We start from the raw sequence: 56,233 nt of genomic DNA, 5'->3' as shown, positions 1-56,233 counted from the left end.
CTTGACCATATAACACCCAAACTGGTGTATAAACAGTTAAAGACACGAACAGGCAGCCGCCGGTTCGCGAGAGAATCTCGACTCATGTATCCAACTTATTGTGCGAAGTATGAAAATGCTTCAAGGTCCAGCGACAAAACGCGTAAGAGACTGATGCACAAACAGTTTGCTTGACGACAATAGAGCTGTGGAACCACCTGAATCCATTCCGAACTCAGAAGTGAAACGCAGCATCGCCGATGGTAGTGTGGGGCTTCCCCATGTGAGAGTAGGTCATCGTCAAGCTCTTATTCAAAACCCCCGATTGCTTACGCAGTCGGGGGTTTTTTCATTTGCTCACATCCCTGTCCAACCCTGAACAATTCTCCTGTCATATCTGTATTCCCCAGCGCACTACTCTGGATTATGCCTACACTCAATAGAGCTTCAGGAGGTGTATGTGTTTCTTATTATCGAAGACAGTCCGATCGTTCAGAAGATTTTGCAGCACACGTTGCGACAGCAGGGCATTGAGCCGGTGGTGTTTGCTTCTACCAAAGCCGAAGGAATTGAGCTGTATAACGAACACAAAGACAGCGTGGTCGCCGCACTGGTTGATCTGAACCTTCCTGATGCGCCTGATGGTGAAATGGTCAGTTACCTGCTTGATCAGCGTTTACCGGTTGTTGTTCTTACGGGTAGTGACGATCTGAATCAGCGTAAAGAGCTCCTCAAGAGCGGGGTCGTTGATTACGTTATTAAAGAGAACCGCTTCTCCTATCAGTATGCAGCGCGAATGCTTAACCGACTTGAGCGTAATCGCTCAATTACAGCGCTTGTGGTGGATGACTCTTCCACGATGCGACAGGCTGTAACGTCTTACCTCAGACTCCAGAATTTTCAGGTTGTTGAGGCTCATAATGGGGCTGAGGGACTTGAGAAGTTAGAGTCAGACATCTCTATCAAGCTCATCATTACTGATTATCATATGCCTGAGATGAATGGCTTTGCTTTTCTCCAGCAGGTGAGACATCGCTACGATAAGCGGCCACTGGCCATCATTGGCCTGTCGAGTCAGGAAGACGCGGATATCTCGGTGCAGTTTATTAAAAAGGGCGCGAACGACTTCCTCCAGAAGCCTTTTCAGCAGGAAGAATTCAGCTGTAGGGTGACGAACAATATCGAGGCGCTTGAGCAATTCGTTGCCGTTCAGGAGCAGGCCACTCTGGATTATCTGACAGGCCTCAGAAATCGTCGTTACTTTATCGAAGAAGGGGATGCGCTGGTTAAAAGGCTTCAGGCAGAGGGCAAGCCCTTTACTGTGGCACTAATGGATATCGACAGCTTTAAGGGGATTAATGATGAGTACGGTCACGATGCCGGGGATGCCGTCCTGAAGCAGTTGGCCGGATATCTTCAGCAGACTTTCTTCAGGTTCCATATGGCTCGATATGGTGGCGAAGAGTTTGCACTTATTCTGCCAGGTCTGGATACTGATAAAGCCTATGGACTGTTAGATCAGTTCAGATCTTATGTGGCTGATCAGTTATTTATTCTGCCCGATGATGATTACATCAGGGTGACGGTAAGCACGGGCGTAGCGCCTTTTTCACCTTCCAATAAGAGCATGTTGCATCAATTACTGCTGGATGCGGATGAAGCTCTGTACGCTGCGAAAGAGGGTGGCCGGAACCTGGTTGTGGTTCATGACCCGACCCTCTCTGCAGATTAGGTATCAGACTCCAGCTGAATCAAAAGTAGCACTGACTATCGCCTGAGCTTCTTCAATGATCTGAGCGAGATGCTCCTCACCTTTAAAGCTTTCTGCGTAGATCTTATAGATCTCTTCTGTGCCGGATGGGCGTGCAGCGAACCAGCCGTTCTCTGTGGTGACTTTCAGACCGCCAATCGCCGCACCGTTGCCTGAGGCATGGGTCAGTTTTTCTTTGATCTCTTCACCGGCAAGTTTTTCGGCGGTCACGTCACCGGCACTCAACTTTTTCAGTACGGATTTCTGTGGGCCAGTCGCTGCAGCATCAATACGCTTATAGACGGGTGCTGAGAATTTTTCGGTCAGGGCAATGTAGTGTTCACCCGGATCTTTGCCGGTCACGGCTTTAATTTCAGCGGCTAAGAGTGCGAGGATGATGCCGTCTTTGTCGGTCGACCATACCGTGCCGTCTTTCCGCAGGAAGGAAGCGCCTGCGCTCTCTTCACCGCCAAAACCGAACTTACCTGTGTACAGACCATCAACAAACCATTTAAAGCCCACAGGGACTTCTGAGAGCGTGCGGCCCAGATCAGCTGCTACGCGGTCGATCATGCTGGACGACACCAGTGTTTTACCAATGGCGAGATCCTGTGACCATTGTGGGCGATGGGTATACAGGTAGTTAATCGCTACGGCGAGATAGTGATTAGGATTCATCAAACCAACAGATGGCGTGACAATGCCGTGGCGGTCGTAATCCGGGTCGTTGCCCAGTGCGATGTCGAAATCGTCTTTTAAGTCGATGAGGCCCGCCATTGCGTATGGGCTGGAGCAGTCCATACGGATCTTGCCGTCTTTATCGAGAGTCATAAATGAGAAGGTCGGATCAACGCTTTCATTTACCACTGTGATATCCAGACCGTAGGTCTCGGCTATCACGTCCCAGTAGGCGATACCGGAACCACCGAGTGGGTCCACACCAATCTTAACGCCTGCTTTGGCGATGGCATCCATATCGATCACACTGGCGAGATCATCAACGTACGGTTTGATGTAGTCGTATTCTGTGACCAGGTCAGATGCCCATGCCTGAGCAAAGTCCATGCGAACAATATCTTTACTGCCGCCGTTAATGATGTCGTTGGCGCGGTCCTGAATCTGAGAAGTCACGTCCGTATCAGCAGGGCCACCATTCGGTGGATTATATTTAAAACCACCGTCCTGAGGAGGGTTGTGCGATGGAGTAATCACGACGCCATCGGCCAGCTCTGAGGTTTTATCCTGGTTGTAGGTCAGGATCGCATGAGAGATTACAGGCGTTGGCGTATAGCCGCGACCTTGCTGTATACGAACGCTGATGCCGTTGGCGACCAGAACTTCCACTGCGGTGATAAATGCACACTCGGACAGGGCGTGGGTATCCATACCGATGTAGAGCGGGCCGGTAATATCATTCTGTTGGCGGTATTCAACTAACGCCTGGCAGATCGCGGCGATATGGGTTTCGTTAAAAGAGCCGTTTGCGGCACTGCCACGATGACCAGATGTTCCGAAGCTTACCAATGTGTCGTCAGAGGGCTTGCGGACATAGTAGTCAGCGATTAGGCGGGGGATATTGGCAAGATCAGAAGCGAGGGCTTTCTGGCCGGCTCTTTCGTGTAGGCTCATATAGCGAGTTTCCTTACAAAACGTCTAGTAATGGTGGGTATTGTGCCTTTTGCGTGTGACAGCTTCCAGATAGTTTCGGAAGAATGGCGGATGCATCGGTACTGTTGAACCGGACAGTGGTGATCACTGGGGCATTCGGTTACTCTCAGGCTAACGTTCATTAACGAGACTCTGTTATGTCAGAAGATACTATTTTCGGGAAAATCGCCCGCGGCGAAGCGGATGCCAAGATCGTTTATGAGGACGATCAGTGTCTGGCGTTCCGCGATATGTTCCCAGCGGCACCAATGCATATTCTGGTTATCCCGCGTAAGCCGATCCCGCGTTTATGTGACGCCGAAGAAACGGATGCAGCGCTTCTGGGGCACATGATGCTGGTAGCGAATAAAGTTGCCGAGCAGGAAGGTCTTGGGGATAAATTCCGTTTGGTTATCAATAATGGTGCAGGTGCGGGGCAATCGGTGTTCCACTTGCATATGCATATTATTGGTGGACGTGATCTGTCCTGGCCTCCTGGTTAACGCTGGTTGCGTTGCTGCCACTGTGTTGGACGTTATTTCGAAATACTCATTTAGCGCACTAAACTCCGTTTTCTCAATAACGTCCGGCCTTGTGGCAGCGGCCTCACCGACGCGTTAACTGCACTGTTAGCTGACGCTTTTCAAGCGTCGTAGTGATATCTACCTTCCTAGCTAAAAGTCTGTATGACTACTGAATTTAAAGAACTCCGTGCGCGTCTGCATGACGGGCGAAATCTTGTTGTTGATGACTGGTCGGTGTCTGCGGCTGAGACCTGGGGCATTATCGGGACGAATGGCAGCGGTAAGACGGTGCTGTCGCGCTTGTTTGCCGGCGATGTGCGTCTGAGTCACGGTGAGGTGTCTGGTCTGCCTGAACGCGTCGCGTTTGTGTCGCTTGAGGCGCAGGCAGCGTTGATTGAGCAGGAGCGCCGGGAAGATGAGTCTGATCTGATGGATCAGAAGGATATCGGCACGCTGGTCAGCGAGTTGTTGGCGCCGGTTGGAGAGGTCGCTGACTGGATTCAATTGTTGGGGATGGAGCATATTCTGTCGCAGGGCTTCCGCTCGTTATCGACCGGCGAGAGTCGCAAAGTGATGTTGGTGAATGCGGTGCGGCAGAAGCCTGACTTGTTGATTCTGGATGAGCCGCTTGAAGGTCTGGATGCAAAGAGCCGTGAGGCGCTGGCAGAAGCACTGTTTAAACTTCACGAAAGTGGCCAACGACTGTTATGGGTCGCTAACCGTTTAGATGAGCTGCCAGACTGGCTGACGCATCTGGCGTTTGTTCACGATGCTCGCTTATTAGTTAAAGGCCAACGTGAGTCGGTACTTACCTCGCCTGAAGTCCATTCGTTACTGCATTTTGATAAGCCGTTGTCAGAATTCCCGGAAGCGCCGGTGAAATACGGGTTAAATTTAGATGACCCGCTGGTGCGTCTGGTGAATGGCTCGATAGCCTACGGCGAGCGCACACTATTTTCTGACCTTAACTGGCAGGTTGAGCCGGGGGCACATTGGGCCATTACCGGCCCGAACGGTTGCGGTAAGACCAGTCTGCTGCAGATGATCACAGGCGATAACCCACAGTGCTATCGCAACGAACTGTATCTTTTTGGTATGAAGCGTGGTAGCGGTGAAACCATCTGGGATATCAAAAAGCATATTGGTCTGGTGTCGTCGTCGCTGCAGTGGGAATACCGGGCAACCACGAACGTGCTGACGACGGTGATTTCTGGTTTATACGACAGCATTGGTTTGTATCAGGCGGCGGGGGATGACGACCGGCGTCTCGCGGAGCAGTGGCTGGAGATTATCGGCTTGCGCTATAAAGCCAATCAGAGCCTGCATCACCTGTCGTACGGAGAGCAGCGTCTGGTGCTTATCGCTCGTGCTCTGATCAAGCAACCGCCGCTGCTGATTCTGGATGAGCCTTGCCAGGGATTGGATGACCCAAGCCGAGAAATGGTACTGGCGTTTATCCGTCGCTTATCGGAGCAGAAGACCATTACGCTCCTGTATGTGACTCACCATGCTGCCGAGATTCCGGCGGGGGTAAGTCATCACTTACGGTTAGGGGTTGCTACTAATTGCGGGTTTGAGATTTAAGCCTGGTGCTGTTGTTTCCGTGAGGCGGGTATCTGTGCCATGGATGGCACAGCTAAGCATACAGGGATGTACTTGCTGCGTCCCGACGATGGAAACAGAAGTACGAGGCAATAAAAAAGCACCCGAGGGTGCTTTTTTATTTTCGCTAGCATTAACTGCATCGCGCTGTCTCGGCAACGCAGGTAGCTCCGATCTTAGTAGAGGACGCGGGCGCGAATGGTACCCTCAACTTCTTTGATCTTCTCCAGAGCCAGATCTGACGCATCAGCCGCAACATCGATCACAACGTAGCCAACTTCTTCAACGGTCTGCAGGTACTGACCGCAGATGTTGATGTTGTTGTCGGCGAGAATGCTGTTGATTGCATTCATAACGCCAGGTACGTTTTTGTGGATGTGCAGGATACGGTGAACGTTCGGGTTGGATGGCAGAGCCACCTCTGGGAAGTTCACAGAAGAAGTGGTGGTGCCGTTATCGCTGTACTGAGCCAGCTTCTCACCTACTTCTTTACCGATGTTTTCCTGAGCTTCCATGGTAGAACCACCGACGTGCGGGGTCAGGATCACGTTGTCGAATTCGCGCAGTGGTGAGACAAACTCTTCGCTGTTAGAGCGTGGTTCAACCGGGAATACGTCGATGGCCGCACCCAGGAGTTTGCCGCTGCGTACGGTATCTGCCAACGCATCGATATCAACCACAGTGCCGCGTGACGCGTTCAACAGGATAGAACCCTGTTTCATTTGCTCAAACTGCTCTGGGCCCATCATCCATTTAGTGGAAGGTGTTTCCGGAACGTGCAGAGATACAACGTCAGCAATGTTCAGCAATTCGTTCAGAGTCCCGACCTGCTTAGCATTACCGATTGGCAGTTTCGTTACGACGTCGTAGAAGAATACTTCCATACCCATGCTTTCGGCCATGACCGACAGCTGAGTACCGATCGAACCGTAACCCACGATACCCAGCTTCTTGCCACGGATCTCGTAAGAGTTAACCGCAGACTTGCTCCAGCCGCCGCGATGACATTCGGCATTTTTCGCAGGGACACCGCGCATCAGCATGATGATTTCTGCCAGTGACAGCTCTGCCACGGAGCGGGTGTTAGAATATGGAGCGTTAAATACCGCGATACCACGCTTGGTTGCTGCTTTCAGGTCAACCTGGTTGGTGCCAATACAGAAGCAACCGACGGCAATCAGCTTCTCAGCAGCGTCGAAGATCTCTTCGGTTAGCTGAGTGCGTGAACGAATGCCCACAAAATGAGCGTCTTTGATGGCGGCTTTCAGCTCGTCATCCGGCAGCGAAGTCTTCAAATACTCGATGTTGGTGTAGCCAGCAGCCTGCAGTGTATCGAGAGCAGACTGGTGTACGCCTTCCAACAAGAGGAACTTGATCTTGCTTTTATCCAGGGACGTTTGTGCCATGGTGGTACCTATAGTCAGTAAGTAATAGCTGTCAGGTCCCCTCCGCCTTGCAGCGAGCGGGGCTGGGCGGCTTAAAACCGCTCCGAAAAATAAGGCGCGTATGCTAGCATATACCTTTATTAAAGTGAGCCTCAGAGCATGAATTCAACACGAATATTGCTCAATTCGAGGTGAATATGATTCAAACATCGGGTAACTCCATGACCACGTTGACACAAGACGCTCTGGTTGAGCAGCTTTCAGCCATTGTTGGCGCAGACAAAGTGCGCACTGATGCCGATTCTCTTGAGACCTTTGGTAAGGACTGGACCAAGATCTATCCACCGAAGCCATCTGCAATTGTTTTCCCGAAGACAACGCAGCAAGTCGCTGACATTGTAAAATTTGCAAACGCTCAGAACGTTGCCCTGGTACCATCGGGTGGGCGTACAGGCCTGAGTGCTGGTGCTGTTGCTGCTAACGGCGAGGTTGTGGTTGCCTTTGATTACATGAATCAGATTTCTGATTTCAATGCGACTGACCGTACGGTTAAGTGTGGTGCGGGCGTCATTACAGAGCAGCTGCAGACCTTTGCTGAAGAGCATGATCTGTTCTATCCGGTTGATTTTGCTTCTGCGGGCTCCAGTCAGATTGGTGGAAACATCTCAACGAATGCCGGCGGTATTAAAGTGATCCGCTGGGGTATGACCCGGGACTGGGTTGCTGGTATGACGGTCGTGACGGGGGAGGGCGAGATCCTCGAACTGAATAAAGACCTGATGAAAAACAACACCGGTTACGATATGCGCCAGCTTTTCATCGGTGGTGAAGGTACGCTCGGCTTTGTGACTGAAGCGACCATGCGCCTGACTCGCACACCGAAAAACCTGACCGTGCTGGTGCTTGGTATCCCAGAACTGGACGACGTAATGAAAGTGCTGAGCCAGTTCCAGTCGACTATGGACCTGACCGCATTTGAGTTCTTCTCTGACAAAGCGATGCAGAAAGTACTGGCACGAGGCGATGTGCCTGCTCCGTTTGAAACCAGCACGGATTTCTACGCTCTGATCGAATTTGAAGCTGTGACGGATGCCGACATGGATCAGGCGATGGTGCAGTTCGAAAAATGTATGGAAGAAGGCTGGGTCGTCGATGGTGTGATCAGTCAGAGCGAAACTCAGGCGGCGAACCTGTGGCGTCTGCGTGAAGACATTTCTGAAACAATTTCTGAATGGACGCCGTACAAGAACGACATCTCGGTTGTGGTCTCTAAAGTACCGCCGTTCCTGCGCGACATCGATGAGATCGTAACCCGTGAATACCCAGACTTTGAGATCATCTGGTTTGGTCACATTGGTGACGGTAACCTGCACCTGAATATTCTGAAGCCTGATGACCTGGCGAAAGAAGAATTCTTCGAACGTTGCGGCAAGGTATCGACCTGGGTATTCGAGATCGTGGAAAAGTATCAGGGCTCTGTGTCTGCGGAACACGGCGTAGGTATGACTAAAAAACCGTATCTGGAATACACGCGCTCTGCGGCAGAAATCGCTTATATGCGTGCAGTTAAAAAGGTGTTCGACCCGAATAACATCATGAACCCAGGTAAGTTGATCGACGCCTGAGCGGACGACTGCATAGACACTCAGACAGTAAAAAGCCCGGCAATTGCCGGGCTTTTTTATTTCATAGTGACGGATGCAGGGTCAGAAAAGCTGCTCTGGGATGACGCTGCCTCCCCCTGAACCGCCTTCGTCTTCCTGGTAGGGGATGATGTCTTTCGTTCTGGCATATTCCGTTGGAGCGGACCCAGCCTTGAAGTATTCAAATATGGCATCTTTCTGGCCCGGTGAAGCCAATAGTCCGCTATCCGGATCAATTCGAACAGTGACAATTCCTTCAGGTTGTTCGAAATGTTCTTCCGGAGCGCCATCAAGAGCTTCTCTCATATAATCGACCCAAACCGGGAGCGCGGTGCCCCCACCGGATGCCCAGCGACCCAACGTGGTTGGCTGGTCGAAACCGATCCAGACAGTGGCTACAAGGTCGGGATTAAAGCCGGAAAACCAGGCGTCTTTCTGATCGTTCGTGGTCCCCGTTTTGCCGGCGAGATCGTTTCTGCCCAGCGCCAGCGCTTTTCTACCTGTGCCTCTGCGGACAACATCCCGCATCATACTCACCGTGAGGTAATGGTTCTCTGGCGACATTATGCGCTCTGCATATAGGGTGGGTGCCTCAACCTTGTCTGTTTGTTCGGCGTTAATCTCGGACGTCGGGTTGCTGTGGGCTGTGCCTTCGTTGACAGAGTTGCCGGTTGCATCCTCTTCTGGTGGTGCCATTGCGAGTGTTGGGTTGGCCTCGTAAAGCACTTCGCCCGTATCGGAGATTATGCTTTGCATTACGAAGGGGCTTACCTTGTAGCCACCATTTGCGAAGGCGCTATAGCCCGTCGCCATGTCGAGAGGAGTTACCGCTGATGCGCCTAACGCGAGAGAGAGGTCTTTATTCAGGCGTGCTGGGTTAAAACCAAAATCCTGAATGTAGCGAACCGCGGTGGCCGGTCCCATCTGTTTCAGAATGCGGATCGACACCAGATTCTGAGAGCGGTAAAGAGCCTGCCGCAGGCGGGTCGGCCCGTAAAACTTGCCGCTGTAATTCTCTGGGCGCCAGGTGCTTTCGAGGCTGGCATCTTTGAATACGACAGGTGCATCGTTAATCAGGCTGGCTGTGGTGAAGCCGTTGTCCAGCGCCGCGCTGTAGATAAAGGGTTTAAAAGCGGAGCCTGGCTGGCGCTCGGCCTGAGTCGCCCGGTTAAATTGGTTGTCTGAGTTTGAGAAACCACCGACAAGAGCTTCGATCGCCCCGTTGTGAGGGTTCATAGAAACCAGAGCGCCTTCTGCTTCCGGGACCTGAGCAAGCTTCAACTCAGAGGGCGTTGCTTCGAGCCAGATCAGGTCACCGTTTCTGATAACATCGAGGGCATTCTCGGGAGCATTTCCAACCGAATTGACGCTCAGGTATGGCGCTGCCCAAGTCATTCCTGCAAAAGGTAGCCAGCGTATTTTACCGATACTGTATACCCAGGCACCCTCTTCAGTAGCGTTCATGACGACGGCTGGTTCGATAATACCGAAGTCGCCCAGGTCACGAAGCTTCTCTTCCCATGCTTCAAGGGTCTGCGGCCAGTCTACATCCTTTGCTGGGTCGGCCTGTGCTATCCACTCTTCGAGCTCCGGCGCTTCCGGAACATTCAGGGGGATAACAGCGTAGGAAGTCTGAGTACCGCGGTAACCATGGTCCCGGTCGTACTTCAGAAGGCCTTTCTGTAAGGCAGCGTTGGCAGCACGCTGTCGCGCTGAATTAATGGTGGTGTAGACGCTGTACCCGGACGTGTAGGCTTTGTTGCCGTAACGTCTGATCATTTCCTGACGAATCATCTCGGCAACATAAGGAGCACTGATCTCGGAGGTTGCACCGTGATATCGAGCTGTCGCGGGCTGGCGGATACTCTGTTGGAACTCGGCTTCTGAGATTTTTCCGAGGTTATACATGCGAGCAAGAACGTAGTTACGACGAGAAACAGCCCGTTCTGGGCTGCGTATCGGATTTGCTGCCGAGGGGGCCTGTGGCAAGCCGGCAATCATCGCCAGCTCTGCCAGGTTCAGCTCGGTGATCGACTTACCATAGTAGACCTGAGAGGCGGCCTCGATACCGTATGCGCGTTTACCCAGATAGATTTTGTTTACATAGAGTTCAAGGATTTCCTCTTTGGTCAGCGCCTTCTCAATTTTCAGTGCAAGCAGAATCTCGGTGAACTTCCGGGTAAAGGTCTTTTCGCTACTCAAGTAGTAGTTTTTAGCGACCTGCATGGTGATCGTACTGCCCCCTGACTTCTTCCGGCCGGTGGTCACCAGGTCAAATACCGCTCTTGCGAGGCCTTTCAGGTCTATTCCTGAGTGCTCAAAAAAGCCGTCATCTTCAGAAGCGAGAAGTGCGTCAATGAATTGAGGGGGGATTTCCTGATATGTAATAGGGGTTCGGCGCTTCTCGCCATACTCCGTTATCAGAAGTCCGTCTGCCGTGTAAACGCGCAGAGGGGTTTGAAGATCTACATCTTTCAGTGTTTCTGCATCGGGGAGCGTCGGCGCTAAGTAAAGATAAACACCGGTTATGGCCATGGTCGTTCCGGCTCCGATAGACAAAAACAGCCAGATTGTGAACTTAAGGAGCGGAGTTGCCATATTCATATAAAAAGATCGTTAAATTCCTGAAAAAGCCAGCTATCATGCGGGATGCGGCATTATAAGGGTTTTTTGTTCTTTTCGCAGGATTGTGCTTATAATGGCCGGAATTATATAGGATCTGTGTGAGCTTGCGCGCGCAAGTTCGCGAAACAGAAGGGGATTTTGTCGTGCTGGGCAGCCTGTTTAAGAAGAAGAATAAGGCGCTTCTCGGGGTGGACATAAGTTCAACGTCCGTCAAAGTGCTGGAGTTGAGTCGCCAGGGGGAACGCTATCAGGTAGAAGCCTACGCAACGGTAGCCTTGCCTCCTAATGCCGTTGTTGAACAGGGTATTAACAACGAAGAAGCCGTCGGTGATGCAATTCGTCAGGCGGTAGTTCGCTCGCGTTCTAATGCTAAAAACGTTGCTCTTGCTGTTGCGGGTTCGGCAGTGATTACCAAAACCATCGATATGAGCGCTGGCCTTAGTGACGACGATATGGATTTTCAGATCCGTACTGAAGCCGATCAATATATTCCTTACCCCCTTGAAGAAGTTGCTCTTGACTGGGAAGTGACCGGTCCGAGCGACAAATCTCCTGATATGGTCAGCGTTCTGCTGGCTGCTTGTCGCTCTGAGACTGTTGAACGCAGAAAAGATTCCGTAGAAATCGCTGGTTTTGAAGTCAGTAAAGTAGACGTTGAGGCTTTCTGTACCGAACGCGCTTTCTCCTTGCTCGATGCGCAGCTGGAAGGCGAAGAAATAGAGACGGTAGCAGTAATTGATATCGGCGCCACGATGACAACTCTGAGTGTTATGCACGAAGGTAAGTCGATATATACCCGGGAGCAGCTATTCGGTGGTAGTCAGCTGACAGAGGATATCATGCGTCGCTATGGTTTGAGTGAAGAGGATGCCAATCGAGCCAAGCTCGAGGGTGGCGTACCTGACGACTATGAATCTGAAGTGTTGGGTCCTTTCCGCGAGGCGGTTGTTCAACAAGTGAGTCGCTCACTGCAGTTTTTCTACTCCTCCAGTCAGTTTAACGACGTTGACTATATCGTTCTCGCTGGCGGTACCTCCTCCATTCCTGGGCTGGAAGAACAGGTTCAGTCTGCGCTGGGAACGCCGACAGTCGTCGCCAATCCATTTATCAGCATGACTCTCTCGCAGCGAGTGAATGCTACCTGGCTTGCGAATGATGCGCCTTCGCTCTTAATTGCAGCTGGCCTGGCAATGAGGAGTTTCGACTGATGGCGAATATTAACTTATTACCTTGGCGTGAAGAACTACGCGAAGAACGCAACAAAAATTTCTATGTTGTTATCGGGGTTGTTGTTGCTGTTACGTTGGCTGCAATATTTGCTGTTTACAGCTACTACGATTCCGCTCAAAGCAGTCAGCGCTTGAGAAATAGTTATCTACAGAATGAGATTGCTGCCCTGGACAAGAAAATTCTCGAGATTCGAGAGTTGAAAGAAACGCGCTCGGAACTGATTGAGCGTATGGAGCTGATTCAGGCATTACAGGGAAACAGGCCTGTTATCGTAAGGTTGTTCGATGAGGTGGTTCGGGCGGTGCCTGATGACCTACACCTGACGTCACTCGTTACGAGCGGCAACAGTGTGAAAATATCTGGGGTAGCATCATCCAATAATCGAGTGTCTGCGCTCATGCGTAACTTCGATCAGTCTGAATGGTTCCGGGATCCGGTATTGATGAGCGTTGAGGCCAAGTCGCAGGGCGTAAATGAATTTGAGATGACCGTGACCAGAATTACCCCTAAAGCCGAGGAGGACCCCGATAATGGCTGATAATAAAGCAACAATGGGGTCGATGCTTGAGCAGATTCAAGGGTTCGATCTCAGTGATATTGAATTCGATAAGATTGGCTCCTGGCCACTAATAGGCAAGGTCGCTTTCTGTGCACTGATCGTCCTGGGACTTGCTCTATTCAGTTATTTCTTTTTGATTGATGGTGAAAGGGCCTCGCTTGATCGCCTTGAAAGTCAGGAGCAGCAGTTGAAAAGAGATTTTGAGAACAAAGCCTTCCGGGTTGCTAACCTGAGTGAGTACAAAGCTCAGATGGTTGAAATGGAAAACAGTTTTGGATCTCTTCTGAAGCAGCTTCCGAAGGACACTGAGGTTCCGGGGTTGATAGATGACATCAGCGCGACTGCGTTAAACGCAGGCCTGAATCTTAAGAAGATAGACCCCTCTGATATGGTGAGTTCTGAATTTTATAAAGAGCTCCCGATCAATATCGAGGTCAGTGGTGGGTATCATGAGATGGGTGCGTTCGTCTCGGGCGTCGCTTCCCTTCCCCGTATTGTAACTTTGCATGACTTTAGTATCAGTAAGGGTGATCGTCAGGAGCAGCTGTCTATGAAAATCCTGGCAAAGACCTATCAATACGATGCTGAAAGTAAGGGGCGGTAATATGCATGTTTTAAAATGTGTAATGCTGGGGATAGTAACTCTCGGAACGGTGGGCTGCACTGCCTCTGGTAATACGTCTGATCTGCAGCGATATGTGCAGGATGTTGGCAACCAGCCGAGAGGTCGGGTTGAGCCGATTCCCGAATTTAAGCCCTACGAAGCTTTTAGCTACAGTGCGTCCGCTTTGCGTTCGCCATTTTCCGTGCCAATTATTCCTGAAGATGTAAATCGTCTGAATAGTAACGGCCTGGATATCCGACCTGATCCTGATCGGGTGCGGGAGTATCTGGAACAGTTCGCCATTGATGCTCTCGGTATGGTTGGGACTTTACAGAAACCAGAGGGAGACCTTTGGGCGCTCATCAGAGACGGTGAAGGCGGAGTGGTTAAAGTGCGTAAAGGCGAATACATGGGACGCAATCATGGCCGGGTCGTATCCGTCGAGAGCGACCGCGTGAACTTAATTGAAATTGTACCTGATGGACAGGGTGGCTGGCTTGAGCGGCCAAGAACGTTGGCTCTCAACGGAGCGCCGGGAGAATAATTATGAAAATCATGAACAACATTCGCACTCTTGGTTGCGCTCTATTATGTGTCCCAGCTTTCTGGTCAGTGGGAGCTATGGCGGCGACATTAACCGATCTGAATTTCTCCACAGCTCCTGGAGATGTTACGCAGCTTGAGCTTGTATTTGACTCAGCACCACCAGAGGTCAGTGGTTATACAATTGAGAAACCAGCCAGGATTGCCCTCGATCTGCCAGGAGTTGACAGCGCACTTTCAACTAAACGCCATGATATCGGTAACGGTAATGCCAGAAGCGCTACTGTTGTGGAAGCAAAAGATCGGTCGCGACTGGTGATAAACCTGAATCAGCTGGTGGGTTATACAACCGCGGTGCAGGGCAACCGACTGTTCGTTCGTATCGGTGAGTCGGACGCGAATGAGGAGTTTGCAGGCAATCAGCAAATAACCGCTACTGGTGAAATGGTACAGCCAGGTAGTGATATAAAAATCGTAAACGTTGATTTTCGTCGTGGGAATCAAGGTGAAGGTCAGGTCCAGATTACACTGAGTGACGATAGCGCATCTGCAAATATTCGCCGTGAGGGTGGGAAAATTATCGCAGATATTGATGGGGCATCGCTGCCGGAGGCTTTGAGTCGTCGTCTGGATGTTACCGACTTTGCAACACCGGTGAAGTTTGTTGATGCTAACGTTGAGGCTGGCAGTGCTCGCATTGTTATTGAACCTTTGTCCGCGGATTTCGAATACCTCGCATATCAGACTGATAAGCTTTTATCGATTAACGTATCAGAGCCGCCAGCTGGCGAAGACGCGGTAGCAGAGAAGCAGTTTCCGTTTACTGGTGAGAAATTATCGCTGAATTTCCAGGATATTGAGGTACGTGCAGTGCTGCAGCTGATTGCGGACTTCACTGGCCTCAACCTGGTCGCTTCAGATTCAGTTGGTGGCAACATTACGCTGCGTCTGCAGAATGTGCCATGGGACCAAGCGCTGGACCTTGTGTTGAAAACCAAGGGGCTTGGCCAGCGTCAGATGGGGTCGGTATTACTCATCGCTCCTGCTGAAGAGATCGCAGCCCGTGAAAAAGTTGAGCTGGAAGCTGTACGTCAGGTTGAAGAGCTGGCGCCATTGGTTACAGAGTACATGCAGTTGAAGTATGCGAAAGCTACTGACCTGGCGGAGCTCCTGACTTCAGAACAAGGACTGCTTTCCGAACGTGGAACGGCCGTTGTAGATGGCCGTACCAATACCTTATTAATGAAAGATTCCGCAAAAAATCTTGAAAAGGTACGCGAAGCGCTGCAGATGCTCGATGTGCCGGTGCGTCAGGTGCTTATTGAAGCGCGAATTGTTGTAGCGACTACCAGTGTTGGTGAGGAGCTGGGTGTTCAATGGGGCGGTGCCGGATTCCAGAATAACGGAGATAACTGGACTACTTTCGGCGGAAGTAAGGCGACCCTTGATGAGGGAAATCAGATATTATTTGATCGAGCCACGACTGGCACAACAAGTGAGACAATTGACCTTGAGACTTCGGATGTTGTGAACTTAGGCGTTACGGATACTGCGGCAACGACGTTCGCTATCGGATACCAGACCGCTGACTTCCTTTTGGATTTAGAGCTGTCTGCGATTGAGCGTGAAGGTCGCGCAGAGATTGTATCGCAGCCTCGGGTAATTACGGCAGATGGACAGACGGCATCAATTGAATCAGGCACCGAGATTCCATATCTACAAGCCAGCTCGAGTGGTGCTGCGAACGTAGCGTTCAAGTCTGCGGTACTTCGTCTTGAGGTGACACCACAGATTACACCGGACGACCGCATTATTATGGATCTCTTGATTAACCAGGACTCAGTCGGTGAATTGACGACTGCTGGCCCAGCGATCGATACCAACGCCGTAGAAACTCAGGTACTGGTAGAAAACGGTGAAACCATTGTTCTTGGCGGTATCTTCCGTTCAGAGGAAATTCGCCAGGTTACTAAAACACCATTCTTTGGCGACCTGCCTTTAATCGGTGCTCTGTTCCGTCGCACTAGCGAACAGGAAGAGAAGAGTGAGCTTCTCGTATTTATCACTCCCCGACTGGTTAAGGAAACGCTCTCAGCACGTTGAAAATGACACAGTCTGTATTTCTTATTGGGCCGATGGGTGCTGGAAAAAGCACCATCGGCCGTCTGCTTTCTCAGGAACTTAAATACGAGTTCTTTGACTCAGATAAAGTAATTGAGGAACGTTGCGGCGCCGATATCCCCTGGATCTTTGATAAAGAAGGTGAGGCGGGCTTTCGCGAGCGTGAAGAGTCTGTCATAGATGAACTGACTCAGCAGAAGGGGATCGTACTATCTACGGGTGGTGGTGCTGTGTTACGAAGTGAGAATCGCCAGCACCTCGCCTCGAGAGGAACGGTCATCTATCTATGTACTTCTGTGGATCAGCAGCTGGCCAGAACGGCTCGAGACCGTAACCGCCCGTTACTCCAGACGGCCGACCCTGAGGCAGTATTGCGCAAGCTTTTTGCGGAGCGCGATCCGTTGTATCGCTCTGTCGCCGATATCATTATTGAAACGGATCAGCGCAACCCAAGATGGGTAATTCAGGAACTCAAAAAACGTTTAAAAGGTGAATAATGCAGACCCTTACCGTAGATCTTGGCGATCGTAGTTATCCAATTTACATCGGCCCTGGCCTTCTGCGGAACAAAGAGCTGTACTCTCCCCATGTTAAAGGGCGGCAGGTGCTTATTGTCACCAATGAAACGGTCGCTCCAATCTATCTTGATGATGTGAAGTCGGCGCTGACCGATTATCAGGTCGACACCGTCATTTTGCCGGACGGCGAAAAGTACAAAGATCTCGATACCTTGAATATGATCTTTGATGAGCTCCTCGACAGACGCCATAACAGGACAACTACTCTCGTTGCGTTGGGTGGAGGCGTTATCGGTGATATGACGGGTTTCGCTGCGGCCACTTATCAACGCGGTGTTAATTTTATTCAGGTACCCACGACGCTGCTTTCACAGGTTGATTCGTCAGTAGGCGGTAAGACAGCGGTCAATCACCCTTTGGGCAAGAATATGATCGGTGCTTTCCATCAGCCGCAGGCTGTGATTGCCGATACTGATACGTTGGAAACTCTGCCGCTTCGTGAAATGGCTGCAGGGATGGCAGAGGTGATCAAATATGGCTTGATCTCTGACTCTGAGTTTTATCTCTGGCTACAGGACAATGTAGCAGGCCTGATGTCGGGGGATGATGAGTCACTTGCTGAAGCTATATATCGTTCCTGTGAAAATAAAGCGGATGTCGTTGCTCAGGATGAGCGCGAGGGCGGAATTCGCGCGACACTGAATCTGGGGCACACGTTTGGCCATGCCATAGAAGCGCACCAGGGCTACGGAAAGTGGTTGCATGGTGAGGCGGTCGGTGCGGGTATGATGATGGCAGCTGATCTGAGCAAAAGACTGGGTTACCTGACTGAAAAGGACGAACACGATCTTTTACGTTTGCTGCAGGCGGCGCACCTGCCAGTGAAAGGGCCAAAGGACATGTCTTGTGATGACTACATCAGTCGTATGGCGGTGGATAAAAAAGTTCTTGATGGCGCGTTGAGACTGGTCTTGCTTAAGGGGATTGGACAGGCCTATATTACCTCAGACGTTCCACGTGACCTGCTTGAAGAGACCCTGATGGCTTATGGCGCGGCCCGCTGAAAATAACGACTGGAGGAATTATGGAAACGGATTTTGATCTGGACCTTTCAGGCGTGAATGTGGCGCCCAGTTCCGCCGGTAAAGAGGCATTCTCTATGCACAGCCTTCTTGATTCTCAGAAACGTCATGTTGAACTCCTATCCCACCTGGCGTCCTACAGCGAGCTGCTGGTTGCGGTCACCGGCTTCGAGGGGGCTGGAAAGTCCTTTATTGCCAATAACCTGGCAGCGCAAAGAGAGGCTCCTGATGAAACCTTGTTATTAACAGCAAGCGTTATGTTGGGGATGCCTGCGATACTTTCTTCAATCGCTGCTCATTGGGATATGCCGGCTATTCATGAAGATGGTGCTCAAGCACGTGAGGCCATCCGTAACGAGGCAATAGACAGAAGCGAAGCCGGTGGTAACCTGTTGTTGATTATTGATCAGGCAGATCAGTTAGATGCTGAGACGCTGAATGATATTGCTCATTTTGCGTTGTTGGCGCCTCAGGCGATATCTGTGATTCTGTTCGGCGCACCAGGCTACGAAACTCACTTCAGAAATTCGCCGGCTCAGGCTCCTGTCCATGTATTGGCGGTCGAACCTTTAACCGATTCGGAAATCGCCGCTTTGATGGCAAGTGTTTTCGGTGATGGTGAGGTCTGTCCATTCGGTGATAAGGAATTGGCAGGCATTATGATGGACTCCGGGTGCTTGCCTGGCCCTGCACTACGTCAGGGTGAACGGATACTTTCTTCCTCGACGCGCCCAGCGGCGACGGTATCAGCGGCTGGTTTCCCCCTCCGCAATATCCTTGCTATTGCTGGTGTAGTTACTGCTATCGCAATGGTATTCATATATCAGTGGGGAGCTTCTTCTCAGGATGATGAACTGTCGCCCGAGATTCAGGCTCAGTTGGATTCCGTGAAGGACTTTAATTACCTCAACTCTGACGTTGGTCACCAGGCTGAGGCAGGGGACAGCGAAGGGGTAACGCTTGCCGATAGAGTCGTCGTGGAACCCACGGATGGAGAGGAGGCAGGTGCTGTAAATGAAGAGGCACCAAGCGCCGGCTCAGGTAGCGAAATCGTCAAAGCAAATACAGAAAGTTCTTCTGAAATAGATGCAGTCTCGATGACTGAAGGCGCTGGCTCAGGCACTCCGGCTGTGAGAGCTGAAGCAGCTCAGCCTCAGGCGGCACAAGTAGAAGCCGCAACTGCTCAACCAAAGACTCCGTCTTACACTCCTGACGAACAAGCCTTGTTGGCGCCTGAGTCAGGGTATATCGTGCAACTACTGGGGTCGCACAGCTCCACGGGTGCTGAAACCTTTCGCGATCAGTGGCAGAGTCAGGTCACAGGGACTTTGTATCGATACCAGACAACCTACAAAGGTAAGGACTGGTTTGTGGTGGTGTCGGGTGTCTACTCCAGCCGTGCGGAAGCGAGAGCAGCGGTAAATGCAATGCCATCCTCGCTGCGTAAACAGTCGCCGTGGGTTCGTCCTGTGGGAGATGTACAGAAGGTTATCCGGTAAGTCCTGAGCCTGTTTATCCCGGGTGTGTCAATCCGGGCCTTTCCTCTGTTCATTTGTGGCAACCGCCTCAGATGTGTAGAATGAGCGTCCTTTTGTCTCAAGGCTGCTTATTTCTTGATCGCTTTTCGATTGTAAGCCCTTGATATTTAAACGATTTATTGGTGAGAGCTGTTCTATGAGAACTGGTCTGTATACTCCAGGCGAATTTAAGGATAACTGCGGCTTCGGTCTGCTTGCCCATCTTGAAGGTGAGCCAAGCCACAAACTGCTGCAGACATCTATTGAGTCCCTGACCTGCATGACACACCGTGGCGGTATCGCTGCGGACGGTAAAACCGGCGATGGCTGCGGTCTGCTGATTCAGAAACCAGACTCATTCCTGCGTGCCGTCGCTCAGGAACAAGGCATTGAGTTGCCTGAGCAGTATGCTGTGGGCATGCTGTTTATGGATCTGGACGATGCTGTTTACGAGGAACAGAAGGCGGCTGTTGAAGCGGCTGTTTCAGGCCAGGGCCTTAAGGTTCTGGGCTGGCGCACAGTGCCAACCAGCAATGACTGCCTCGGTCCGATGGCCATTGACTGCCTGCCACGCTTTGAGCAGATCTTCATTGCGCCAGCCGAAACGCTGGACGATACCGACCTGTCGGTAAAACTGTTTTATGCCCGTCGCTTTGCTGAAAAAGCGCTGGAGCAGTACCCTGATTTCTATATTGCCAGCTTCTCCGACCGCGTACTGTCGTACAAAGGTCTGATGATGCCGGTCGATCTGCCGAACTTCTATCTGGACCTCGGCGACGAGCGTCTGGAAACCGCTATCTGTGTTTTCCATCAGCGCTTCTCGACCAATACCATGCCGCGCTGGCCTCTGGCTCAGCCATTCCGCATGCTGGCGCACAACGGTGAGATCAACACCATTCGTGGTAACCGCAACTGGGCGAACGCCCGTGCGAGCAAGTTCGCCAGTGAGCTACTGCCAAACCTCGAAGACATTTCTCCAGTCGTGAATACCACCGGTTCTGACTCTTCCTCCATGGATAACATGCTGGAACTGCTCGCCACTGGCGGTATGAATGTATTCCGTGCGATCCGTATGATGATTCCGCCAGCCTGGCAGAATGTTGAAACTATGGATCCTGATCTGCGTGCTTTCTACGAGTACAACTCCATGCACATGGAGCCGTGGGACGGTCCTGCAGGTCTGGTAATTACTGACGGCCGCTACGCGGTATGTGGTCTGGACCGTAATGGTCTGCGTCCATCCCGTTGGGTAATCACCAAAGATAACTTTATTACTGTTGCGTCAGAAGTGGGCGTATACAACTACAAGCCTGAAGATGTTGTAGCGAAAGGCCGCGTAGGCCCAGGTGACATTCTGGCGATCGATACCAAAGAAGGTAAGCTGCTGCGTACCGACGATATCGATACCATGATGAAAACCTCTCAGCCATACAAACAGTGGCTGAAAGAAAATGCGCTGCGTATCGAAAGCCGCCTGCACCTAGAGAAAGTCGACGGTCAGGAAGCGCTGTCAGGCGACGCACTGAATACCCACCAGAAACTGCACCTTGTAACGCGTGAAGAGCGCGACCAGGTTCTGCGTCCTATGGCCGAAGACGGTCAGGAAGCTACCGGCTCTATGGGTGACGATACTCCAATGGCGGTGCTGTCTCAGCGTGTTCGTCATGTGGCTGACTACTTCCGTCAGATGTTTGCTCAGGTAACTAACCCACCGATTGACCCACTGCGTGAGTCTATCGTGATGTCGCTGGAAACCTGTATCGGCGCAGAGAAAAACGTATTCGAAGAGACGCCAGACCACGCTAACCGCGTAATCCTGACGTCACCAGTACTGTCACCACTGAAGTTTGTTGGTCTGAAAGACACCGGCCGTGATGAATTCCGTCACGTGACTCTGTCGATGGCTTACGACTCAGCGCTGTCTTTGAAAGACGCGATTGTTGCGCTGGCAGACAAAGCTGAAGCGGCGATCCGCAACGGTGATGTGATCCTGATTCTGAGCGACCGTGAAGTCGCTGAAGGCCAGTCGCTTATCCCAGCGCCAATGGCAACCGGTGCGGTACACCACCGCCTGAGCCAGAAAGGCCTGCGTACCAACGGTAATATCGTGGTTGAAACCGGTTCTGCCCGTGACCCGCATCACTTTGCTGTGCTGCTGGGCTTTGGTGCGACCGCTGTTTACCCATGGCTGGCGTACGATATTCTTACTGATCTGCACCGCAGCGGTGAAGTACTGGGCGATCCACTGAAATCTCAGGCGAACTATCGCAAGGCGATCCGCAAGGGCCTGCTGAAAGTCATGTCTAAGATGGGTATCTCCACCATCACCTCATACCGTGGTTCTCAGCTGTTTGAAGCCATTGGTCTGAGTAAAGAAATCGTTGATCTGTGCTTCTGTGGCGTGACCAGCCGTATCGAAGGCGCGAGCTTCACTGACTTTGAAGAAGACCTGATGGTCATCAACAACGTTGCCTGGAAGCCACGTAAGCAGATCGAACAGGGTGGCCTACTGAAGTACGTTCACGGTGGCGAATATCACGCCTATAACCCAGACGTAGTGAAGAACATTCAGGAAGCAGTTCAGACTAACTCGCAAGCGGCCTATGATCGTTTTGCTGAGCTGGTGAACAAGCGTCCGGTGGCTACCATCCGTGACATGCTGACCTTCCGTAAAGATATCCAGTCGATTGATATCTCTGAAGTGGAGCCAGCTGAGAAGATCTTCCCTCGCTTCGATACTGCGGCTATGTCTCTGGGTGCTCTGTCACCAGAAGCGCATGAAGCTCTGGCGATGGCGATGAATGAACTGGGTGGTCGTTCTAACTCGGGTGAAGGCGGCGAAGACCCTCTGCGTTACGGTACTACGCGTAACTCTAAAATTAAGCAGATTGCTTCCGGTCGTTTCGGTGTGACCCCACACTACCTGTCCAGCGCAGAAGTGCTGCAGATTAAGGTAGCTCAGGGCGCGAAGCCGGGCGAAGGTGGCCAGCTGCCGGGTGGTAAAGTTAACCAGCTGATCGCGACTCTGCGTTACTCAGTACCAGGCGTGACTCTGATTTCTCCACCACCGCACCACGATATTTATTCGATCGAAGATCTGGCGCAGCTGATCTACGACCTGAAGCAGGTGAACCCAACCGCACTGGTATCGGTAAAACTGGTATCAGAACCAGGTGTTGGCACGATCGCAGCGGGTGTGGCTAAGGCCTACGCTGACCTGATCACCATCTCTGGTTACGACGGTGGTACCGCAGCGTCTCCGCTGACGTCCATCAAGTACGCTGGTTCTCCATGGGAGCTGGGTCTGTCTGAAGCGCATCAGGCGCTGCGTGGCAATGACCTGCGTGGCAACGTACGCGTTCAGACCGACGGTGGTCTGAAGTCGGGTCTCGACGTGGTGAAAGCGGCGATTCTGGGTGCTGAATCTTTTGGCTTCGGTACGCTGCCAATGGTTGCCGTGGGTTGTAAATACCTGCGTATCTGTCACCTGAACAACTGTGCGACCGGTGTTGCGACGCAGAACGATGATCTGCGTGAGAAGCACTACATCGGTACCAAAGACATGGTCGTGAACTACTTCCGCTTCGTGGCTGAAGAGGTTCGTGGCTGGATGGCGAAAGTCGGTGTTCGCACGATGGAAGAGCTGGTGGGCCGTACGGACCTGCTGGAAGTTCTTGAAGGCAAGACCGAGAAGCAGCGTCATCTGGATCTGTCACCCCTGTTCGGGAGTGATCTGATTCCTGTCGACAAGCCGCACACAGTGAAAGTTGAGCGCAACAAGCCTTATGACGAAGGTCTGTTGGCTGAGCGTATGGTTGAAGAGACCCTGTCTGCGATTGAGAACAAAGCTGGCGGTGAATTCAGCTTCCACATCACCAACTGTGACCGTTCTGTCGGTGCTCGCCTGTCCGGTGAGATCGCCAAACGCCACGGTAACCAGGGCATGGCTGACGCGCCGATCCGCCTGAACCTGACCGGTATTGCCGGCCAGTCGTTCGGTGTCTGGAACGCTGGCGGTCTGGAAATGGTGCTGGAAGGTGATGCTAACGACTATGTCGGTAAGGGCATGACTGGCGGTAAGCTGGTGATCTTCCCACCTAAAGGCTCAGGCTTCGCAACCAATGAAACCTCGATCGTAGGTAACACCTGTCTGTACGGTGCGACCGGCGGTAAGCTGCTGGCGGCTGGCCGTGCAGGTGAGCGTTTCGGTGTGCGTAACTCCGGTGTTCACGCTGTAGTTGAAGGTGCAGGTGACCACTGCTGTGAATACATGACCGGCGGTATGATCTGCGTACTGGGCGAAACTGGTTATAACTTCGGCGCGGGTATGACAGGCGGTTTCGCTTATGTACTCGACCGTGACAACACCTTTGTTGATAAGTACAACCACGAGCTGGTGGATATCCATCGTATCAGCAATGAAGAGACCGAAGCACACCGCAACCACCTGCGTAGTGTTATTCGTGAATTCGTGGAAGAAACCGGAAGCGAATGGGGTCAGCAGATTCTGAATGACTTCGATGGCTTCATCGGTAAATTCTGGCTGGTTAAGCCGAAAGCGGCTGACTTACAACAACTGCTGAACAGTACCCGTGCTCGTCCTGAGTAATTGGTCCGGGACGAGAGAGAGAGGTTCGAGATGACACAACGTCTGAACAATAATTTCCAGTTTGTGGATGTGGGCCGTCAGGACCCATCCAAGAAAGCGATCGACGTTCGTAAGGCGCAGTTCGTTGAAATTTACGAGCCCTTCCAGCAGGAAGAGGTGACCGACCAGGCACACCGTTGTCTGGCCTGTGGTAACCCTTACTGTGAGTGGAAGTGCCCGGTACACAACTACATCCCTAACTGGCTGAAGCTGGCCAGTGAAGGCAACATCATGGAAGCCGTTGAGCTGAGCCATGCAACCAACACGCTGCCAGAAGTGTGTGGTCGTGTGTGCCCACAGGATCGTCTGTGTGAAGGTTCATGTACGCTGAATGATGGTTTTGGTGCCGTGACCATCGGTAATGTTGAGAAATATATCACCGATACCGCCTTCGCGATGGGCTGGCGTCCGGATATGTCGGATGTGAAGCCAACCGGTAAGCGCGTTGCGATTATCGGCGCAGGCCCTGCGGGTCTGGGTGCTGCTGACATTCTGGTGCGCAACGGTGTTACTCCGGTTGTCTTCGATAAGTACCCGGAAATCGGTGGTCTGCTGACCTTCGGTATTCCAGAGTTCAAACTCGAGAAGAGCGTGATGTCTAACCGTCGTGAAGTGTTCGAAGGTATGGGTGTTGAATTCCGCCTGAACACCGAAGTCGGTAAAGACGTTGAGTTCCAGGCGATTATCGACGAGTTCGATGCTGTGTTCCTGGGCATGGGTACCTACAACTACATGAAGGGTGGGTTCCCGGGTGAAGACCTGCCGGGCGTTCATGACGCGCTGGACTTCCTGATCTCTAACGTGAATCGCAATCTGGGCTTCGAAAAAGACGCTGCAGACTTCGTTAGCATGAAGGGAAAGAAAGTGGTTGTTCTGGGTGGTGGTGACACCGCGATGGACTGTAACCGTACTTCTATCCGACAGGGCGCAGACACTGTGACCTGTGCGTACCGTCGTGACGAAGAAAACATGCCAGGTTCTAAGCGCGAAGTAGTCAATGCGCGCGAAGAAGGCGTTAACTTCCTGTTCAACCGTCAGCCTGTTGCCATCGTTGGTGAAGACAAGGTTGAAGGCGTGAAGGTTGTGACTACTAAGATGGGTGAGCCTGACGAGAACGGTCGTCGTCGTCCTGAAGTAGTGGAGGGTTCTGAAGAAATCCTGCCAGCAGATGCTGTACTGGTTGCCTTCGGTTTCCGTCCAAGCCCTGCGCCGTGGTTTAAAGATTTCGGCATCGAACTCAACAGCTGGGACGGTGTGGTTGCACCAGAAGAACAGGAGTTCAAACACCAGACCTCTAACCCGAAAGTATTCGCCGGTGGCGATATGGTTCGCGGTTCAGACCTGGTTGTTACTGCAATCTATGAAGGTCGTCAGGCGGCAGAAGGCATCCTGGACTTCCTGGATGTCTGATCTGAACATCTGATTCGATATCTGCATGACATAGCCGTCGGACGTGACCGACTGCGCCAGAAAACGCGACTTCGGTCGCGTTTTCTTTTTTTGCGCTAGAGCTGGGTTGGCAAGCAAGGTATGCTGGCTTGTGATTTGATATCCCTTTCTGAATACAGACGGAGCTGCACCATGAGTATGTATCGTTTTTATCTAACTGCGTTAATGGCTGGGGTGCTGGCTGCGTGTGGCAGTGGGGACCCGGTAGCACAGAGCTCTTCTGGAAGTGATGACGATGACGGCGGTGATACGCCAACGACAGCCGTTGAGGGGAATACATCATCATTTTACCCGCTTCAGTTCTTCGTCGAGGGGGATGGCTACGTTGACGAAGCTGCATTCGATAGTATCTGGTTCAATCCAGTTATCCGTGGATATGTTATCGCTCCGGTTAATTCTGTTTCCCTGGAACCGCTTGAAGCGCCAGATATTGCCGACTATTCGGTTACCATCAATGAAGAGCCCGTGTCTGTTGAAGAACAGGGGCTGATGATGCAGAAAATAATAGGGCTACCGGTAGCTCTATTTACCACCATTATTATCGATACGAGTGGGAGTACTACTGCAGCAGTAGGTGTTAACCAAACTGCGTTGATCGATGAAGTTAAGGATTTCATAGCGTCTGCTCAGGCGAGCTCTGATGAGACTATCAGTAACCAACTCTTTTACATCATTGCCTATGCAAATGGGGGAAGCGGTGTTGAAGGTCTGTTACCGGGGTTCACATCGAACGCGGCTGACTTGAATTCCGCGCTGGATGCTTTACTTGCAGGAGATGCGTGGGAAGATCGTGGTAGTGGATCGGCAACCTACGAAGCAATTGTGAAAGCTGTTGGCAGTTACTCTGGATCTGGCAGTTCAGAGGCTACGGCGGTCGATCTCTCTAGCGATGGGATTCCGGATCTCCGTGATGGCTATGTCTTCAATGGAACTTATATCGGCGGCGATGCAACGCAGCTGACCGGCATAGCGGTGTCGAATATCGTACTCGTCTCGTCAGGAGAAAATACAGTTCAGGAGACTTTTCAGAAAGCTGATGCGGAAGCAGCGTTGAACTGGCAGTCTCTCTTACAGTTCGTTGAAGCGGAAGGTACTGATATTGTTAATACGTCCAACGGCGAGGAAGAGGAGGCTGCGCAGGAGCAGTCCAGTGTCGAAGCCTCAGGTATGCCCCTCTGGTATGTTGCCGTAACCGGAAGTGGTGAAGAGCCCGATTCTTCTATTGCAGAAATGGCCTCAAGCACGTTCGCTACCAATTCAAAAGCTGAGTTCAACTTTGCTGCGGATGTTATTAATGCTCAGATCAGCAGCTTGAATAACCGCATCAAGCCAGACAATCAGTACCTTGTCAGATATAACCTATTTGAGCGGGATGGTACCCATGACCTGTTGTTCTCGTCAGTTGCTGAGGAAGGTTACACTTATGCTCTAACGACCGAGTTGGACCTGACGGGCTTTGGAGGATATGGACAAGCGCAGCCTGTTGTCGAAATTACGGGGCCTAAAAATAGCTATCTGCCTGAGGGTAACGTAAGCCTTGAGAATGTCAGTACACTCTACCCCGCGACTCGCTGGACTGTAGCGACTTACGAATCAGCAGACTACAGCTGGACTGTCGGAGGGAACCCGCGCTCAGCCAATGCCGATGGCTCAATTACAATTTCGTCAGGAGATATTGGTCAGGCTGTCGTGTTGACCAACGATTCACTCAGCTCTGGAACAACAACAGCCTCATTAACTGTCGTTCAATAATTCTGCTCCTGTCACAAACCCGGCCTCGTGCCGGGTTTTTTGTTATTATCCCTCACCGAAATTTTGATTACCTGCGGAAGTTTTATGTCTGAGCTGAAGAATGATCGTTTCCTGCGTGCCTTATTGCGTGAGCCTGTCGATCGCACTCCTATCTGGATGATGCGGCAGGCAGGGCGCTACTTGCCAGAATACAAGGCGACTCGTGCTCAGGCCGGCGACTTTATGTCTCTGTGCAAGAACGCTGAGTTGGCGTGTGAGGTGACAATTCAGCCGCTGGAGCGCTTTCCGCTGGATGCCGCGATCCTGTTCTCAGATATCCTGACCATTCCTGATGCTATGGGGCTGGGACTGTATTTCGAAACCGGCGAAGGGCCACGCTTTAAAAAGGTCGTTCGTACCGAGCAGGATGTGGCAGACCTTCCTGTTGCCAATACCGAAGCGGATCTGGATTACGTACTGAAAGCGGTCTCGACCATTCGCAGCGAGCTGAATGGCCGTGTGCCCCTGATTGGCTTCTCGGGTAGTCCATGGACGCTGGCGACCTACATGGTAGAGGGGGGATCATCAAAAGACTTCCGTCACGTTAAAGCCATGATGTATGACACGCCAGAGATTATGCACGAGCTGCTGAATAAGCTGGCGCTGTCGGTGATAGATTACCTGAATGGGCAGATCAAAGCGGGTGCTCAGGCAGTTCAGATTTTTGATACCTGGGGTGGCAGCCTGAGTGACGTTGCTTACCGCGAGTTCTCCCTCAAATATATGAAGCAGATTGTTCAGGGGCTTATCCGTGAGCATGAAGGGAAGAAAATCCCTGTGATCCTCTTTACTAAAGGTGGTGGACAGTGGCTTGAGTTGATGGCGGATACAGGTGCCGATGCTCTGGGACTCGACTGGACAACGGACATTGGCAATGCTCGCGGCCGTGTGGGGGATCGGGTTGCCTTACAGGGGAATATGGATCCATCGGTTCTTTATGCATCGCCAGCGACTATTCGCGCAGAAGTGAAGCGTATTCTTGATAGCTATGGCCAGGGTTCTGGGCACGTATTCAACCTTGGGCATGGGATTCATCAGTTCGTTGACCCTGAACATGCGAAGGCGTTCGTTGAGGCCGTTGTTGAGTTAAGTCCTCAGTATCACGGCTGATACCACGGAGATAAAAAGCCCTGTCAGTCGGGGTTTTTTATCGTCTATAGTTAGTGATTCGAGCTGACAATACTTCGCAAATGGCACTTCTGTCTTAAAAGTGCGGAGCTGATACACTTATTGTACAACTGTGAGTGGAGACTCTCTGAATATGAACCTCATCTGGGTTCCTCTTCTGCCCCTACTGGGCTGCCTGGTTTCACTGTTACTCGGGCGCTACCCTCGATCGACAATGGCGCTTGGTGCAGCCATTCTGCCTGCTATTGCGTTAGGTATTGTTGTCTCTCTCGCACCTGAGGTCATGTCAGGCAGTAACCCGGTCGTTACTTATGACTGGGTACCTGCGTTATCCCTGCAGATCAGCTTTATGCTTGACGGGTTGGCCTTGATGTTCACCCTGTTGATTCTCGGGATTGGCCTGCTGGTAATTCTCTACGCCCGCTATTATCTGTCTGAGGCGGATAATGCAGGGCGTTTTTATGCCAGTCTGTTGCTGTTTATGACAGCGATGCTTGGTGTTGTACTCTCCGCAAACCTGATTCAGCTCTGGTTTTTCTGGGAGCTGACCAGCGTCAGTTCATTTATGCTGATCAGTTACTGGTCGCATCGCTCCGACGCCCGCAAGGGCGCCCGTATGGCGATGACGATTACCGGTGCTGGTGGCCTGGCTTTGCTGGCGGGCCTGATTCTTATTGGCGAAGTCGTAGGGAGCTACGACTTGCGTACAGTATTAGCCAGTGGCAGTTTAATAGCAGAGCACAGCCTCTACCCTGTGATTGTCGTACTGGTATTGCTTGGCGCATTTACCAAGTCAGCCCAATTTCCTTTCCATTCCTGGTTGCCACAGGCAATGGCAGCGCCAACGCCAGTCTCCTCGTACCTGCATTCTGCAACCATGGTGAAGGCGGGTATCTTCCTGATGGCTCGTTTCTATCCGGTATTGTCGGATACGCATCTGTGGTTTGCCCTGGTCAGTCTGGTGGGCCTCACGACACTATTGGTCGGCGCGTATACGGCGCTGTTTAAGCACGACCTGAAAGGTCTGCTTGCGTATTCGACCATCAGTCACCTCGGCCTGATCACTCTGTTACTTGGTCTGGATACAGAGCTGGCTTCCATCGCCGCCATGTTTCACGTGATCAATCACGCCGTTTTTAAGGCGTCGTTGTTTATGGCCGCCGGGATTATCGATCACGAGTCCGGTTCGCGTGATATGCGCAAACTCAACGGCCTGTTCCGTTACATGCCCTATACGGCGACCCTCGCTATGGTGGCAGCATCTTCAATGGCGGGTGTACCGCTGTTGAATGGCTTCCTTTCTAAAGAAATGCTATTTGCAGAATCACTACATCAGGAAACCTTTGGTTCTCTTTCATGGTTGATTCCTTTGCTGGTAACAGTGGGTGGGGCTCTGGCCGTTGCTTACTCTCTTCGCTTCGTTCACGACGTCTTTTTCAATGGTGAGCCAATCGGGCTTGAGAAAACACCTCACGAACCACCACGTTACATGCGTGTGCCGGTCGAGATTCTGGTGGTTCTGTGTCTGTTGGTCGGTGTTCTGCCGGATCTGATCGTCGGTGATCTCTTAGTCGCTGTGGGGGCGTCTCTGATGCCTGCCGGGGTGCCTGAGTTCAGCATTTCAATCTGGCATGGATTTAATATCCCGCTGTTGATGAGCTTTCTGGCTGTACTGGGCGGTGTCGCTCTCTATCGCCAGCGCCGACACATGTTTAATTTTCAGGCCCGATTTACTGAAGTTGATCCTAAACTGGCGTTTGAACATATGATCCAGACGCTAGTGGAGCGTGCACGCAGTGTTCAATTGTGGCTCGATAACGGCAGCTTCCAGCGCTATGCCCTCTGGCTGTTATTAATGGCAATCGCTGCGATGAGTGTCCCTATGGTGAACATTCCTCATGCACGCGGAAGCCTGGAGGTAACTGAACTGGATATGGTTGCCTTAGGTGGTGCTCTGCTTATGATTGTTGCCTCTGTGGCGACGGCGATGCTGAGCCATCAACGCCTTCTGGCACTGGTAACGATTTCCGTTGTTGGCTTGGTAGTTTCTGTCGCGTTTGCCTGGTTCTCAGCCCCTGACCTCGCACTGACGCAGCTTTCGGTCGAGGTTGCGACCATTATCCTTTTCTTGCTAGCGCTTTATTTTCTTCCGCAGAAAGTCAGCCTCAATCATTTATCGCCGGGACGCATTGTTCGCGACATGGGTATTGCTACGGCTGCGGGAGCGATAGTGGGAACACTGACCTATGCGATGCTGACGCGTCCGTTTGACAGCATCAGTAGTTTCTTCACCGAAAATGCTAAGACCGGCGGTGGTGGTACTAATGTGGTTAACGTGATTCTGGTCGATTTTCGCGGTTTCGATACCTTCGGTGAAATTACGGTGCTGGCGATAGCGTCCCTTGGCATTTATAAATTGCTGGCGGGGGTTCGCCTGTTTGTTCCTGCCGCTGATATGGATGGTCGCCCATGGTCAAAAGACAGTCACCCGCTGATGTTGATGCAGATTTCTCAGAGCCTGCTGCCACTGGCGCTGCTGGTGTCTGCCTATATTTTCCTGCGTGGACATAACCTACCCGGCGGTGGCTTTATCGCCGGCCTGATTACTGCGATCGCACTGATCCAGCAATACGTAGCGAATGGTGTTGTGTGGATGCGGGATCGCGGCGATCTTAAGTTCCAGTGGTTTATTGTCTGGGGGCTGTTTATTGCCTTCGCTTCAGGTGTCGGAAGCTGGTTATTTGAACGCCCATTCCTGACGTCCTGGTTTGATTATTTCTATCTGCCGTTAGTCGGTAAGTTCGAGTTGGCCAGTGCCATGGCATTTGATCTTGGTGTCTATCTGACAGTAATCGGTGCGACGCTGTCGATTCTTGCCAACCTTGGCAAGCTGACGACAACAGACAGACCAACACGGCCTGGAAGGAGATCCTGATGGAATTGATTTTTGCAGTCACTGTCGGCGTGATGGTGACGTGTTCGGTGTTTCTGATGCTTCGGGGCCACACCTTTGCGGTTGTCATCGGCCTTACCCTGATGTCTTACGCAGTAAATCTGTTTCTGTTCGCTAGTGGTGGGTTGGCCTTGCACGAGCCGGCCATCCTGGCCGACGGGGCAGAATATTCCGACCCTCTGCCTCAGGCCCTGGTGCTTACTGCGATCGTTATTGGTTTTGCTATGACGGCGTTTGCCTTGATTCTGGCAATCCGGGCACGTGCAGATCTTGGTAATGATCAGGTCGATGGACGCGCTTTGCCGGGTGACTCACTGGCCAATAAAGAGCCTCAGGGAAAAATCCGACAGAGCTCAGTCAGCAGTACCGCGAAAAACACCGGAGGTAAATCAAGGTGATGCATTTACCGGCACTTCCTGTGCTTCTGCCATTTTTCGCGGCAATTCTGATTCTGTATCCGTGGTTTAACAAGCGCCTGCATCTTCAGCGCCTGGTGGCTCAGTTTGGTTTACTGATGCTGGTAGCGGTGTCGATGTTGACCTTGTTCAAGACCTTGGCGGACGGCCCAATGGGCTACGCCATGGGTGATTGGGAAGCCCCGTTCGGCATTTACCTGCTCGCGGACCCTCTAGCTGCATTTATGCTGGTGGTTACCTCTGTTCTGGCATTGTGTACGCACCTTTTTGCGTGCGGTGGTGAAGATAAAACAGGGCGCTTTTTCCACCCCCTGTTTATGTTTCAGTTAATGGGCCTGAACGGCGCCTTTCTGACCGCGGATGCATTTAACCTCTTCGTCTTTTTCGAGATTCTCCTCATCGCCTCGTACTCGTTGTTGATACATGGCGGCGGTCGGGAAAGGACCCGAGCAGCTCAGCACTATGTACTCTATAACCTGATAGGGTCAGCCTTCTTCCTGATTGCACTGGCTCTGCTGTACCGAGCCTTCGGTACGCTGAATATCCCGGATATGGCCTCGCGCGCGCCCACGTTGCCAGAAGAAAGCGTTCCCCTGGCTCAGGCCGGTGGGCTTCTACTGATGGTAGTGTTTGGGGTGAAAGCGGCCCTGTTACCGCTGCATTTCTGGTTACCAAGAACCTACAGCACAACCTCAGTGCCGGTAGCGGCCCTGTTCGCCGTTATGACCAAGGTTGGCGTGTATAGCCTCTGGCGTATCCACAGTGTTGTATTTGGTCACGACAGTGGCGAACTGTCTGATCTTGGGGTGGTTCCCCTGGCGTGGCTGTCAGGCTTGACGGTACTTGCCGGAGCCATTGGCGCCCTGGCGAGCCAGACGCTGCGCTGGCTCATTGCTAACCTGATTGTTATTTCCGTTGGTACTCTGCTGATGACGGTCGCCATGGGGACGACTCAATCGGTTGCGGCAGGTCTTTATTATACGTTGCACAGCACGCTGATGAGTGGGGCGTTCTTTCTGGTCGCTGGTTTGATTCTTATGCAGCGTGGTCAGGCGGAAGATAGATTTGTGCGTTCCCGTCCATTTCTGTATCCGGTATTTACCGGCGTTCTGTTTGCTGTAACTGCGATGGCTATGATTGGTTTACCTCCGTTCTCGGGTTTCTTGGGTAAAGTCTTTATCCTGCAGGCCGCTGTCGACAGTGGCGATGCCATCTGGGTTTGGCCGCTCGTTCTTATCTCTGGTCTGGCTGCGCTCATTGCCTTGTCTCGTGCCGGAACTACATTGTTCTGGAGAACCCAGGGTTCTGTTGTTCCAGAAGCTAAGGAGAAGGTGAGCAATGTTCACCTTGTGGCTTCAGGGCTTTTGGTCGCAACGACGCTTGTTCTTGTTATTGGCGGCGGACCACTGACTGAATGGTCTCTGAGGGCTGCTCAGGACCTGCACGCTGGTGTGACGTTGAATTATCTGAACGGAGGGCAGCCATAATGAAGCGATTGCTGCCGATGCCGTGGCACTCAGTCATGCTGATTGCCGTATGGCTTTTATTGAATGGTTTCTCCTACGGGCAGTTAGTGCTGGCGGTGATTTTGGCCTGGCTGATTCCCATACTTACTTATCCGTATGTACGTGGACATGCGCCGGTTAAAAAGCCTTTAGCCATGATGACTTACTCGCTGCGACTCCTCTACGACATCGTGGTGGCGAACGTTGATGTGGCCCGCCGGGTAGTGCTACCCAATCGCTATCTCAAACCGGGCTGGTTAGCCTACCCGTTATCAATGACCGAGCCCTTTCCGGTGACCTTGTTGGCGAGTTCGGTGTCGCTCACTCCGGGAACCGTCAGCGTTGAGTTTTCAGAAGATCGTACGTGCCTTTATATTCACGTACTCCATCTTGAAGACGAAAAAGAACTTCAGGCGTTTATCTTCAAACGTTACGAACAGCCGCTGAAGGAGATATTCGGATGCTGAGTAATGTCATCATGATCTGTACCGGGATGATTGGTCTGGCGATGCTTTTCTGCCTCTGGCGCTTGATAAAGGGGCCAGATATTACTGATCGCATCCTTGCTCTGGACACGCTCTATATCAACAGTATTGCTTTGATTATTCTGCTGGGCCTGTACTACGGGACCGCCCTGTATTTCGAAGGGGCTCTTCTGATCGCTATGCTTGGTTTTGTCAGCACGTCGGCAGTCGCCAAATATCTGTTGCGGGGTGACATCATTGAATAACCTGGCTGTATATAGCGATTATTTTGTTGCCGCACTTCTGATTGGTGGTGCGTTATTTATGCTTGTAGGCTCCTGGGGGCTGGCAAAGCTGCCTGACTTCTATACTCGGCTCCATGCGCCAACAAAAGCCTCGACGCTGGGTATGGGGGCTACTCTGCTTGGTTCACTTGTTTGGTTTAGCGTTCAGGAAGAGAGTCTGCACATCCATGAGTTAGTGATCAGTATTTTCTTATTTCTGACCGCGCCTGTGTCTGCGTACATGATGGGCAAAGCAGCGATTCATCGCCGTCGCCCAATGGCAGAGGGCACTCGTAATGCAGAAGAAGCGGAACGAGCTGCTGAAAGAAAAGGCATTAACGACCGGGACGACTGAGCCCGGATGGCTTAGTCCGGATGACAGGATCGTCTTACAGGCGTTCGATAGCTTCCTGAAGTTTATCAACGCCGATCACTTCCATCCCGTCAACAGGCTGTTTCGGTACGTTCGCTTTCGGAACAATTGCCCTGGTAAAGCCATGCTTCGCCGCTTCTTTTATCCGCTCCTGACCTGAGGGTACCGGGCGAATTTCTCCGGATAAGCCTACTTCTCCGAAGACAATCAGTCCTTGCTCAAGAGGTTGATTGCGGAAGCTGGACAGGGCAGCAAGTAAGAGCGCCAGGTCGGCCCCGGTTTCATTTACCTTTACGCCACCGACGACATTGATATACACATCCTGATCACCAAGGTGGATACCGCCATGGCGATGTAATGCTGCGAGCAGCAGGTTAAGACGATTCTGATCCAGACCAACCGCGACCCGCTTTGGATGTCCGAAATGACTGTCGTCGACCAATGCCTGAATTTCAACAAGCAGTGGGCGTGTGCCTTCCCAGATCACCATCACGACACTGCCAGCAGCAGGTTCATCGCCGCGACTTAGAAAAATCGAGCTTGGGTTTTTAACCTCTTTCAGGCCGCGCTCGAGCATAGCGAAGACGCCCAGCTCATTGATAGCACCGAACCGGTTTTTGATACCGCGCAGTACGCGATAGCGGCTATCGCCTGAGCCCTCGAGCATGATCGAGCAGTCGATCATATGCTCAAGAACCTTCGGGCCCGCCAGAGAGCCATCTTTCGTCACATGCCCGACGAGAAACAGAACCGTTCCCGTCTGTTTCGCAAAACGGGTCAGATACGCTGCGCTCTCGCGTACTTGAGAAACACTGCCCGGCGCAGACTCTATGCCATCCACATGCATGACCTGAATAGAATCGATCACGACGATACGAGGCTTATGCTGCTGCAGCACATTAGTCAGTCGCTCAACGTTGGTTTCACTCAGCATCTGTAACTGATCAGTCGGCAACCCAAGCCGGTTTGCGCGCAGCGCCACCTGTTGCAGACTTTCTTCACCAGTCACGTAGATGGCTGGCATCTGTGTCGCCAGATAACACAAAGTCTGAAGCAACAGCGTTGATTTACCTGCACCCGGGTGACCACCAATAAGAATGGCGGAGCCTGGCACAAGGCCACCACCTAACACCCGATCGAACTCCTGCATGCCGGAACTGAATCTTGGCAGTTCGGCGAGATCGACGTCGGCGAGTTTAATAACATCACTGGCACCGGCATCGCCGGCATAGCCACTGAATCGGGTATCCCGAGCTGCGGTCTTTGCTGAAGATACGACAAATTCCTGCAGAGTATTCCACTGTCCGCAACCGGCACACTGGCCTTGCCATTTGCTGTGATCTGCGCCGCATTCAGTGCAGACGTAGGCGGTTTTCTTTTTGGCCATATAACGTTCGATCTGATACTGATTTGAAGATTATGCAGAAGTGTACCGTTTATCTTCAGGCGGCACGATAGGTCGGTGCTGGAGTGTGGATAGGACCAACAGGCTGTCGCTAACAGCAGGGTTCGATGGCACGCCGTAAATACGTCCCTGTAGGCTCGTGCACAGCATCCATGCTGTGCACGGCCCTCGCCACCTGCTATTACCGACTTCCTTCGCGACTACCGCTGAATTGCAGATGTTAAAAGTTCTACCAGGGTGTGTTGATTGATATGATGTCGCTTTATTTTTGATGGCCCAATGAAATCCGGGCTGTTCGGAGGTTTCGTGTCATTCGGTCAGTTTATTGCGTTAGCATCTTTCGTTCTCTCCATGGGCACGATTGCAGTCACTTACTTTGTTGGGACGTCAGCCGGTACGGCAGAATTATGTAATCCATTTTTTGATGGCTGTACTGATATTACCCATACAGGTATGAAAGGCGATGCAGGCTTTATTTTTCGTGGAGGAATGATTGCGGCCTGTGCATTCTTTGTTGTCTGGTGGCAGGTATACCGTGTCTGGTTAAGCCCGTATTCCGGGCGTATCGCGCTGAATGCAATGCAGTTTTTCGGAGTTCTGGCTGCCATTGGTCTGTTGGCTGGTACCGCGGTGTTGCTGCCAGAAAAATCAGATACCCGCTGGGGAGTGCACGTGCGTGGCGCCAATCTGTTTTTTCAGGGAATGTTGATTGCTCTGACCACAGCCTACGTTCTGACATTTAAGGCAAGAAAACAGGGGTTGGTTGTCCCTAGCTTTGCGGTGAAAACAGCAGTAATGGGAATTCTGTGGTTTATGTTTATTGCCTTTGCCGGAGTCACCGTTGGAATCGAGATGAGTCACGGTAAGCGCATCATTGAATGGTGGGCGACCCTGTTTATCGGGATCTATTTCTTATCTTCATACTGGGACTGGAAAGGCATCCGTCTCGTTAGCGAAAGTCACCCCACACATACTGAAGAACGCTGAGAGCCGTCAGCGCCGCGGTCTCGGTACGCAATATACGAGGCCCCAATAGCAAACCATCAAATCCTGACTCCTGGCATTGAGTCACTTCGATGTCAGAGAAACCACCTTCAGGGCCTACCAGAAGCGCAATGCTTTCTGGAGACTGATCGGATACGAGAGGCTTCTGGTTATGAGGGTGGAGCAGCAATTTTCTGTCGGCTTCTATTCCTGAACTCCAGTCACTCAGCGACTTTGGTGGATGAATTGCCGGGACGGTATTTCTCCCGCTCTGTTCGCAGGCTGAGATGGCTACCTTCTGCCAGTGCTCGAGCTTTTTTTCCATCCGGTCGCCTTTCAGGCGTACATCACAGCGTTCACTGGTCAGGGGAGTAATGTCGGTGACACCCAGCTCGGTCGCTTTTTGGATAGTGAAGTCCATCCGGTCGCCTTTTGAAATCACCTGGCCCAGATGTATCTGCAGTGTCAGTGGTGCATCCTGACGAGTCGCATGAATGACAGATGCCGATGCCGATTTTTTGCTCTCGATGATGAGCTGTGCCTGATATTCAGAACCGTCGCCATTGAATAGCCGTACATCGTCACCCTCTTTCATACGTAAAACGCGTACCAGGTGCGTCACTGCCTGATCATCCAGTGCGATGGTTGTATTGTCAGCGAGTGGCTCGGGAGTATAGATGCGAGGGCCAGACATCATGCGCTCTCATTAGAGTAAAAGTGAATGAAATAAAGCGCATGATAGCAGAGGGTAGGCCTTTTTTACTGTAGGAAAAAAGGCCTGGTGGAATGAGGTTCAGCAAGCAGCGTCGTTCTGAGCTTCGCGCTCAGAGCGCAGACGACGTGACTGTAGCTGGAACAGGTGGTGAATCAGAATTTCCTGCTCCGCTTCTCTCAGGCCTTCGAAGTCAACGCGTACAAGATAGGGGGTGGCAGGATCTGCTGTATGCTCCACACCGACAATCGTCCCCATGAGAGTCACGGGAATGTTGGACGGTTTCAGCTGCATCTGCAGCCGTAGATTGTCGCTCTCACTGAGCGGTTCTGTGGAGTGGAACGCCATGCCGCAGGCGCTCAGATTCACCCGCGTACGCACTTCGGTCTGCGAGAGTTCTGGTTTCGCATCCGGCCCCACCGGGGAGTTCAGCAGGTTGACCTTTTGGTTCAGCAGCTCAAACAAGCGAGCAACAGTGGGGTTCTGTGCCTGTACCTGGTGAAGGACGCCAGCGATGTCGCGCTCCAGCTCTGCCAACTCATTGATATGATCCTGATGGCGGGCCTTCCAGCGTTGCACCTCTTCTTGTGAGATGGCTTCAAAGTCCAGAATGACCTCATCATCCAGGCGGAAATAACGGCGTCTTTCTTCCATTGTTCCAGTTTCCATTGTCTCTCTCCCGATCAGAATATTTCGTTGGGATTTAATTCAAAATCTTCCGGGCGGGCTGTCGCCGCGTCGTCAATCTCCTGTTGCGTCGGAGTGATTTCCGGTTGATCGTCATCATCAAATTCATGCGTACGCAGAATTACAATCTCCACGCGCCGGTTGCGTGCGCGGGAAGCGTCATCAATATTAGGCACCAGTGGCTTTTTATCTGCGTGACCCACCACCTGGAACCGGTCCGAGTTCATTTCGGGAGCAATAAACAATTCCTGTGCAAATGAGACGGCACGGGCAGTTGATAGTCCCCAGTTCGAACGGAACGGGCCGCCCGCGAGCGGAATATCATCGGTGTGCCCTTCCACAGATATCTTGCCCGGAATATCAACGAGCACTTCCCGGATTTTGTCGATCACTGGTAAGAAGCGATCCTCGATATAGTCAGAACCTGAACGGAAAGCGCCTCTCTGCTGAATGCGGATAATGATTTTCTTACCTACGGTTTCAATTTCGACCTGACCCTGTGCGATTTCATTTTCAAGCTGAGCAGCCATTTCAACGGCCATCTCTTCGCTCTTTTTATTTTCGATGTCCTCGCGTGGCACGACGACTTCACGCGTTTGCATACCGCGGTCGCCCTGACGCTCCTCCTGCTGTGTCACTTCATCCTGACACAGCACTTCGAGTGAACTTTTGGTGATGTCGCTGGTTTTTTGCCGGACTTCATTAATCGGTGTCGGTTCAGGAATCGACGGACTGAAGTGCCGGGCAATCACACTGGTCCCCTTGGGCGGATCGCTGGCATTAACAACCGTCTGCACACCGAAGGCATCCCTGAGTTCACCGGCCAGACGCTTGAACTTTCGTGCATCCATTTCTGAGAACGACAGCAGGAGTACGAAAAAGCACATCAGCAGCGACATCAGGTCGGCAAAGGTCATTACCCAGCCGGGTATCCCATCGGGACAGGGTGGACATTCGTCTTCTTCTTCAGCCATGACTTACTACTCGCTCGCCGCTACGCGTTTGCCTTCCTGGATGTAGGCTTGCAACATGGATTCAATAACACGGGGGTTCTGACCGTTCTGGATTGCCAGCAGTGCGTCGATGATCATCGACTTCAGGCGATCTTCTTCGTCTTTACGCAAGGTCAGCTTGTCGGCCATAGGGAGTGACAACATGGTCGCCACCATGGCGCCGTAAAGCGTGGTGAGGAGTGCAACCGCCATCGCGGGGCCGATGGCCTTCGGGTCGTCCATGTTGGCCAGCATAGCAACCAGGCCAATGAGAGTACCGATCATCCCCATCGCGGGAGCAACGTCGCCAAGCGATTTAAAAATGCTGATACCTGTGTCGTGGCGAGCGCTGGCGAGTTTCATTTCTTTGCTGAGAAGGGTTTTTACAACATCCGGGTCGTGGCCATCGACCAGCAGCTGAATACCTTTACTCAGGAACTCATCACTGACCTCTTTCCCCTCAAGAGACAAAAGGCCGCCTTTACGGGCTAGGCCGGCAAGTTCGACGATTTCGCCGATCAGGTCTTCCGGTTTGATCAACTTGAAGGAAAATGCTTTGCCCGCGACTTTGGCTGCGGCGAGAAACTGGCCCAGCTCAAATTTCATCATTACAGCAAACAGACTTCCGACAATAACAATCAGCAGCGACGGCACGTTAACAAACATGGTGATATCGCCACCGAGAATCATGGCGAAAATTACGATACCGAACGCGCCGACGAGGCCTACTAATGACGCGAGATCCACACTCACTCCTTTCCATACTGAGGTAGCTTCTGTAACAGAGTTTAGACGCTTCCTGCGGTTCTTCCTGTCATCTGACAAAAAAAGCCTGTGTTGACCCGCTCATGCCTTGGGTTTAGTGTTCGAGCCTTACGACAGGAGTAACTATGTCTGATAAATCCTCTTCCTTCGGTTTCGAGTCAGCCTTATCGGAACTCGAAGCTCTGGTCACCCGCATGGAAAGTGGCGAATTGACCCTTGAAGACAGCCTGGAAGCATTTGAAAAAGGCATCGGCCTCACTCGTCAGTGCCAGCAGGCTCTGGCGGCAGCAGAGCAGCGTGTACAGCTACTGATGGAACGGAATGGCCAGAGTGACGCTCAGCCCTTTCAGAGCGGAGACGCCAGCGAATGAATTTGCAACCTTTGCAGGCCAGAGTCGCTGAGCTGGCAGAAGCCAGACTTGCAGAGCTTGGAATTGCAGATCAGCGTCTCGCAGACGCAATGCACTATGGCCTGATGAATGGTGGTAAGCGCCTGCGGCCTTATCTTGTGTACGCGACCATGGATGCTCTTAATGCCGAGCATGCAGTGGCAGATTGCGCCGCCGTCGCGCTTGAAATGATTCATAGCTACAGCCTGGTTCATGATGACCTGCCTGCGATGGACGATGATGATCTGCGTCGCGGTAAGCCAACTTGCCATATAGCCTTTGATGAAGCGACGGCGATCCTTGCCGGAGACGCACTTCTCAATGGCGCCTACGAAGTATTAGCCTCTGCGAAAGAGTTGTCAGAAAAGCAGCGCCTGCAGCTGGTGCAGGTGCTCGGTCGTGCTGCTGGCAGCGCGGGTATGGTGGGCGGCCAGGCGATTGATATTAACAACGTCGGCAAGTCGATGACCGTTGAACAGCTCGAACATATGCACTTGCATAAAACCGGAGCGCTGATCAGAGCGGCCGTGCAAATGGGCGCCATCTGTGCAGCTAAGAATACCGATACCTCAATCACCGAAGCCCTTGATAAATATGCGAAAGCCGTTGGCCTGGCCTTTCAGGTACAGGATGACATCCTCGATATCGAGGGCGATACCGCGGTATTGGGAAAACAGCAGGGCGCAGATGAGGCGTTGAAAAAACCAACGTATCCGTCACTGCTTGGGCTTGAAGGCGCCCGTACGCGTGCGAAAGTCCTTGTCGATGAAGCGATTCAGGCACTCGCAGGCTTGCCCGGTGATACCTCTACACTCGAGTCGCTGGCCCGCTACATTATCGAGCGCGATCACTGATACCTCTGTGACAGCGACAGAGCTCACCTGTCCGTATTGGCGGGCAGGGGAGTTTTAACTACTCATCTTGTCTCTCAGCCGGTAGAATGCACCCCTTTAGTTTTCCGGCGCTGCCGGTGCACTTTTTCTACCGGAAGCAGTTCCTTCAGATGTTTACAGAGATTCCCAAACACAGACCAGAGACGCCACTGCTGGATCAGATTGAATCCCCAGCGGACCTGCGCGAGCTGAGCCCTGCTCAGTTACAGCCTCTGTGTCGTGAGCTGCGTGAATATCTCATTTATAGCGTTGGGCAGTCGGGTGGCCATTTTGGTGCCGGTCTGGGCGTTGTTGAACTGACGGTAGCTCTGCATCACGTTTTTGATACCCCAGACGATCGCATTGTGTGGGATGTTGGCCATCAGGCGTATCCACATAAAATTCTGACAGGCCGGCGCGAGCAGTTGCCGAAGATCCGTTCTGCCGAAGGCCCGGCTGCGTTTCCGCTGCGTACCGAAAGTGAGTACGACACCTTTGGCGTTGGTCACTCCAGTACCTCGATCAGTGCGGCTTTGGGGATGGCGCTTGGTTTCCGTCAGCGTGGCCTTCCGAACAAAAGTGTTGCTGTGATTGGTGATGGCGCCATGAGCGCCGGTATGGCCTTTGAGGCTCTCAACCATGCCGGGCACGAAAAAGCCGATATGCTGGTTATTCTTAACGACAATGACATGTCGATCTCGAATAACGTCGGTGCACTGAACAAATACTTCACCCGTATCTGGTCGAGCCAGACTTACTCCGCTATGCGTGAAGGCAGCAAACGTGTTCTTGAGAATATTCCGGCCGCCTGGGAATTTGCGAAGCGTACTGAAGAGCACATGAAAGGCATGGTAGCTCCGGGTACTTTGTTCGAAGAGCTGGGCTTTAATTACTACGGCCCGGTCGATGGCCACGACCTGAACGAGCTGGTGGCAACACTCGCTAGTCTGAAGAAACTCAAAGGTCCGCGCTTCCTGCACATCGTGACTCAGAAAGGCAAAGGCTTTACCCCTGCGGAAGAAGAGCCGATTCGCTACCACGCGCTGAAGGCCCAGAAAGGCGGGCCGGCAAAGGCATCGAAACCGAGTTATTCCAACGTATTTGGTCGCTGGTTGTGTGATGTTGCAGCTCAGGACGAGCGCCTCGTGGGTATTACGCCAGCGATGCGTGAAGGTTCAGACCTCATTCGTTTCTCACAGGAATTTCCCGATCGTTATTTCGATGTCGCCATTGCCGAGCAGCATGCTGTGACTCTGGCTGCGGGTATGGCCTGTGAACAGGTGAAGCCTGTCGTGGCTATCTATTCGACCTTCCTGCAGCGTGCATATGATCAGTTGATTCATGACGTTGCTCTCCAGGATCTCGATGTCTTATTCGCCATTGACCGCGCGGGGCTGGTCGGTGAAGACGGCCCAACGCACCATGGTGCATATGACCTTAGTTACCTTCGCTGTATTCCTAAGATGGTCATCATGACGCCGTCCGATGAAAATGAATGCCGACAGATGCTGAACACCGGTTATCTGCACGAAGGCCCGGCCGCTGTTCGCTATCCACGAGGTTCTGGCACAGGGGCTGCCATTGATCCGTCACTTGAAGTCTTGCCTCTGGGGAAAGGCGTTATTCGTCGCGCATCCCAAAGCAAAAAGGTCGCTATCCTGGCGTTTGGTGCTCCGTTAGCCGCTGCGCTGAAAGCAGCAGATGTCGTTGATGCTACCGTTGCAGATATGCGTTTTGTGAAGCCAATGGACGATGCGCTGGTGGCCGAACTGGCAGAAACGCACGACCTCTTAGTGACTGTTGAAGAGAACGCCCGAATGGGTGGCGCAGGTTCTGCTGTACTCGAGTCGCTGGCTCAACAGGGGCTCAAGTCGGTTGTTGAGGTGCTTGGTATTCCGGATACCTACATTGAGCACGATTCACCGACCCAGCAGCATGTTGTGGCAGGTATCGATGAGTCATCTATCCTGGCCGCTATTCGTCGCCACTTCCCTCAGGACTGATTATGATCAGGGTGTGCGCGCCCTAAGTGTCTGATTAGTCACTCATTATTTGCCCCTGTCGCCGAGCGCTTCACATAGAAGCTGCTTAACTGAATTAAGGTTCAGTTCCGGAGGGGCTCATGCCGCTGCGACGCCAGTTTACCGCTATTTCTGCACTGATAATCGTGACCTTGTGTGGCTACGCTGTTTCCGCATTGTTTGGTCCTTTATCTCCGATAGCGAGTGCGGCACTGGTGCTCTTCTCCGCGTTGGTTATCTGGCGAGTGTCTGCCTGGTGTCGCAAACGAGCCGAGGCGCGGATAGAAATTCAGGCCCTCTCGGCTGAGCGCCTTGCCACGTTAGGCGAGGCCGCGGCTGGTATCGGTCACGAAATCAACAATCCACTCGCCTACATCCACAGCAATCTGCATGGTCTGAATGAAGATATTGAGGCCTATAACGCTTTCATCAGTGTTCTTGATTCAGCTTCCGACCATCTTGAAATACGTAACCCGTTTTACCAGAAGGCATTGTCTGCCTATCACAATCTCGATGTTGCTGAGGTGTGTAAGGGCGCGCCGGAGCGCCTGAAAGATTGCCTTGAAGGCATCGCCCACATCGAACGTATCGTGGCTGACATGCAGACGCTGAGCCGTCGCGGTGACGCCAGTATGCAGGTTGCTGATATCAATACAGATCTGCAGGCGGTCTTTAACATTATTCGCAGCAGGCTACCTGCGAATGTAAATCTTGAGCTGGATCTGATTACCCCTCCACTGATGCTATGTCACCCGTCACGCTTCGCACAGGTGATCATGAATATGATGATTAATGCATTGCATGCTATTGGAGAGGAGACGGGTACCGTCAGTGTCCGTCAGTACCATCGCGGGGATATCTTCTATACTGAAATTTCAGACAGCGGGTGCGGAATGTCCCCGGAAGTGCAGGCCCATATATTTGAGCCATTTTTCACGACCCGCGCAGAAGGTAAAGGCACGGGCATCGGTCTGGCCTTGTGCTACAAATTAATAGAAGAGCATCAGGGGACTATCTCAGTAGATAGTCGCGAGGGTGAAGGCACCCGTTTCACTCTGGCGCTACCCGTTCGCAATGGAGAGAAAGACCATGTCAATTGAAACCACAGGCCGGGAGAAAAGTGGCCGGTTACTGCTGGTCGATGATGAGCAGGGGGTACTGCAGGCGTTAAAGCGTCTGTTCTACCGTCATTACGATGTCGTGCTGGCAAATGGCGGTGAAGAAGCACTCAGCATTCTCGAAACTGATTCCTTCGATATGATTATTTCGGACATGCGTATGCCTGGTATGTCCGGCGCTGAGCTGCTGAAGTCCTGCTTTGAACAATATCCGGCCATGATCCGGGTTCTGCTTACCGGGTATTCTGATCTGGATTCAGCCATTAAGGCGGTAAATGAAGGCAACATCTATCGTTATATCTCTAAGCCCTGGGACAATGATCAGCTCAGGGATATGGTCGCGGAAGCGCTTGAATCAAAAGAGCTGAAGTCAGCGAACCAACGTCTGAGCGCGCACATCGTCGAGCAGAATGACGAGCTGGCGCGTCTCAATCGTGAGCTTCAGGCGAAATATGAAGCCTCTTCAGATGCGGTGGGTGAAGCGGAAGCAAAGCTACAGGATGCCTACAAAACACTGCGCCACGAGTTTGATGCCATGGTGCATATTCTTGTGGGCAGCATGGAAGATCGCTTGGGTATGGAAAAAGGCTCGACCGAAAGATTCGCTGAACTGGTTCGTTCATTCGCAAAAAATGCGGGTTTGGATGAAGCTCAGATTAATGACACCTACTACGCAGCATTGCTAAAAAATCTCGGTAAAATGTCATTGTCAGATTCGGTTCTGAATAAAGCGATTCCGCAGATGAGTAACGCTGAAAAGCAGGAATACGCGCGCTTTACCATCAACGGCCAGACCTCACTGATGCTGCTTGAGCCGCTGCAGAATGCCGCCAACATTATTCGCTCGCACATGGAGCTTTATAACGGTAAAGGTTTTCCCGATCGTCTGGCAGGGGATGCCATTCCCAAGTCATCACGGATTCTGCGCATCGTTTGCGACTATGCAGAGCTACAGCGCGAAAGTAACTTTTTGGGAGAACCTCTCAGCGAGAAGGATGCACGGGTATATCTTCTGAAACTTGCCGGCCAACGCTATGACCGCGAGCTGGTGGATGTCTTTGCTGAAACACTGGAAACCTACGATGGTGGCGCTATCTCCAGTATGGAGCGTCTGAATATCGCGGATGTTAAAGAAGGCATGATTCTCGCGGGCAATCTGGTCAGCCCCGGCGGTGCGGTACTGCTTTCAACAGGTACTCAGCTGACTGAGCGGCATGTTGCCAAACTTCAGGCACTGATGCGTCAGTTCGAGGGGCACGAAATATTTGTGCATGTGAGGAAACCGCCGCAGGATGAAGACTAGCCTGCGGCGCAGATGATTAAGCTTCCGGCTCGTCGTCCTGATGAGTCGACAGGTAATGCCCAAGCTTGCTGGCTTTTGTGTTCAGATAGCCATTGTTGTGCGGATTACGGCCAACTTCAATGGCAACCCGCTCTTTGATCGTGACACCAGCATCACCCAGAGCTTTCACTTTACGCGGATTGTTGGTCATCAGGCGAATGGAGGTAATACCCAGATGCTCCAGCATCGGCTGGCACATGCCGTAATTGCGCATGTCAGCGCCGAAACCAAGTTGCTCGTTCGCTTCTACGGTATCCGCACCCTGGTCCTGCAGATTATAAGCTTTCACTTTGTTCAGAAGCCCGATACCACGACCTTCCTGTCGCAGATACAGAACAACGCCACGTCCGGCCTCAGACACGGAGCGGAGTGCTTCTTCCAGTTGGTAACCGCAGTCACAGCGCATGCTGAAAAGCGCGTCACCCGTCAGGCACTCGGAATGCGCGCGTAACAGAACCGGCTCGCCGTCATCCAGCGTGCCCATGGTCAGTGCAATATGTTCTTTCCCTGTTTCTGCTTCCTCAAAACCATGCATGGTAAACACACCGAAGGGTGTTGGCAGCTTACATGAGGCGACGAAATTGATGTTCAAGGGGCTTACCCTCTGAGTAAAACAGGGCGCGTATTCTATCAGCAGGTACTCTTATTGCCTAATCTATGAGCGGAACAGGGTGTTTCTTTGCGTAACCCCGGTTGACGACACGGCCGTAGTAGCCGCTAATAGGCGTCAGGTGGCGTTTCCTTTGCCAGCCTGTTATTCAGGAAGAGTATGACACTACATAAGACCACATTTTTTACCCTGTTGTTTGCGCCGTTAAGTGTGTGGGCCGCAGTCGACCGGACTGCAGTTGTATCTCTGCTGGAGCGTGAGTGGGGCGAGCTTCAGTCAGTGATAGCTGGCGTTCTGGGAGCCTGGACACTGTTACTACAAGGCATGCCGAGTGGCGAAGAAATCAGCATCATCGCACGGACGGGCCTCCCTCTCCTGCTGCTGCTGCCTCTGCGATCGCTGTCGCGCTGGTTTGCTGCCTGGCTCACCGGATACCTCCGCGGGCTGCATAATCAACTGGTATCGGGCGACATAAAACACAAGGGGCTGCGCGCACTGACCCGGTTTGTTACCAGTATCACGCCGTTGGTACCCTGGTTGCTACTTCTCTGGGGAGCGATGATCGTCCCTGTATTCCCGTCATCAGAAGCAGGGCCGGGCGGTGCTCTACCACTGCTCTACGCCGTGTACGTGATTTATGTATTGGTGAATCTGTCTCTGGAGTGGTTTCTTCTCAGCGCCTGTCAGGGCGCTGGCAGCTATCTCAATAGCGAGACGACTGAGCTTCTGGAGCGTCGTTCCCATTCGGTGACGTCGCTTTTACTGCTGCCTTGGGTAGTGATTACCTTGTCCGAATATCTGCTGCAAAGTACGGCAGTGAGTCACCTGATCGGAGCATTGGTCTGGTTGTTCAGTTGGTTGATGCTGAGTTACCTGCTGAACTTCTATCGCGAACCTCTGGTGATTAATCTCAAGCGACTGACACCTGAGCGTTTCGACCCGGTTATCGAGCCGCTGGCGGCGGGGCGCATAACCGTTTTCTTGTTGCCTCTGCTGATTCCGCTAAACCTGGTGTTGTTCTTTCGTGCTTTCCTTGAGCAGTTGCTGGGGGAGTTCGCATGGTATCAGCGCCTGAGCGCACGATGGTTCCGGATGCGGAATCAGTTGCAGGAAGACGCAGAAGAAGCCGAAGTCGCAGAGTGTACCGATGAGAACTATCTGCGCTGGTTTGAGAGCTATGGTGAGGCCGAGTATCCGATCATCAACACCGGACTGAGTGATGTCTTTCAGCGGTACTACATTGCCTGGATTGCTGATCGCGGTGATGACAATGTCCTACTGATGACGGGCGAGCCGGGTATCGGCAAAAAATCGGCGGTGAAGCGCTTCTGCAAGGAAATTGCAGCTGGCAGCCAGGAAGTTCGCATTTCGATGCTGGATATCCCGGCGCGAACGCTGGATGCAAATACTCTGTTTGGGCTGGTGGGCGAGCAGATCGGCGTCGATCTCGCGGATGGGCCCGTCGCTTTGGCTAACGCCAATGAAGCACTTGAGCCGACTGTCCTGGTTCTTAACAACGCCGAGAACCTGTTCCTTGCTGATGTCGGGGCTCTCGATGCCTGGCAGGCGCTGCTCAGCCTGACGAATGCTCGTGCTGGAAACCTGTTCTGGATGATTGTCATGAATAACCAGAGCTGGGCCTATCTCTGTAATGTATTTGGCCGCGATTATCAGATGCGCAATGTCGTTCGGGTTAAGCGCTGGACTCAGGCTGAAATCCGTTCTTTGATTTTATCGCGTAATCAGCAAAGCGGTTACCGTCTTCGGTATGACGATGTTTTAATGGATACGCGGGCGCCGGCTAATAATTCATTACGCAATGCCGAACAGAGGTACTTCAGCCTGTTGTGGGATGCGAGTCGAGGTGTTCCTGTTACAGCGTTACGCCTTTGGCAGGAGTCTGTTACGACCCGGCGGAATGAAGTGACCGTGAGGGTACCTCGTATACCTTCCGGGAGCAGGATCGAAAAGTCGGGCTCAAATCAGTCGTTTATTCTGGCGGCCATCGTGACACACGGCACACTGAATACAGCGGAAATTATGCGGGTGACAAATCTCTCTGAAAATGTCGTCCGTTTCTCACTTAAGGCGACGTTGGAAGATGAAATCGTCGAAAAAGGAGAGGACGGGCGCTATCGGATAACCGCGCTCTGGTACCACACCGTTGTCAGTATTCTTAACAGGATGAATATGTTACATGAATGATACCAGTGGTCTTGTTGATGGCCTGCTGAGTGTTGCAGGCATTTTTAACTTTTACGCTATCTTCCTGCTATTTTCAGGCGGTGTTGCACTTTGGGCATTAGCTAAAACTCTGAATAATGTCAGTAACCGGTTGATGGAGAAAATCCCTGCGCGGCGATTCTTCATTCTTCAGATTTCGACGTTACTAAGTTTTGCTCTTTATATTTTCGGTACGGTCGGTTTATTAATCGGTGTATTACAGCCTCCTAAAGAGCTGATATTTGCTGCGGCTGGTTCAGTCGCTGTCGCCTTAGGTTTTGCATTAAAAGACATTGCGGCCTCGCTGGTTGCGGGTATTTTATTATTGTTCGATCGCCCATTCAGGGTTGGCGATCGGGTTAATTTTGGTGATACCTACGGTGAAATTGTATCTATCGGGCTGCGCACTGTGCGTTTAGTCACGCTGGACGATAATCTCGTCACCATACCTAACTCCCGTTTTATTACTGACGTCGTGTCGTCTGGTAACGCTGGCGAACTGGACATGATGGTGGTGACCGATTTCCATCTGGCCTTGGACGCGGATATCCCTCGGGCGCGTAAACTTCTTGAAGAGGTCGTGGTCACGAGTCGCTACGCCTATCTCAAAAAGCCGGTTTCATTCGTTGTTGAAGAACTCGAAGTCGCTCATATGCTGGCAATTCGCCTGCGTGTTAAAGCGTACGTTCTTGATGTGCGCTACGAGAAAGCATTTCAGAGTGACATTGTGCTGCGTGGTACTCAATTATTAAACGAGCATAAAATAGCTCGTCCTAAGATCTCATCAGAGAGGACGTAATGTTGTACCTGGTTCTCATCGCAATTGTTATGGCGATCATGTACCTGCCTGGTCTGTGGGTTAAATCTGTACTCAAAAAACACAGTCAGGAGCGTAGCGACTTTCCGGGTAATGGTGCAGATATGGCGAGGCACCTACTCCGGAAGCTCAATATTGATGATGTTAAAGTCGAGGTTACCGAACACGGTGATCATTACGACCCTCAGGACAGAGCAGTACGTCTGACCCAGGATAAGTTCGAAGGGCGCACACTGACCGGCGTTGTCGTGGCGGCTCATGAAGTAGGGCATGCGATTCAACATCACAGCAAAGAAAGCATGTTCACTTTGCGTGGTGGCCTTGCTCGTTTGAGTTGGATTGTCAGTAAGGCGGCCCCTATCTTTCTGGCGGCGACGCCCTTGCTTATCTGGATTAACCCTGCGCTTTCCCGCTGGACACTCATCGCAGCGGTTGGCTCCATGCTTATTGGAGTGCTGGTAAACCTGGTGACCTTGCCCGTTGAATGGGATGCCAGTTTTGGTAAAGCACTGCCCATGCTCGAAGAGGGGCAGTATCTAAGCTCTGCGGACATGGCCTCTGCGCGCCATATTCTCACGGCTGCGGCTATGACTTATGTTGCTGGTTCCCTTGCCAGCTTACTTAATCTGGGCGTGCTTGCCCGGATACTCAGGCGTTAAACAGGCGCTTACGGACGTTGAAGCTTAAAGGTTCGGGCGGTAGTCTTACAGGTGTCTTTTATTGATGGTGGTTATATGAAATTAAGAGTTGCTTCCTTGCTTCGCACAGGTGTGGCGCTAGCTGCGCTACTGACGGCTTACACCGCGAATGCCGAAGGTTTAAAGCCAAATGAAGTGGTGCCTGTTATGGGCGGTGAAACTTACAGTAAAGTTGCTCGGGTAGATACCGAGGCAGGGGTGCTGGTCTACCGATATATACGAGACACAGAGACTTTTGAGGACTGGACAACCGCAGTTACTTATACCCTGTATCGCAATCCCTCCGTTGGAGACAGGCCGAAGAGTGTCGCCACTGTAATCGTATCCAGCCTTCAAAACTCGAACCCCCAAGCCAAGTATAATTTGACGGGCAATGACGAAGGGACAGAAGTAGTTCTCGATTTTCTTACCTGGCCCGCAGACAAAGAGTACATGGAGTATGACGTCTATCGAATTGAAAGTGGTCAGACAGGTGAAGGTGTCTACGTTCTACAGTTTTCAGTGAAGTTTCCATACGTAGAGAATATGTCCGAAGCTCAGGTGAAGGAACTCGTGACGCTTCGAAATGGCATGGTGAAGCAAGTGTTGCAGTACAACATGACGAGCGTTAAATCTATGCTAACCAGTCGCTACAACAGCACCCGATGAATTCACATGGACGGTCTCGCCTCATCATCATCTCTGATGAGCCGGAAGAAGACCTGACTGAACAGCTGGTTGCGGCGGCTCATGCTCACGAGCTTGAGCCGATTATTATCGAGCCAGCGTTGTTCGACCATGTTGAGCCTCCTGTACTTAATCATGGTGACCTTCTCTACCGGGTTGCCATTACTCACGAGTCTTGTGTGATTGAGCAGCAGCTTGTGCATCCGGGTGTGGCGACCTGCTATTGCGATGCTCTGGGGGCTTTTCTGATCTGGGATAACCAGACACTATTCCTTGCTCGTAATGGCATCGAAACGCCCCGTACTTTCCATGCAATGACTACCGACCGCGAAGAACTTAAGCGCCGGGTTGCAGCGCTGGGAGGCCTTCCTGTTATCTTTAAGGTTCCTGGCAAGTCATTGGGCGTTGGTGTCGTTCGTGTCGATAATTGGCCAACCTTTTATTCTGTTGCTGATGCACTTGAAAGCGCACACGGCCAGTACGTTCACTTGATGGCATGCGTCGAACCGGCAGAACACTGGCGTATGCTGGTGGTGAATGGTGAAATCGCTGCTGCCTATCAGAACATCCCTCAAGAGGGGGACTTCAGAACCTGCGTCGATGAAGACAAGAAAGAGTGTTTTACGACACCTGCCCCTGAGTCTGCGAAAAAGCTGGCGATTGATGCCTGCGCGGTGCTGGGGCTGGAATTTGGTGGTGTTGATGTGCTGGTGCACGCCTCAGGACGGGAGTACGTTCTGGAAGTGAACTTTCCCTGCTATTTTGCTCATCCTAAGCACTCAATTAATCTGGATGTTGCCGACCATTTAGTTCGTCATCTGAAACAAAAAGGCCAGCGGCTCAAAGAGCAGCTGGCCGGTTAAGCACGGCAGTTTATTACTGTACCGCTTTGCGCTTAGATTCCTGCTGAGCGCGTTTCGCCTTTTGCTCTACGGCTGCCTCGCGCTGCTGAGCTGCTTTGCTGCGTTTTTCAGTGGCTTGTTTAGTCGCCTGCTTTTTACGCTGCTCAACGACTTTTTGCTGGCCTGCTTTTTGATCCTGCTCCGACGCTTTGCGTTTCTCGACGACCTTACGCTGCTGCTCAGAAGCTTGCTTGCGGCGTTGTTCCATTGGTCGCTTCAGTTCTGCTGCATCCGTATCGGCTGCTGGGTTTGTGCCCACAGAAATATCTGTGTTTGCAAATACCTGAGGGGCATTCATCAGTGCGGTCGCGCCTAAGGCACCCATCATCACCTTACTCATGGCTTCACGGCGATTCAGCAGTGCTGGGTGCGGCGTGGCAGACGGTGGGGCCACTCGCTCAGATAGTGCATTCTGATCGGCAAGGCGATCAAGAGCTGCCCAGCATTCTTTAACAGAAATGCCAGCATCACCGGCCAGCGTTTCAATTGAGCGGCTGCCGTCTGCAAGGCGCCACACGGCGTAAGCGACTGGGTCTGACTGTTTAAGAAAATCTTGAGTGTCGTCGGCAACTACCGAAGCAACAGGAAATACGGATTGTGTCATGGGAAGCTCCTCATACCCCAGAATACGTCGCCAAAGAACATACCACTAAATGATCTCAGGATCATGACTCAGGGTTCACAATCACCCGTTAGGGTGACCATGGACCTGATCTTCGCAGGTTTGGCCTGAATGGGGATATCGCTCGTTAACCCAGTCGGGATGTTTCCAGATGATGCGAAGATCCCGATATTTGGCGACATCCTGGCACATGCTGACGAATTCAATGAATACCAGTTTCACCGGGTTCAAGGTCTCTGCTGGACGGTTGGTGACGCCATAGCGAATCTCACCGGCATCGCTTTCATCAACAAAGCTGCCGAACAGACGATCCCAGATAATAAATACACCACCAAAGTTCGTATCGATCTGTTTAGGCTTGCTGCCATGATGCACACGATGGTGCGACGGCGTATTAAAAATAAATTCAAGCCAGCGAGGTAAACGATTAATTGTCTCGGTATGCACAAAAAACTGAATAAACAGATTAAGCTCAAGCGCGATCACCGCATGTTCGAGCGAGAAGCCTAAAAGCGCTGGCGGAAACAGAGACACAAGCATGATGCCATTAAAAGAAACCACAGGCGTCTGTCGCAACGCGGTTGAAAAATTGTAGCGTTCTGAACTGTGGTGTACCCAGTGACCCGCCCAGCCGTAGCGTACCCTATGCATAAAGCGATGCACCCAATAAAAGGTGAAGTCGACCATGACGAACAAAATCAGAAAATCGACGACTCCGCTGCCCGAACTCCAGTTGATACCGACGCTACTGATGGCTATATAAACCGCACTTCCAACAACAATTAAAAAGAGCGCGTCACCGGTTTTGTACAGCAGCCCGGTGCCGATATTCGCGATTGATTCTGGCAGGTGATAAGCATCTGCTTTGCCCTGTCGAATCAGAACATAGCGCTCAGCCAATATGACGCCAACGAACACGGGGCCGGCGAGCACAATAAATATCAGTGCGTTAAAGAACTCAGAAGTGAAATCGCCCATCGATATATCCTCAATAGATTGACATAAGCGCTAATGTAAACGGACACTGCTATTATGAATTTCACTTTCGTGCCAAGTTTTTAGCAATTCATGCCATATTTATATGCCATCAAAATGAGCAGGAGTTCAGGGTGGGGATAGCAGTTCGGGTTAACGGCAGTTGGGTGCGCTTGCTCATTGACTGGATGGATAATGTTCAATTGGCGGCACCCAGCCTCCGGGCGACCATAGCAGCGTATGCGCCTACCGATATTGTCCCGCTTGAGCGGTGGCAGGAGATGCTGACCGAAGCCTTTGATTTACGACCTGATCTCAAGCACAGCAGCATCGCAGTAGCGACGCATGTAACCCCTCGACACGTCGGCGTACTGGGTTACCTGATAACGGCTTGCGACACGCTTGGTCAGGCACTTGTGACCTATCAGCGTTACGAGACACTCTTTTACGGTATGCCCCTGGCGAAGCCTAAGGTCAGCGCGCATTCAGCAGGCATTTACTGGAAGCCAGACCCTCCACGAGCCGAAGCGGAAGAAGTCGCGATTATTGCGTTGGTTCACTTTATCCGTAATCAGGTCGATGAGTCTCTGCCGCTTGCACTGACTAAAGTCAGCTTCTGCCATGAATCAACACCTGCTCATCAAATGGCTCTGCAGGAATATTTCGGTTGTGATGTCGAGATGGGGGCAGAGGCGACTGGGATAGAGTTCCCACATGCGGTGCTTAAGCTCCCTTTACTTCAGCGAGAGCCCGGCCTCAGAGAGCTACTGGAAGCACAGGCCGCGGCTATGTTGCGCGCACTGCCCGAAAATGACACCAACGAGTTTGAACGCCAGGTACAAGCTCAGCTGGTAAAAATGCTTCCAGAAGGGGAAGCCAACATCGAAGCGCTGGCAAAAAAATTACATTGTTCAGTGAGAACGCTGCAGCGACGATTGGGAGTAAAGAACCTGACCTGGAAAGGCCTGCTGGATAGCACAAGAGAACAGCTCGCGCGTCAATATTTGCAGGATAAAGGACTGTCGCTGCTCGATATTGCCTTGCTTCTGGGGTACCGGGATCAAGGAACCTTTACACGGTCATTCCGGCGCTGGAGCGGTACAACGCCGCTCGCATACCGAAAGTCCTTTTCTAAATCCGAATCAAAACCAGAATCAGAGCAGAGCAGCCGTTAACTGCACGACCACAAGGCCGAAAATACCGGCGATTACATCGTCGATCATAATACCGAAGCCACCGTGGACCTTGGCATCGAGCCATTTGATTGGCCACGGCTTAATAATGTCAAAGAAGCGGAACAAAGCAAACGCATACGCCAGCCACAGCAAATCGGTGTCTAAATTGCCCGACATCGGTAGCCACAACAGCGTAATCCAAACCCCGATCCATTCGTCCCAGACGATACCGCCAAAGTCATGCACACCCATATCCCGGGACGTGATCTCACATATGACCACACCAAATGCGAAACCTGCGAGCAATACGCCGATATACGGTAAGGTCGGTACACCCTGCAATAAAAACCACCACACAGGCAAAGCGGCGAGAGTGCCCCAGGTACCAGGAGCCTTCTTGGCCAGGCCAGAGCCCAGGCCAAAGGCCAACAGGTGAATCGGATTTTTCATATCAGGAGGTGTCATAACAAACTCAGCACAGATCAAAACGTACCCGAGAGTATACCGACAAAACGCCTTTGTAGGAGCGCAACGCGAAGCTTGCGCGAAACATCTCAGCCCAGAAGATCCAACGGGCTGGAGGTCCCGGCAAAGTGCTGCCCTATAACATGCGTATAGATTTGGGTCGTTGCTACATCGCTATGCCCCAACAACTCCTGAACTGTACGAATGTCACGGCCGCTGTGTAACAGCTCAGTAGTAAAGCTATGACGGAAGGTGTGGCAGGATATTCGTTTCGACGTCAGCCCGGCACTGATGACTGCCTGCTTTAACGCTTTGCGGGGCACGGAATCGTGCAAATGATGGCGGCAAAGTACTTTGGTATAGGGATGGCTGCATACAGTCGTAGATGGGAAAACGAACATCCATGCAGGTTGCAAATGCGCAGACGGATACTTCTTACCCAGTGCGCCAGGTAGTGAAGGGCCAACCCCACGTTTGTTATCTTCCTTTTGCAAAGCGATGGCCATTTCAAAAAACTCATGACAGACAGGCTTTAAGCTTTGCGGAAGGATAGTTACCCGATCTTTAGCCCCCTTCCCATCGAATACCGTCAGCGTACCTCTTGAAAAGTCGAAATCTTTGATCCGCAACCGTAAACACTCAGTGATACGTAGCCCTGATCCAAACAGTAGAGAAAAAATTAAGCGGTCTCGCTCATTACACACGTCGAGCAATTTCCCCACTTCGGCTGAGGACAGCACAGTAGGCAGGTGCCGGGGGCGGGTAGCGAACGTGAAGCCAATATCCCCCAATGGCTGGTTAAGGTATTTGTTATAAAGGAAGGCCAAGGCATTCAAGGCAACCTTTTGAGTATTGATTGCGACGTCCCGGCGGTTAGCAAGAAAGCTGAGGAACATGACGACATGCTCAGGCCCAAGGGTTGATGGGTGTTGCAACCGATGGAAGCGGATATAGAACCTGATCCAATAGATATACGTATGTTCAGTACGAATACTGTACCCATGCAGCCGCATGAACTCGCGCACTTCTGTCAGAAATTTGCTCTTAGCCATCCTGGCCTCCAAATGTAAAGATGTACTGGTTAAACATACAGTATGATTTGCGAATTTCAAGAAAATCTGGCACGCTTTATTTTCGTGCTTGCGCGTTTTGTCGGAGCGGGGTAACGTAAACTTCAATCGAATCAAAGACTTGCAAACTTGGTTTACAAGTTTATGTGCGCAGGATTGCCGAAATAACAGGCGTGCGCGTTTTTCTTGAAGGGACATTTGAGTTATGGAAGATTCTTCAATATTTTCAATAAGTTACAAAGGGAAGCTCGAAAGAGTATCCCAGGATAAACGCGCACGCACACTAATAAGCTAATGAAATGGACACCCCTCCCTTACACTGAAACTTCAGTTTCTTCGCGGGAGGTGGTTTATGGAACAGCTAAGAGTGATAGGAATCGACC

Annotated in this window: 47 protein-coding genes and 1 rRNA gene; 35 read left to right on the top strand and 13 right to left on the bottom strand. The window is 51.9% G+C overall.

The window, feature by feature from the left end; genetic code table 11:
- Positions 1 to 169 precede the first annotated feature (169 nt).
- A 5S ribosomal RNA gene (gene rrf / locus BW941_RS16455) occupies positions 170 to 285 on the top strand.
- A gap of 154 nt (positions 286 to 439) precedes the next feature.
- Positions 440 to 1,711, top strand: a complete 1,272-nt coding sequence (locus BW941_RS16450; RefSeq protein ID WP_068438910.1) for a diguanylate cyclase — start codon at positions 440 to 442, stop codon at positions 1,709 to 1,711.
- Between the two features lie 3 nt (positions 1,712 to 1,714).
- Here BW941_RS16450 and pgm read toward each other — a convergent pair whose 3' ends face one another.
- On the bottom strand, positions 1,715 to 3,358 hold the full coding sequence (gene pgm, locus BW941_RS16445; RefSeq protein WP_076517911.1) for a phosphoglucomutase (alpha-D-glucose-1,6-bisphosphate-dependent): 1,644 nt from the start codon (positions 3,356 to 3,358) through the stop codon (positions 1,715 to 1,717).
- Positions 3,359 to 3,534: 176 nt separating this feature from the next.
- On the opposite strand from pgm, the gene BW941_RS16440 reads away from it, so the two are divergent.
- Together BW941_RS16440 and modF are read left to right on the top strand one after the other, a co-directional pair.
- The gene (locus tag BW941_RS16440; protein ID WP_076517910.1) at positions 3,535 to 3,879 is read left to right on the top strand and encodes a histidine triad nucleotide-binding protein; all 345 of its coding nucleotides are present in this window, start codon (positions 3,535 to 3,537) and stop codon (positions 3,877 to 3,879) included.
- Between the two features lie 183 nt (positions 3,880 to 4,062).
- Positions 4,063 to 5,484 (top strand): molybdate ABC transporter ATP-binding protein ModF, encoded by a 1,422-nt coding sequence (gene modF / locus BW941_RS16435; RefSeq protein WP_076517908.1) that lies wholly within the window; start codon positions 4,063 to 4,065, stop codon positions 5,482 to 5,484.
- Positions 5,485 to 5,678: 194 nt separating this feature from the next.
- Here modF and serA read toward each other — a convergent pair whose 3' ends face one another.
- On the bottom strand, positions 5,679 to 6,908 hold the full coding sequence (serA, locus tag BW941_RS16430) for a phosphoglycerate dehydrogenase (RefSeq protein ID WP_076517906.1): 1,230 nt from the start codon (positions 6,906 to 6,908) through the stop codon (positions 5,679 to 5,681).
- A 200-nt stretch (positions 6,909 to 7,108) separates the two neighbouring features.
- On the opposite strand from serA, the gene BW941_RS16425 reads away from it, so the two are divergent.
- A complete protein-coding gene (locus BW941_RS16425; protein ID WP_076517921.1) occupies positions 7,109 to 8,512 on the top strand; it encodes an FAD-binding oxidoreductase in 1,404 nt (467 codons plus the stop codon).
- Positions 8,513 to 8,593: 81 nt separating this feature from the next.
- Here the strand turns inward: BW941_RS16425 and BW941_RS16420 are convergent, their stop codons facing one another.
- Entirely contained in the window at positions 8,594 to 11,065 is a 2,472-nt protein-coding gene (locus BW941_RS16420; RefSeq protein ID WP_245820123.1) for a penicillin-binding protein 1A, read from the bottom strand.
- Positions 11,066 to 11,259: 194 nt separating this feature from the next.
- Here BW941_RS16420 and BW941_RS16415 point away from each other — a divergent pair, with 194 nt between their 5' ends.
- From BW941_RS16415 to BW941_RS16330, 18 genes are all read left to right on the top strand, one after another.
- On the top strand, positions 11,260 to 12,363 hold the full coding sequence (locus tag BW941_RS16415; RefSeq protein ID WP_366371384.1) for a pilus assembly protein PilM: 1,104 nt from the start codon (positions 11,260 to 11,262) through the stop codon (positions 12,361 to 12,363).
- Positions 12,363 to 12,923, top strand: coding sequence for a PilN domain-containing protein (locus BW941_RS16410; RefSeq protein ID WP_076517902.1), 561 nt, complete (start codon positions 12,363 to 12,365; stop codon positions 12,921 to 12,923). Before BW941_RS16415 ends, BW941_RS16410 begins: the two co-directional genes overlap by 1 nt.
- Positions 12,916 to 13,548: a type IV pilus inner membrane component PilO gene (locus tag BW941_RS16405; protein ID WP_076517900.1), complete on the top strand. Its 633-nt coding sequence runs from the start codon at positions 12,916 to 12,918 to the stop codon at positions 13,546 to 13,548. The genes BW941_RS16410 and BW941_RS16405 overlap by 8 nt, the downstream gene beginning before the upstream one ends.
- A 1-nt stretch (position 13,549) precedes the next feature.
- A complete protein-coding gene (locus BW941_RS16400; RefSeq protein ID WP_076517899.1) occupies positions 13,550 to 14,092 on the top strand; it encodes a pilus assembly protein PilP in 543 nt (180 codons plus the stop codon).
- 2 nt (positions 14,093 to 14,094) lie between these two features.
- Entirely contained in the window at positions 14,095 to 16,194 is a 2,100-nt protein-coding gene (locus BW941_RS16395; RefSeq protein ID WP_076517897.1) for a type IV pilus secretin PilQ, read from the top strand.
- Complete coding sequence (gene aroK / locus BW941_RS16390) at positions 16,191 to 16,709, top strand: shikimate kinase AroK (RefSeq protein WP_245820122.1); 519 nt, start codon at positions 16,191 to 16,193, stop codon at positions 16,707 to 16,709. Before BW941_RS16395 ends, aroK begins: the two co-directional genes overlap by 4 nt.
- Positions 16,709 to 17,794 carry a 3-dehydroquinate synthase gene (gene aroB / locus BW941_RS16385; protein WP_076517895.1) on the top strand — a complete coding sequence of 362 codons (1,086 nt, stop codon included), beginning with the start codon at positions 16,709 to 16,711 and terminating at the stop codon, positions 17,792 to 17,794. The genes aroK and aroB overlap by 1 nt, the downstream gene beginning before the upstream one ends.
- A gap of 20 nt (positions 17,795 to 17,814) precedes the next feature.
- Positions 17,815 to 19,311 (top strand): SPOR domain-containing protein, encoded by a 1,497-nt coding sequence (locus tag BW941_RS16380; RefSeq protein ID WP_076517894.1) that lies wholly within the window; start codon positions 17,815 to 17,817, stop codon positions 19,309 to 19,311.
- Between the two features lie 175 nt (positions 19,312 to 19,486).
- Positions 19,487 to 23,938 carry a glutamate synthase large subunit gene (gltB, locus tag BW941_RS16375; RefSeq protein WP_076517892.1) on the top strand — a complete coding sequence of 1,484 codons (4,452 nt, stop codon included), beginning with the start codon at positions 19,487 to 19,489 and terminating at the stop codon, positions 23,936 to 23,938.
- Between the two features lie 30 nt (positions 23,939 to 23,968).
- Positions 23,969 to 25,387 carry an FAD-dependent oxidoreductase gene (locus BW941_RS16370; RefSeq protein WP_076517890.1) on the top strand — a complete coding sequence of 473 codons (1,419 nt, stop codon included), beginning with the start codon at positions 23,969 to 23,971 and terminating at the stop codon, positions 25,385 to 25,387.
- Positions 25,388 to 25,558: 171 nt separating this feature from the next.
- A complete protein-coding gene (locus tag BW941_RS16365; RefSeq protein WP_076517888.1) occupies positions 25,559 to 27,178 on the top strand; it encodes a vWA domain-containing protein in 1,620 nt (539 codons plus the stop codon).
- Between the two features lie 84 nt (positions 27,179 to 27,262).
- Complete coding sequence (gene hemE / locus BW941_RS16360; RefSeq protein ID WP_076517887.1) at positions 27,263 to 28,327, top strand: uroporphyrinogen decarboxylase; 1,065 nt, start codon at positions 27,263 to 27,265, stop codon at positions 28,325 to 28,327.
- Between the two features lie 151 nt (positions 28,328 to 28,478).
- Positions 28,479 to 31,280 carry a monovalent cation/H+ antiporter subunit A gene (locus tag BW941_RS16355; protein ID WP_076517886.1) on the top strand — a complete coding sequence of 934 codons (2,802 nt, stop codon included), beginning with the start codon at positions 28,479 to 28,481 and terminating at the stop codon, positions 31,278 to 31,280.
- The gene (locus tag BW941_RS16350; protein WP_076517884.1) at positions 31,280 to 31,696 is read left to right on the top strand and encodes a Na+/H+ antiporter subunit C; all 417 of its coding nucleotides are present in this window, start codon (positions 31,280 to 31,282) and stop codon (positions 31,694 to 31,696) included. The genes BW941_RS16355 and BW941_RS16350 overlap by 1 nt, the downstream gene beginning before the upstream one ends.
- Positions 31,696 to 33,201 (top strand): monovalent cation/H+ antiporter subunit D, encoded by a 1,506-nt coding sequence (locus BW941_RS16345; RefSeq protein ID WP_139325880.1) that lies wholly within the window; start codon positions 31,696 to 31,698, stop codon positions 33,199 to 33,201. The genes BW941_RS16350 and BW941_RS16345 overlap by 1 nt, the downstream gene beginning before the upstream one ends.
- Positions 33,201 to 33,686 (top strand): Na+/H+ antiporter subunit E, encoded by a 486-nt coding sequence (locus BW941_RS16340; RefSeq protein WP_076517881.1) that lies wholly within the window; start codon positions 33,201 to 33,203, stop codon positions 33,684 to 33,686. Before BW941_RS16345 ends, BW941_RS16340 begins: the two co-directional genes overlap by 1 nt.
- Entirely contained in the window at positions 33,680 to 33,949 is a 270-nt protein-coding gene (locus BW941_RS16335) for a K+/H+ antiporter subunit F (protein WP_076517879.1), read from the top strand. The genes BW941_RS16340 and BW941_RS16335 overlap by 7 nt, the downstream gene beginning before the upstream one ends.
- On the top strand, positions 33,942 to 34,322 hold the full coding sequence (locus tag BW941_RS16330) for a Na+/H+ antiporter subunit G (protein ID WP_139325879.1): 381 nt from the start codon (positions 33,942 to 33,944) through the stop codon (positions 34,320 to 34,322). The genes BW941_RS16335 and BW941_RS16330 overlap by 8 nt, the downstream gene beginning before the upstream one ends.
- 34 nt (positions 34,323 to 34,356) lie before the next feature.
- Here the strand turns inward: BW941_RS16330 and radA are convergent, their stop codons facing one another.
- Positions 34,357 to 35,727: a DNA repair protein RadA gene (gene radA / locus BW941_RS16325; protein ID WP_076517878.1), complete on the bottom strand. Its 1,371-nt coding sequence runs from the start codon at positions 35,725 to 35,727 to the stop codon at positions 34,357 to 34,359.
- 324 nt (positions 35,728 to 36,051) lie between these two features.
- Here radA and BW941_RS16320 point away from each other — a divergent pair, with 324 nt between their 5' ends.
- The gene (locus BW941_RS16320; RefSeq protein WP_068435475.1) at positions 36,052 to 36,732 is read left to right on the top strand and encodes a Frag1/DRAM/Sfk1 family protein; all 681 of its coding nucleotides are present in this window, start codon (positions 36,052 to 36,054) and stop codon (positions 36,730 to 36,732) included.
- On the opposite strand, the gene BW941_RS16315 is transcribed toward BW941_RS16320, so the two are convergent.
- The 4 genes from BW941_RS16315 to pomA all read right to left on the bottom strand — a co-directional run bounded on the left by BW941_RS16315 (position 36,695) and on the right by pomA (position 39,867).
- A complete protein-coding gene (locus tag BW941_RS16315) occupies positions 36,695 to 37,426 on the bottom strand; it encodes a 16S rRNA (uracil(1498)-N(3))-methyltransferase (RefSeq protein WP_245820121.1) in 732 nt (243 codons plus the stop codon). The genes BW941_RS16320 and BW941_RS16315 overlap by 38 nt on opposite strands.
- Positions 37,427 to 37,522: 96 nt before the next feature.
- Positions 37,523 to 38,110, bottom strand: coding sequence for a PilZ domain-containing protein (locus BW941_RS16310; RefSeq protein ID WP_084189091.1), 588 nt, complete (start codon positions 38,108 to 38,110; stop codon positions 37,523 to 37,525).
- A 14-nt stretch (positions 38,111 to 38,124) separates the two neighbouring features.
- Positions 38,125 to 39,102 (bottom strand): flagellar motor protein MotB, encoded by a 978-nt coding sequence (locus BW941_RS16305; protein ID WP_076517871.1) that lies wholly within the window; start codon positions 39,100 to 39,102, stop codon positions 38,125 to 38,127.
- 6 nt (positions 39,103 to 39,108) lie between these two features.
- Positions 39,109 to 39,867 carry a flagellar motor protein PomA gene (pomA, locus tag BW941_RS16300; protein WP_076517870.1) on the bottom strand — a complete coding sequence of 253 codons (759 nt, stop codon included), beginning with the start codon at positions 39,865 to 39,867 and terminating at the stop codon, positions 39,109 to 39,111.
- 143 nt (positions 39,868 to 40,010) lie between these two features.
- Here pomA and BW941_RS16295 point away from each other — a divergent pair, with 143 nt between their 5' ends.
- The 5 genes from BW941_RS16295 (at position 40,011) to nosR (ending at position 45,588) form a co-directional block, all read left to right on the top strand.
- Positions 40,011 to 40,256, top strand: a complete 246-nt coding sequence (locus BW941_RS16295; RefSeq protein ID WP_076517868.1) for an exodeoxyribonuclease VII small subunit — start codon at positions 40,011 to 40,013, stop codon at positions 40,254 to 40,256.
- Positions 40,253 to 41,128 carry a (2E,6E)-farnesyl diphosphate synthase gene (gene ispA / locus BW941_RS16290; protein ID WP_076517866.1) on the top strand — a complete coding sequence of 292 codons (876 nt, stop codon included), beginning with the start codon at positions 40,253 to 40,255 and terminating at the stop codon, positions 41,126 to 41,128. Before BW941_RS16295 ends, ispA begins: the two co-directional genes overlap by 4 nt.
- Before the next feature lie 149 nt (positions 41,129 to 41,277).
- Positions 41,278 to 43,149, top strand: coding sequence for a 1-deoxy-D-xylulose-5-phosphate synthase (gene dxs, locus BW941_RS16285; RefSeq protein WP_076517916.1), 1,872 nt, complete (start codon positions 41,278 to 41,280; stop codon positions 43,147 to 43,149).
- 119 nt (positions 43,150 to 43,268) lie between these two features.
- A complete protein-coding gene (locus BW941_RS18065) occupies positions 43,269 to 44,267 on the top strand; it encodes a sensor histidine kinase (protein WP_076517865.1) in 999 nt (332 codons plus the stop codon).
- Positions 44,257 to 45,588: a response regulator c-di-GMP phosphodiesterase, NosR family gene (gene nosR / locus BW941_RS16275; protein ID WP_076517863.1), complete on the top strand. Its 1,332-nt coding sequence runs from the start codon at positions 44,257 to 44,259 to the stop codon at positions 45,586 to 45,588. The genes BW941_RS18065 and nosR overlap by 11 nt, the downstream gene beginning before the upstream one ends.
- Positions 45,589 to 45,604: 16 nt before the next feature.
- Here the strand turns inward: nosR and ribA are convergent, their stop codons facing one another.
- Positions 45,605 to 46,219: a GTP cyclohydrolase II gene (ribA, locus tag BW941_RS16270; protein ID WP_076517861.1), complete on the bottom strand. Its 615-nt coding sequence runs from the start codon at positions 46,217 to 46,219 to the stop codon at positions 45,605 to 45,607.
- A 177-nt stretch (positions 46,220 to 46,396) separates the two neighbouring features.
- Between ribA and BW941_RS16265 the strand changes: the two genes are divergently transcribed.
- From BW941_RS16265 to BW941_RS16245, 5 genes are read left to right on the top strand one after another with little or no spacing between them, the layout of a single operon-like run.
- The gene (locus BW941_RS16265; RefSeq protein ID WP_076517859.1) at positions 46,397 to 48,442 is read left to right on the top strand and encodes a hypothetical protein; all 2,046 of its coding nucleotides are present in this window, start codon (positions 46,397 to 46,399) and stop codon (positions 48,440 to 48,442) included.
- Positions 48,435 to 49,259 (top strand): mechanosensitive ion channel family protein, encoded by an 825-nt coding sequence (locus BW941_RS16260; RefSeq protein WP_076517857.1) that lies wholly within the window; start codon positions 48,435 to 48,437, stop codon positions 49,257 to 49,259. Before BW941_RS16265 ends, BW941_RS16260 begins: the two co-directional genes overlap by 8 nt.
- Entirely contained in the window at positions 49,259 to 49,936 is a 678-nt protein-coding gene (locus tag BW941_RS16255; RefSeq protein ID WP_175607922.1) for a zinc metallopeptidase, read from the top strand. Before BW941_RS16260 ends, BW941_RS16255 begins: the two co-directional genes overlap by 1 nt.
- A 51-nt stretch (positions 49,937 to 49,987) precedes the next feature.
- Positions 49,988 to 50,623 carry an HI_0983 family protein gene (locus BW941_RS16250; RefSeq protein WP_139325878.1) on the top strand — a complete coding sequence of 212 codons (636 nt, stop codon included), beginning with the start codon at positions 49,988 to 49,990 and terminating at the stop codon, positions 50,621 to 50,623.
- Positions 50,620 to 51,504: an ATP-grasp domain-containing protein gene (locus BW941_RS16245; RefSeq protein WP_076517854.1), complete on the top strand. Its 885-nt coding sequence runs from the start codon at positions 50,620 to 50,622 to the stop codon at positions 51,502 to 51,504. The genes BW941_RS16250 and BW941_RS16245 overlap by 4 nt, the downstream gene beginning before the upstream one ends.
- A gap of 13 nt (positions 51,505 to 51,517) precedes the next feature.
- On the opposite strand, the gene BW941_RS16240 is transcribed toward BW941_RS16245, so the two are convergent.
- Both BW941_RS16240 and BW941_RS16235 read right to left on the bottom strand, forming a co-directional pair.
- Entirely contained in the window at positions 51,518 to 52,147 is a 630-nt protein-coding gene (locus BW941_RS16240; RefSeq protein ID WP_076517852.1) for a hypothetical protein, read from the bottom strand.
- Between the two features lie 81 nt (positions 52,148 to 52,228).
- Positions 52,229 to 53,143, bottom strand: a complete 915-nt coding sequence (locus BW941_RS16235; RefSeq protein ID WP_076517850.1) for a sterol desaturase family protein — start codon at positions 53,141 to 53,143, stop codon at positions 52,229 to 52,231.
- 131 nt (positions 53,144 to 53,274) lie between these two features.
- Here BW941_RS16235 and BW941_RS16230 point away from each other — a divergent pair, with 131 nt between their 5' ends.
- Positions 53,275 to 54,315, top strand: a complete 1,041-nt coding sequence (locus BW941_RS16230) for an AraC family transcriptional regulator (protein ID WP_084189087.1) — start codon at positions 53,275 to 53,277, stop codon at positions 54,313 to 54,315.
- Here BW941_RS16230 and BW941_RS16225 read toward each other — a convergent pair.
- Positions 54,295 to 54,780, bottom strand: coding sequence for a phosphatidylglycerophosphatase A family protein (locus tag BW941_RS16225; protein ID WP_076517848.1), 486 nt, complete (start codon positions 54,778 to 54,780; stop codon positions 54,295 to 54,297). The two genes, BW941_RS16230 and BW941_RS16225, sit on opposite strands and share 21 nt — an antisense overlap.
- An 89-nt stretch (positions 54,781 to 54,869) precedes the next feature.
- Positions 54,870 to 55,832 carry an integron integrase gene (locus BW941_RS16220; protein WP_076517847.1) on the bottom strand — a complete coding sequence of 321 codons (963 nt, stop codon included), beginning with the start codon at positions 55,830 to 55,832 and terminating at the stop codon, positions 54,870 to 54,872.
- Positions 55,833 to 56,233: the final 401 nt, after the last annotated feature.

Source organism: Thalassolituus maritimus, from assembly GCF_900156675.1.
Taxonomy (GTDB): domain Bacteria; phylum Pseudomonadota; class Gammaproteobacteria; order Pseudomonadales; family Oceanobacteraceae; genus Thalassolituus; species Thalassolituus maritimus.
The sequence above is the reverse complement of the archived record's forward strand: the minus strand, read 5'-3'. Positions and strand labels throughout refer to the sequence as shown.

Coding starts and splice junctions, on each gene's coding strand:
- pgm (WP_076517911.1), bottom strand. CDS start 3,358: ATGAGCCTACACGAAAGAGCCGGCCAGAAAGCCCTCGCTTCTGATCTT.
- BW941_RS16440 (WP_076517910.1), top strand. CDS start 3,535: ATGTCAGAAGATACTATTTTCGGGAAAATCGCCCGCGGCGAAGCGGAT.
- modF (WP_076517908.1), top strand. CDS start 4,063: ATGACTACTGAATTTAAAGAACTCCGTGCGCGTCTGCATGACGGGCGA.
- serA (WP_076517906.1), bottom strand. CDS start 6,908: ATGGCACAAACGTCCCTGGATAAAAGCAAGATCAAGTTCCTCTTGTTG.
- BW941_RS16425 (WP_076517921.1), top strand. CDS start 7,109: ATGACCACGTTGACACAAGACGCTCTGGTTGAGCAGCTTTCAGCCATT.
- BW941_RS16420 (WP_245820123.1), bottom strand. CDS start 11,065: ATGGCCATAACCGGTGTTTATCTTTACTTAGCGCCGACGCTCCCCGAT.
- BW941_RS16410 (WP_076517902.1), top strand. CDS start 12,363: ATGGCGAATATTAACTTATTACCTTGGCGTGAAGAACTACGCGAAGAA.
- BW941_RS16405 (WP_076517900.1), top strand. CDS start 12,916: ATGGCTGATAATAAAGCAACAATGGGGTCGATGCTTGAGCAGATTCAA.
- BW941_RS16400 (WP_076517899.1), top strand. CDS start 13,550: ATGCATGTTTTAAAATGTGTAATGCTGGGGATAGTAACTCTCGGAACG.
- BW941_RS16395 (WP_076517897.1), top strand. CDS start 14,095: ATGAAAATCATGAACAACATTCGCACTCTTGGTTGCGCTCTATTATGT.
- aroB (WP_076517895.1), top strand. CDS start 16,709: ATGCAGACCCTTACCGTAGATCTTGGCGATCGTAGTTATCCAATTTAC.
- BW941_RS16380 (WP_076517894.1), top strand. CDS start 17,815: ATGGAAACGGATTTTGATCTGGACCTTTCAGGCGTGAATGTGGCGCCC.
- gltB (WP_076517892.1), top strand. CDS start 19,487: ATGAGAACTGGTCTGTATACTCCAGGCGAATTTAAGGATAACTGCGGC.
- BW941_RS16370 (WP_076517890.1), top strand. CDS start 23,969: ATGACACAACGTCTGAACAATAATTTCCAGTTTGTGGATGTGGGCCGT.
- BW941_RS16365 (WP_076517888.1), top strand. CDS start 25,559: ATGAGTATGTATCGTTTTTATCTAACTGCGTTAATGGCTGGGGTGCTG.
- hemE (WP_076517887.1), top strand. CDS start 27,263: ATGTCTGAGCTGAAGAATGATCGTTTCCTGCGTGCCTTATTGCGTGAG.
- BW941_RS16355 (WP_076517886.1), top strand. CDS start 28,479: ATGAACCTCATCTGGGTTCCTCTTCTGCCCCTACTGGGCTGCCTGGTT.
- BW941_RS16350 (WP_076517884.1), top strand. CDS start 31,280: ATGGAATTGATTTTTGCAGTCACTGTCGGCGTGATGGTGACGTGTTCG.
- BW941_RS16345 (WP_139325880.1), top strand. CDS start 31,696: ATGCATTTACCGGCACTTCCTGTGCTTCTGCCATTTTTCGCGGCAATT.
- BW941_RS16340 (WP_076517881.1), top strand. CDS start 33,201: ATGAAGCGATTGCTGCCGATGCCGTGGCACTCAGTCATGCTGATTGCC.
- BW941_RS16335 (WP_076517879.1), top strand. CDS start 33,680: ATGCTGAGTAATGTCATCATGATCTGTACCGGGATGATTGGTCTGGCG.
- radA (WP_076517878.1), bottom strand. CDS start 35,727: ATGGCCAAAAAGAAAACCGCCTACGTCTGCACTGAATGCGGCGCAGAT.
- BW941_RS16315 (WP_245820121.1), bottom strand. CDS start 37,426: ATGATGTCTGGCCCTCGCATCTATACTCCCGAGCCACTCGCTGACAAT.
- BW941_RS16310 (WP_084189091.1), bottom strand. CDS start 38,110: ATGGAAACTGGAACAATGGAAGAAAGACGCCGTTATTTCCGCCTGGAT.
- BW941_RS16305 (WP_076517871.1), bottom strand. CDS start 39,102: ATGGCTGAAGAAGAAGACGAATGTCCACCCTGTCCCGATGGGATACCC.
- BW941_RS16295 (WP_076517868.1), top strand. CDS start 40,011: ATGTCTGATAAATCCTCTTCCTTCGGTTTCGAGTCAGCCTTATCGGAA.
- ispA (WP_076517866.1), top strand. CDS start 40,253: ATGAATTTGCAACCTTTGCAGGCCAGAGTCGCTGAGCTGGCAGAAGCC.
- dxs (WP_076517916.1), top strand. CDS start 41,278: ATGTTTACAGAGATTCCCAAACACAGACCAGAGACGCCACTGCTGGAT.
- BW941_RS18065 (WP_076517865.1), top strand. CDS start 43,269: ATGCCGCTGCGACGCCAGTTTACCGCTATTTCTGCACTGATAATCGTG.
- nosR (WP_076517863.1), top strand. CDS start 44,257: ATGTCAATTGAAACCACAGGCCGGGAGAAAAGTGGCCGGTTACTGCTG.
- BW941_RS16265 (WP_076517859.1), top strand. CDS start 46,397: ATGACACTACATAAGACCACATTTTTTACCCTGTTGTTTGCGCCGTTA.
- BW941_RS16260 (WP_076517857.1), top strand. CDS start 48,435: ATGAATGATACCAGTGGTCTTGTTGATGGCCTGCTGAGTGTTGCAGGC.
- BW941_RS16255 (WP_175607922.1), top strand. CDS start 49,259: ATGTTGTACCTGGTTCTCATCGCAATTGTTATGGCGATCATGTACCTG.
- BW941_RS16245 (WP_076517854.1), top strand. CDS start 50,620: ATGAATTCACATGGACGGTCTCGCCTCATCATCATCTCTGATGAGCCG.
- BW941_RS16240 (WP_076517852.1), bottom strand. CDS start 52,147: ATGACACAATCCGTATTTCCTGTTGCTTCGGTAGTTGCCGACGACACT.
- BW941_RS16235 (WP_076517850.1), bottom strand. CDS start 53,143: ATGGGCGATTTCACTTCTGAGTTCTTTAACGCACTGATATTTATTGTG.
- BW941_RS16225 (WP_076517848.1), bottom strand. CDS start 54,780: ATGACACCTCCTGATATGAAAAATCCGATTCACCTGTTGGCCTTTGGC.
- BW941_RS16220 (WP_076517847.1), bottom strand. CDS start 55,832: ATGGCTAAGAGCAAATTTCTGACAGAAGTGCGCGAGTTCATGCGGCTG.